The 57671-nt window shown below is 58.7% G+C and carries 49 protein-coding genes and 1 other RNA gene (2 of these 50 cut by a window edge); 25 read left to right on the top strand and 25 right to left on the bottom strand.

The genetic code is table 11. The features are described 5' to 3' along the window. The 6 genes from NAT23_RS08645 to NAT23_RS08620 form a co-directional block, all read right to left on the bottom strand. Positions 1-382, bottom strand: the 5' portion of a protein-coding gene (locus NAT23_RS08645) for a PqiA/YebS family transporter subunit (RefSeq protein WP_286009987.1). It extends 929 nt beyond the left edge of the window; the window shows 382 of its 1311 coding nt (coding positions 1-382); the start codon lies at positions 380-382; its stop codon lies off the left edge, out of view. 201 nt (positions 383-583) lie between these two features. After that, positions 584-2410 carry a tannase/feruloyl esterase family alpha/beta hydrolase gene (locus NAT23_RS08640; RefSeq protein WP_251927474.1) on the bottom strand — a complete coding sequence of 609 codons (1827 nt, stop codon included), beginning with the start codon at positions 2408-2410 and terminating at the stop codon, positions 584-586. Between the two features lie 356 nt (positions 2411-2766). Further along, on the bottom strand, positions 2767-3576 hold the full coding sequence (locus NAT23_RS08635) for a VOC family protein (RefSeq protein WP_251927470.1): 810 nt from the start codon (positions 3574-3576) through the stop codon (positions 2767-2769). A gap of 79 nt (positions 3577-3655) precedes the next feature. Further along, complete coding sequence (locus tag NAT23_RS08630) at positions 3656-4735, bottom strand: 4-oxalomesaconate tautomerase (RefSeq protein ID WP_251927466.1); 1080 nt, start codon at positions 4733-4735, stop codon at positions 3656-3658. Positions 4736-4737: 2 nt separating this feature from the next. Continuing rightward, a complete protein-coding gene (locus NAT23_RS08625; protein ID WP_251927462.1) occupies positions 4738-5439 on the bottom strand; it encodes a 4-carboxy-4-hydroxy-2-oxoadipate aldolase/oxaloacetate decarboxylase in 702 nt (233 codons plus the stop codon). After that, on the bottom strand, positions 5436-6173 hold the full coding sequence (locus NAT23_RS08620; RefSeq protein ID WP_251927460.1) for a PIG-L deacetylase family protein: 738 nt from the start codon (positions 6171-6173) through the stop codon (positions 5436-5438). Before NAT23_RS08620 ends, NAT23_RS08625 begins: the two co-directional genes overlap by 4 nt. 228 nt (positions 6174-6401) lie before the next feature. Between NAT23_RS08620 and NAT23_RS08615 the strand changes: the two genes are divergently transcribed. Continuing rightward, complete coding sequence (locus NAT23_RS08615; RefSeq protein ID WP_251927457.1) at positions 6402-7691, top strand: LysR family transcriptional regulator; 1290 nt, start codon at positions 6402-6404, stop codon at positions 7689-7691. Between the two features lie 28 nt (positions 7692-7719). On the opposite strand, the gene mnmE is transcribed toward NAT23_RS08615, so the two are convergent. Next, positions 7720-9081 (bottom strand): tRNA uridine-5-carboxymethylaminomethyl(34) synthesis GTPase MnmE, encoded by a 1362-nt coding sequence (mnmE, locus tag NAT23_RS08610; RefSeq protein ID WP_251927454.1) that lies wholly within the window; start codon positions 9079-9081, stop codon positions 7720-7722. A 126-nt stretch (positions 9082-9207) separates the two neighbouring features. Here mnmE and NAT23_RS08605 point away from each other — a divergent pair, with 126 nt between their 5' ends. Next, positions 9208-9843 (top strand): flavin reductase family protein, encoded by a 636-nt coding sequence (locus NAT23_RS08605; RefSeq protein WP_251927452.1) that lies wholly within the window; start codon positions 9208-9210, stop codon positions 9841-9843. 55 nt (positions 9844-9898) lie between these two features. Here NAT23_RS08605 and pgm read toward each other — a convergent pair whose 3' ends face one another. The 4 genes from pgm to rpmH all read right to left on the bottom strand — a co-directional run bounded on the left by pgm (position 9899) and on the right by rpmH (position 14094). Further along, positions 9899-11563 (bottom strand): phosphoglucomutase (alpha-D-glucose-1,6-bisphosphate-dependent), encoded by a 1665-nt coding sequence (gene pgm / locus NAT23_RS08600; protein ID WP_251927450.1) that lies wholly within the window; start codon positions 11561-11563, stop codon positions 9899-9901. 212 nt (positions 11564-11775) lie between these two features. Next, positions 11776-13440, bottom strand: coding sequence for a membrane protein insertase YidC (gene yidC / locus NAT23_RS08595; protein WP_251927448.1), 1665 nt, complete (start codon positions 13438-13440; stop codon positions 11776-11778). Between the two features lie 127 nt (positions 13441-13567). Then, a complete protein-coding gene (gene rnpA / locus NAT23_RS08590) occupies positions 13568-13948 on the bottom strand; it encodes a ribonuclease P protein component (protein WP_251593439.1) in 381 nt (126 codons plus the stop codon). Positions 13949-13959: 11 nt separating this feature from the next. Next, entirely contained in the window at positions 13960-14094 is a 135-nt protein-coding gene (gene rpmH, locus NAT23_RS08585; protein WP_251593437.1) for a 50S ribosomal protein L34, read from the bottom strand. A gap of 393 nt (positions 14095-14487) precedes the next feature. Between rpmH and dnaA the strand changes: the two genes are divergently transcribed. The 5 genes from dnaA to argC all read left to right on the top strand — a co-directional run bounded on the left by dnaA (position 14488) and on the right by argC (position 21871). Next, on the top strand, positions 14488-16005 hold the full coding sequence (dnaA, locus tag NAT23_RS08580; protein WP_251927440.1) for a chromosomal replication initiator protein DnaA: 1518 nt from the start codon (positions 14488-14490) through the stop codon (positions 16003-16005). A gap of 59 nt (positions 16006-16064) precedes the next feature. Continuing rightward, positions 16065-17168: a DNA polymerase III subunit beta gene (gene dnaN / locus NAT23_RS08575; protein ID WP_251927438.1), complete on the top strand. Its 1104-nt coding sequence runs from the start codon at positions 16065-16067 to the stop codon at positions 17166-17168. A 64-nt stretch (positions 17169-17232) separates the two neighbouring features. Further along, positions 17233-18318 (top strand): DNA replication/repair protein RecF, encoded by a 1086-nt coding sequence (recF, locus tag NAT23_RS08570; RefSeq protein WP_251927435.1) that lies wholly within the window; start codon positions 17233-17235, stop codon positions 18316-18318. Positions 18319-18336: 18 nt separating this feature from the next. Further along, on the top strand, positions 18337-20754 hold the full coding sequence (gene gyrB, locus NAT23_RS08565) for a DNA topoisomerase (ATP-hydrolyzing) subunit B (protein ID WP_251927431.1): 2418 nt from the start codon (positions 18337-18339) through the stop codon (positions 20752-20754). Positions 20755-20908: 154 nt separating this feature from the next. Continuing rightward, positions 20909-21871 carry an N-acetyl-gamma-glutamyl-phosphate reductase gene (gene argC, locus NAT23_RS08560; RefSeq protein ID WP_251927428.1) on the top strand — a complete coding sequence of 321 codons (963 nt, stop codon included), beginning with the start codon at positions 20909-20911 and terminating at the stop codon, positions 21869-21871. A gap of 90 nt (positions 21872-21961) precedes the next feature. On the opposite strand, the gene gmhB is transcribed toward argC, so the two are convergent. Beyond that, positions 21962-22528 (bottom strand): D-glycero-beta-D-manno-heptose 1,7-bisphosphate 7-phosphatase, encoded by a 567-nt coding sequence (gmhB, locus tag NAT23_RS08555; RefSeq protein ID WP_251927423.1) that lies wholly within the window; start codon positions 22526-22528, stop codon positions 21962-21964. A 314-nt stretch (positions 22529-22842) separates the two neighbouring features. Between gmhB and gbdR the strand changes: the two genes are divergently transcribed. The 8 genes from gbdR to NAT23_RS08515 all read left to right on the top strand — a co-directional run bounded on the left by gbdR (position 22843) and on the right by NAT23_RS08515 (position 32138). Continuing rightward, positions 22843-23973 (top strand): choline metabolism transcriptional regulator GbdR, encoded by a 1131-nt coding sequence (gene gbdR / locus NAT23_RS08550; protein WP_251927420.1) that lies wholly within the window; start codon positions 22843-22845, stop codon positions 23971-23973. 182 nt (positions 23974-24155) lie between these two features. After that, positions 24156-25133 carry a dipeptidase gene (locus NAT23_RS08545; protein ID WP_251927418.1) on the top strand — a complete coding sequence of 326 codons (978 nt, stop codon included), beginning with the start codon at positions 24156-24158 and terminating at the stop codon, positions 25131-25133. A gap of 57 nt (positions 25134-25190) precedes the next feature. Continuing rightward, on the top strand, positions 25191-25724 hold the full coding sequence (locus NAT23_RS08540; RefSeq protein WP_251927415.1) for a DUF5943 domain-containing protein: 534 nt from the start codon (positions 25191-25193) through the stop codon (positions 25722-25724). An 11-nt stretch (positions 25725-25735) separates the two neighbouring features. Further along, positions 25736-27808 (top strand): dimethylglycine demethylation protein DgcA, encoded by a 2073-nt coding sequence (gene dgcA, locus NAT23_RS08535; protein WP_251927411.1) that lies wholly within the window; start codon positions 25736-25738, stop codon positions 27806-27808. Between the two features lie 48 nt (positions 27809-27856). After that, positions 27857-29812, top strand: coding sequence for a (Fe-S)-binding protein (locus NAT23_RS08530; RefSeq protein WP_251927408.1), 1956 nt, complete (start codon positions 27857-27859; stop codon positions 29810-29812). Beyond that, the gene (gene etfA / locus NAT23_RS08525) at positions 29809-31080 is read left to right on the top strand and encodes an electron transfer flavoprotein subunit alpha (RefSeq protein WP_251927406.1); all 1272 of its coding nucleotides are present in this window, start codon (positions 29809-29811) and stop codon (positions 31078-31080) included. Before NAT23_RS08530 ends, etfA begins: the two co-directional genes overlap by 4 nt. Next, complete coding sequence (etfB, locus tag NAT23_RS08520; RefSeq protein ID WP_251927404.1) at positions 31067-31879, top strand: electron transfer flavoprotein subunit beta; 813 nt, start codon at positions 31067-31069, stop codon at positions 31877-31879. The genes etfA and etfB overlap by 14 nt, the downstream gene beginning before the upstream one ends. Before the next feature lie 13 nt (positions 31880-31892). Next, positions 31893-32138 (top strand): hypothetical protein, encoded by a 246-nt coding sequence (locus NAT23_RS08515; RefSeq protein WP_251927402.1) that lies wholly within the window; start codon positions 31893-31895, stop codon positions 32136-32138. A gap of 119 nt (positions 32139-32257) precedes the next feature. Here NAT23_RS08515 and gbca read toward each other — a convergent pair whose 3' ends face one another. Continuing rightward, positions 32258-33547 (bottom strand): glycine betaine monooxygenase oxygenase subunit, encoded by a 1290-nt coding sequence (gbca, locus tag NAT23_RS08510; protein ID WP_251927399.1) that lies wholly within the window; start codon positions 33545-33547, stop codon positions 32258-32260. 354 nt (positions 33548-33901) lie between these two features. Here gbca and gbcB point away from each other — a divergent pair, with 354 nt between their 5' ends. Further along, positions 33902-35008 (top strand): glycine betaine monooxygenase reductase subunit, encoded by a 1107-nt coding sequence (gbcB, locus tag NAT23_RS08505; RefSeq protein ID WP_251927397.1) that lies wholly within the window; start codon positions 33902-33904, stop codon positions 35006-35008. Between the two features lie 279 nt (positions 35009-35287). On the opposite strand, the gene glyS is transcribed toward gbcB, so the two are convergent. After that, positions 35288-37363 carry a glycine--tRNA ligase subunit beta gene (gene glyS, locus NAT23_RS08500; RefSeq protein WP_251927396.1) on the bottom strand — a complete coding sequence of 692 codons (2076 nt, stop codon included), beginning with the start codon at positions 37361-37363 and terminating at the stop codon, positions 35288-35290. Between the two features lie 3 nt (positions 37364-37366). Continuing rightward, positions 37367-38332 carry a glycine--tRNA ligase subunit alpha gene (gene glyQ / locus NAT23_RS08495; protein ID WP_251593400.1) on the bottom strand — a complete coding sequence of 322 codons (966 nt, stop codon included), beginning with the start codon at positions 38330-38332 and terminating at the stop codon, positions 37367-37369. A 141-nt stretch (positions 38333-38473) separates the two neighbouring features. Here glyQ and rfaD point away from each other — a divergent pair, with 141 nt between their 5' ends. Next, on the top strand, positions 38474-39418 hold the full coding sequence (gene rfaD / locus NAT23_RS08490; protein WP_251593398.1) for an ADP-glyceromanno-heptose 6-epimerase: 945 nt from the start codon (positions 38474-38476) through the stop codon (positions 39416-39418). Position 39419: 1 nt separating this feature from the next. Next, complete coding sequence (waaF, locus tag NAT23_RS08485) at positions 39420-40421, top strand: lipopolysaccharide heptosyltransferase II (protein ID WP_251927395.1); 1002 nt, start codon at positions 39420-39422, stop codon at positions 40419-40421. Positions 40422-40537: 116 nt separating this feature from the next. Here waaF and NAT23_RS08480 read toward each other — a convergent pair whose 3' ends face one another. Genes NAT23_RS08480 through NAT23_RS08465 form a run of 4 tightly spaced genes read right to left on the bottom strand, consistent with a single transcriptional unit; the run spans position 40538 to position 44964 of the window. Then, positions 40538-41584, bottom strand: coding sequence for a glycosyltransferase family 4 protein (locus tag NAT23_RS08480; protein ID WP_251927394.1), 1047 nt, complete (start codon positions 41582-41584; stop codon positions 40538-40540). Further along, positions 41584-42402 (bottom strand): glycosyltransferase family 2 protein, encoded by an 819-nt coding sequence (locus NAT23_RS08475; RefSeq protein ID WP_251927393.1) that lies wholly within the window; start codon positions 42400-42402, stop codon positions 41584-41586. The genes NAT23_RS08480 and NAT23_RS08475 overlap by 1 nt, the downstream gene beginning before the upstream one ends. Beyond that, positions 42395-44269 carry a DUF3413 domain-containing protein gene (locus NAT23_RS08470; RefSeq protein WP_251927392.1) on the bottom strand — a complete coding sequence of 625 codons (1875 nt, stop codon included), beginning with the start codon at positions 44267-44269 and terminating at the stop codon, positions 42395-42397. The genes NAT23_RS08475 and NAT23_RS08470 overlap by 8 nt, the downstream gene beginning before the upstream one ends. Continuing rightward, positions 44266-44964 carry a 3-deoxy-D-manno-octulosonic acid kinase gene (locus tag NAT23_RS08465; protein WP_251927391.1) on the bottom strand — a complete coding sequence of 233 codons (699 nt, stop codon included), beginning with the start codon at positions 44962-44964 and terminating at the stop codon, positions 44266-44268. Before NAT23_RS08465 ends, NAT23_RS08470 begins: the two co-directional genes overlap by 4 nt. Between NAT23_RS08465 and NAT23_RS08460 the strand changes: the two genes are divergently transcribed. Genes NAT23_RS08460 through waaA form a run of 3 tightly spaced genes read left to right on the top strand, consistent with a single transcriptional unit; the run spans position 44963 to position 48737 of the window. After that, entirely contained in the window at positions 44963-46042 is a 1080-nt protein-coding gene (locus NAT23_RS08460) for a glycosyltransferase family 9 protein (protein WP_251927388.1), read from the top strand. The two genes, NAT23_RS08465 and NAT23_RS08460, sit on opposite strands and share 2 nt — an antisense overlap. After that, a complete protein-coding gene (hldE, locus tag NAT23_RS08455; RefSeq protein ID WP_251927596.1) occupies positions 46042-47472 on the top strand; it encodes a bifunctional D-glycero-beta-D-manno-heptose-7-phosphate kinase/D-glycero-beta-D-manno-heptose 1-phosphate adenylyltransferase HldE in 1431 nt (476 codons plus the stop codon). The genes NAT23_RS08460 and hldE overlap by 1 nt, the downstream gene beginning before the upstream one ends. 5 nt (positions 47473-47477) lie before the next feature. Further along, the gene (waaA, locus tag NAT23_RS08450) at positions 47478-48737 is read left to right on the top strand and encodes a lipid IV(A) 3-deoxy-D-manno-octulosonic acid transferase (RefSeq protein ID WP_251927386.1); all 1260 of its coding nucleotides are present in this window, start codon (positions 47478-47480) and stop codon (positions 48735-48737) included. Here waaA and rpiA read toward each other — a convergent pair. After that, complete coding sequence (gene rpiA, locus NAT23_RS08445; RefSeq protein ID WP_251593389.1) at positions 48727-49407, bottom strand: ribose-5-phosphate isomerase RpiA; 681 nt, start codon at positions 49405-49407, stop codon at positions 48727-48729. The two genes, waaA and rpiA, sit on opposite strands and share 11 nt — an antisense overlap. A gap of 165 nt (positions 49408-49572) precedes the next feature. On the opposite strand from rpiA, the gene ilvA reads away from it, so the two are divergent. After that, positions 49573-51087: a threonine ammonia-lyase, biosynthetic gene (gene ilvA, locus NAT23_RS08440; RefSeq protein WP_251927384.1), complete on the top strand. Its 1515-nt coding sequence runs from the start codon at positions 49573-49575 to the stop codon at positions 51085-51087. Between the two features lie 343 nt (positions 51088-51430). On the opposite strand, the gene NAT23_RS08435 is transcribed toward ilvA, so the two are convergent. The 3 genes from NAT23_RS08435 to NAT23_RS08425 form a co-directional block, all read right to left on the bottom strand. Next, positions 51431-52036, bottom strand: coding sequence for a 5-formyltetrahydrofolate cyclo-ligase (locus NAT23_RS08435; RefSeq protein WP_251927382.1), 606 nt, complete (start codon positions 52034-52036; stop codon positions 51431-51433). 28 nt (positions 52037-52064) lie between these two features. Further along, positions 52065-52246, bottom strand: a non-coding RNA gene (ssrS, locus tag NAT23_RS08430) — 6S RNA. Positions 52247-52305: 59 nt separating this feature from the next. Then, on the bottom strand, positions 52306-52629 hold the full coding sequence (locus NAT23_RS08425) for a cell division protein ZapA (protein ID WP_251593386.1): 324 nt from the start codon (positions 52627-52629) through the stop codon (positions 52306-52308). A gap of 147 nt (positions 52630-52776) precedes the next feature. Here NAT23_RS08425 and NAT23_RS08420 point away from each other — a divergent pair, with 147 nt between their 5' ends. From NAT23_RS08420 to NAT23_RS08410, 3 genes are read left to right on the top strand one after another with little or no spacing between them, the layout of a single operon-like run. Then, positions 52777-53367: a UPF0149 family protein gene (locus NAT23_RS08420; RefSeq protein WP_251927381.1), complete on the top strand. Its 591-nt coding sequence runs from the start codon at positions 52777-52779 to the stop codon at positions 53365-53367. Positions 53368-53392: 25 nt separating this feature from the next. Next, positions 53393-54583, top strand: coding sequence for a 2-octaprenyl-6-methoxyphenyl hydroxylase (ubiH, locus tag NAT23_RS08415; protein ID WP_251927379.1), 1191 nt, complete (start codon positions 53393-53395; stop codon positions 54581-54583). A gap of 9 nt (positions 54584-54592) precedes the next feature. Next, positions 54593-55810: a UbiH/UbiF/VisC/COQ6 family ubiquinone biosynthesis hydroxylase gene (locus NAT23_RS08410; RefSeq protein ID WP_251927377.1), complete on the top strand. Its 1218-nt coding sequence runs from the start codon at positions 54593-54595 to the stop codon at positions 55808-55810. On the opposite strand, the gene NAT23_RS08405 is transcribed toward NAT23_RS08410, so the two are convergent. Continuing rightward, positions 55802-57088 carry a S41 family peptidase gene (locus tag NAT23_RS08405; RefSeq protein WP_251927374.1) on the bottom strand — a complete coding sequence of 429 codons (1287 nt, stop codon included), beginning with the start codon at positions 57086-57088 and terminating at the stop codon, positions 55802-55804. The genes NAT23_RS08410 and NAT23_RS08405 overlap by 9 nt on opposite strands. 56 nt (positions 57089-57144) lie before the next feature. Next, positions 57145-57671, bottom strand: partial view of a murein hydrolase activator EnvC family protein gene (locus NAT23_RS08400; protein ID WP_251927371.1) — the final stretch only. The gene runs 598 nt beyond the window's last position; 527 of the gene's 1125 nt are visible here — the last part of the coding sequence; the start codon falls outside the window, past its right edge; it ends in the stop codon at positions 57145-57147.

Genomic DNA, 57671 nt, shown 5'->3' with positions numbered 1-57671 from the left:
AGTGCAGATAGATGCTGACGCTCAGATAGATCGCCGGCAGGATGATGATGCCCCACCAGATCAGAAACGACAGTGCTTCGTAGTGCTGTTGCAGCAACGTATTGGCTGCTTCGCTCAGCCCCATGTCGCGTTTCACGCCGCGCGCCTCGAACGAAATGAACGTAAACGGCAGCGCAAGTCCCAGCGCAATTAGAGCGCTCAGGGCGTAAGCCACCACATGAGTGGCAGGCTTGTTGTGGCGCTGAGCCAGCACATGGTGACAGCGTGGGCAGTGTGCGGCTTCGCCCGGTGATAATCGGGGCACTTCACTGATCAAGTCACACTCAAGGCATGCGCGAACATGCAGTGAAGAGGGAACTGACGGTGGACTCGATGCAGTCATCGGCAAGGCTCTTGAAAGACGTATCCAGTGGGCTGGTGTAGGCACAAGGAGTGTTGAGACTGCCATGATGGCAGCAGTCTGAAAAGCATTGTTACACGATAGACCGCTCTTAATGCGATGATGCTCAAGATGCATGTACGCGTTTCGGCGCGCCTCAACTGAAGCGCGCCAAAGCAACGGGACTGTGCCCGGCGTCAAGCATTAGTTGGTTTGACCTCTATAAGGAGTATAAAGAGCTGCCCCAGCCCAATTCTTGAACGACATGCTCTGCAAGGGCGGACCCTGAATGTAACTGCTGGCATTGTTCGGGTCGCCCTTGCCGTCGTATTTGGCAACGAACGGATAAGGAAATACCGGCCGCGACTGAGTGACGAGCGCGTTACGGTCGCTCTGTCGAGCTGCTGGGCTTGGGCCGTGAGCGTCTTTATCGCCGTGTTCGTCATTTCCAGCATCGCTGTCCTTGGAGGCAGCTGAGGCGGTACCGGTCGGTTGGCCGAAGCTATTCTGGGTGCTGGATTGAACGGCGTAGGTATTGATGGCCTTTGGAGCATGGCCCCGTTCAACCCACGCCATCATCGGTGTCAATAGATCGATCTTGCTTGGACCTTCACCACCGGAACAGTGCGATACCCCCGGCAGCATATAGAGCCGCTCGAACTGATGGGCCGTCTTTTTGCCCATCGTCTTGGCAATCGCCTCATGATAAGCGACCAGATAGGCTGGCGAAATATGAGGGTCGGCCCAACCCTGCCATAGAATCAGCTTTCCACCGGCCTGTTTGAAAGCTGAAAGGTCGGGGCTGGTCGCATCGTAAAGCGTATGAAGCGACGTCAGCTTTTCTACATACGCCTTGTCGAAGGTGATGTCATCGAGTGAGAAGTTCTTGCTCGGATTGTTCTTGAAAATCACATAGCGCAGTGCTCCCAGTGCGATCGAGCGACTGAACAGCGGATCGGAATGGGTTTCGGGTACGTAAATGCCTTGCCAATTCAACTCGGAACCGGGCATCGGCCCGCCAAGAGAAAGGTGCTCGCCCGTGTCAGGGTCGAGCGGGCCTTCGTAGAATTTACGCACGACCGCCACTTCGGGCGCGGTCAGGCAGTGGCTTGTGTCTTTGAGATCGGCAGGGCATTGAAGCGTTGCCGGGTTGAACTGGCAGAGGCTGGGGGCGGAAATCAACCCATCTACTTGGCCATCAAGGCCATCGCACTGTGCCACTACCGCGTTATGCAGCATGGGCAGTTTGTCGGCAGTAAGAATCGCCTTGCCGTTTTTATCAGTATTGGTTCGAGCTTGCCATGCGTGGTAGAGCCCGTTTTGAATCACGAAGTTCATGGCGGGCGCGCCTGCGATGATGCCATCGAAATCGTCAGGGAAACGCTGCGCTTCGATCAGCGCCTCGCGCCCGCCGTCTGAGCAACCGTCGAAATAGGCATAGGTCGGCGCTTTTCCGTAATAGGTCTTGATCAATGCCTTGGCCGCCAGGGCTGTAAGATGTTGACTTTTGTAGGCAAAGTCTCGGCGTCGGGCTTCGTTCTTGCCAAAGGTACCGTCGTTGCCACCGGCCATGTCGGTTGCAGCCGTCACGAAATTGCCGTTATCAAGCGGTATGCATCCGTCTGCGGCACCGGCCTCCAGCGTGATTTGGCCACACAAGCCTCCGCAACCGAGCTGAAGATAGCGCTGCGCCCACGTATCGACCGGCAGTCGGACCTCGAAATGAATGTTCTTGGCAAGCGTTCCTTGAACCTGACAGACCGCGTGATCGTTGATGGTAGTCTGTTGGGTTTTGTCCACCTGGCTGCCACTGCCCCCCAGTTCGGTCAACGAGACATGTGCGAGATCAGCGCAGCTGGCTTGAGCGGGCACAACCGGCAATGACGCGATGGTTATCATGGCCGGCGGCGTCTTGTCGCTTGAAAAGGCGTAGTCCGGGCTTGCCTGTGCTGCGAGCGGTGAAAGGATAAATATCGCTAGTGATAGGAGGGCGTGCCGCCAATAGGATTGTTGCCTGAAAGGGCTGTGCATGTCGGGTCTCCAGAGTCGAAAAACAGGGTGCAGTGCGCTTGCTCAGTGTGCTTTAAAAGTGTTCAAGAAATATGTTTTTTACCGATAAGTCATTCACTATGGCTATGCCGCAGATATAGGCGCGCCGCAAACTAAAAAGGCATTCATGCGAGATGAATGCCTTAAGCGTTGCAGACTCGAACTGCCAGTTATTCGACCGGCGGTGTACCGTGGGTATGAAACGATTTGATGGTTTGAAGCCCCCAGGCTTGACCTTTCTTGCGCTCTTCTTCGTTCCAGATAACGGTCTGCCAGTCCGGGGCTAGAATCAGCCGGGCGCCAGCGTTGCAGATTTCGAAGCGGTTGCCGCCGGGTTCCTAGACGTAGAGGAAAAACGTTTGCTGCACGGCGTGCTTGTGAGGGCCCGTTTCGATGTAGACGCCGTTGTCCAGGCATATGTCTGCGGCGCGAAGCACTTCCTCGCGGCTGTCTACCGCGTAAGTCATGTGGTGAAAGCGCCCGCTCGAGCCGCTATGATCTTCGGAAATAGCAAGGTCGTAACTTTTGTTGTTGACGCTAAACCATGCTCCCTTTTCCGAGCCATCATTAAATACGATTTGCTCTGTCAGTCGACACCCAAGCACATCCTGCATGAAAATTCGGGTTTTCTTAACGTCGCTTGCCAATAGGTTGAGGTGATCCAGACGCCGAAGGTTGGCACCCCGACCGGGAATGCGAGCGGCCTGATTCTTAAGTGAGGGCCGAGTGCCATCGGTCGCCTGATACCATTGGGTGTCGTAATAAAGCTCAACGACGTGCCCGTCCGGGTTTCTGAACCGGCAGGCTGGGCCGTGTCCTAGGTCTCCCTCGGTCCATTCGAACTCGGTGTTGTGGCGTTTCAGCGCCTCGACGCGCCGCTCGAGCGCGGCTTGGCTTGTGGTTCGAAAGGCATGATGCTTGATGCCGGAGGTGTTCGAGCCGGTCAGCTTGAGGGTGTGATGCTCATAGTCGTCCCATCCGCGCAGGTAGACTGAATTGCTTTTAGTGGCACTGACGGTCAGGCCCATAACCTCGGTAAAGAACCAGAGGCTTTTTTCCGGGGTCGGCGTCAGCATTTCGACGTGCGCTAAATGCGCCAGGTCGAAGCAAGGCTCTTGAAACACGCTTGAGGTGGATGAATTTGTCATTGTTTGTGCTCCATGAATGGCTTGTCCAGACGGTTCGAAGTCTGCCTCGTGCGTGACATGAGCGCTGATGGCGTGGGCTTCAAACGCCAGGCCATACGGCGCTCGGAATATACACATGCCCCTTAGACAGCAATCGGGCCGTGCGAATGACACCGCTTTGCTCGATTTGCCCCTGATCATTGGTCATAAGTGATACCGTGAAGTCACCGGTCGGGTGTTCGATCGATATCTCGGCCCGACCAGAAGGTGGCGCATCGAAATAGCTCGCGGCTACCGATCCTTCGATCAGACACGCGCTTGCAACGCTTACGGCGCCCAGTACACCGATGGCCTCGTGGCATCGGTGAGGTATGAACGTTCGTGTTGTCAGAGTGCCTGAGCCGGTGGCTGGGGCAATGATTGAGAGCTTTGGTACGGTGCGTGCTTTCACATTGCCCAGGTTCATCACGGGGCCAGCCTCGAGTCGAATCGCTTCCAGTCTGGCCCGTAGCGTGTCGTTGCGCTCGAGGTCTTGCGGTGACTCGTGGCCACTAATGCCAAGATCTTCGGCCCGAATGAGCACTACGGGCATGCCGTTGTCGATGCACGTCACATCGGTCTCGGCCAGTCGATCCCTGACGTGCCCGGTGGGCATCAGTGCCCCACAATTGGCACCGGCGGTGTCTTCGAAATAGACCGTCAGCGCTGCGGCCTCTCCGGGTACCCCGGAGATGTGAGTCGTACCCTGATACTCGATTTTGCCGTTCGGCGTTGCAACATCGATGGTCGCCAACTGACCGGAGTTGACCATATGCACCCGCACGGACGTTGTCGGCGTGTGTGCATCGATCAACCCAGACTCGAGCGCGAACGGGGCCACTCCGGCCAAAATGTTGCCACAGTTCTGACCGTAATCGACGTGCGCGTCATCAACGACAACCTGTGCGAACAGATAGTCGACATCGGCCATGGGGTGAGAGGAGGGCGAGACGATAGCGACCTTGCTGGTCAGAGAGGTCCCGCCTCCCAGACCATCGATCTGACGGCGATCAGGCGAGCCCATGACCGCCAGCAAGACGTGGTCTCTGAGCGCGCCCTCTGGAGGGAGATCCTGCTCAAGAAAGTACACGCCTTTCGAGGTGCCGCCGCGTATCTGCATGCAAGGAATCGCCGTCTGCATAACTAGGCTCCGTATTCGCTTGCGTAATCGACGTATTCGAGTCCGGCGCGCTCAAGACTCTCGCGCATATTATAGATGTCGAGCCCCAGCTCACCGGCAGCCAGACGGCCACGCTTTTCCGCTTCGCGCGCTTCACGGGCCTTGGACGCCTCGATGCTGGTGACTACGTCCTCACGCCGCACACACACAACACCATCGTCGTCGGCAACGATAACGTCGCCGGCTCGAACCTGTTGGCCAGCACAGACGACCGGCACGTTGACCGAGCCAAGCGTTGCCTTGACGGTACCTTGAGCGGAAATCGCCCGTGACCAGACCGGGAACCCCATCTCCCGCAGATCCATGACGTCACGGCAGCCGGCATCGATGATCAAGCCTTGAACGCCTTTGCTCATCAGTGACGTCGCCAGGAGATCGCCGAAATAACCATCGGTGCAGGGTGACGTGGTGGCCACGACTAAAATATCGCCTGGCCGGCACTGCTCTACGCCGACGTGGAGCATCCAGTTGTCGCCCGGCGCTGCCAGCACGGTAACGGCATTGCCAGCAATTCTGGTGCCGGATTGGATCGGTCGAATGCCCGCATCCAGAAGGCCGATTCGGCCCATGGCCTCGTGTACCGTAGCGACCCCGTAGCCTGCCAAAGCGTCGCAGTGAGCTTGATCCACTCGAGGCGGGTTTTGAACGACCAGATTACGTGTCATGACAGCGTCTCCACGACCTGCGGCAGGATGCGTTGATAGCCTTCGCCGTATTGAATGTCCTTGCCGGAAGTAATACCGATATTTCGCTTGGCCTGAACGCCCCGTTGAAGCGCGACACGGGTGTAGTACTCCCACAGGTGTTCTTGGCCGGCCATGCACTCGATGGCCTGTCGTTTCTTGTCCCAGACCTCCGTGATGTCCAAGAGAACGTCCGGTCGCCAGTGACACTGTTCGGGTTGGTGCGGTTCGAAGCAGAACACCGGGGGCGCATGAAGGATCTTTTCGCCAGGGCGATAGCCTTCAGCTTGAGCGATAATGCGCGCTTCCTGCGCGGCATCGGTGGCGCGGGGGTGGTCATAGTTGTAAGGGTCATGCTGCGAGTGAGTCAGCACAAACTCCGGCTGAACCTTGCGGTAGATGTCGGCCAGTTTGAACAGCGCTTCATCGTCGACATGAAGAGGGTAATCGCCGAGATCGAGAAACGTCACTTTGGCCCCGAGCACCTCGGCGGCTTTGAGCGCCTCCTCCTGACGCGTCTGCTTGACCTGATCAAGCGACATGCCTTTGCGCCACAGCTTTGCAGATTCACCGCGCTCACCGTAGGACAAGCAGACGACATGCATATCAATACCTTGACCGCGATGCTGGGCGATCGCGCCGCCTGCCCGCCAGACGAAATCGGCTGAGTGTGCGCTTACCACCAATCCTGCACGTTGCTGTAGGGGCATGCTCATCGAAAGATCCTTTCCAATGTCAATAAACGGGTGTTGAGTCGTAGACTCTCACCGAGTGCCGCGCCGGGCGTAATGCATTTGATCGAATCAGACATGCACTTTGCTTATACGTCCTTTGTTGAATACTTCGGTCAGGCGGTCGCCAGTAAGATACAGCCTGCTTAATAACTTAATAATGGCTTAACGCGAGCCGCAGCGAGCGGATGGGATGCGTTGAGGAGGCGAGCCGTGCAACGCGACATTCAATTCGAGCCGAATTGGCGCCGAATCAGAGCGGTGCTGGCGGTGGACGACACGGGGAGTGTCAACCGGGCCTCGGTGCACCTTCACTATTCACAGCCGGCTGTCACTCGTGCGATCCAAGAGTTGGAGCAGGAACTCGGTTGTGCGTTGTTCGAACGTCATCACCGGGGTATGACCGCGACGCCGTCAGGTAGATTAGTGATCACTCGCTTCAGGCGCGCCCTAGATCAATTCGCCTCTGCCGAGGCGGCGCTTAACGCGTTGCACTCCAATAAAAGTGGGTGTGAGCGGCTTATCCAGCATCTCAATCAGCGTCAACTGATGACTTTGGTCACGCTTGCGCGGGTGCACAGTGAGCCCCGGGCCGCACGTGCGCTGGGACTTACTCAGCCCGCGATCAGTGCAAGTCTTCGTCAGTTGGAGAGCCATGTGGGTATGGAGCTTTTCATGCGTACCCGCCGTGGCATGCTTTTGACCGACAGCGGCGAAATTCTGGCGCGTCATGCGCGGTTGGCTCTTCGTGAGCTGACCATGGCATGTCAGGATTTGATCGCCCTTCAAGGGCGGATCAAGGGGCACGTGGTCATCGGCTGTCTTCCACTGGCAGCCACCCAGCTGGTGCCGATGGCCATCGATGCCCTGCGCAAGAGCCTGCCCGAGGTCAGTGTGTCCGTGATCGACGGTACCTACGACGGACTGGTCGAGGCGCTTCGCTGCGGCGAAATCGACCTACTGATCGGCGCCCTGCGCCCGGAAGCGCCTGGCAAGGAACTCGAGCAGGAAGCGCTGTTCGATGACTGCCTGTCCATCGTCACTCACCGAACGCACCCTCTGGCGCGCCGACTGCGGGTATCACTCAAGGAATTGGAGACAGCCGAATGGATCACGCCTCGTGCAGGCACACCTTCTCGTGAGGCGTTCGAGCGCGTGTTCGACCATGCAGGCCTAGCCTCGCCCAAGGTGGAGATCGAAACCGGCAATCTAGGCATGCTCAGGTCATTACTGCAGTACAGCCAGCGAGTTGCAGTGGCCTCTCTTCACCAGCTTCATTATGAAATCGAAAGCGGCGAGCTGTGTGTTCTTCCCATCGCCCTGGAAGGCACCCGCCGTTCGATCGGTATCACGCGCCGCGCCGATGACGTACTGACCCCCGCGCTTGAGACGATCATCAATCAGCTTCGCGCTTTTTCAGCCAAAATGACCCCGGAAACCGCCTACCGCCGTTTGGGCGCCTCTCGGTTGCCCCTGCCTCTTCAAATACCGATGGTGCAGTAGTCATCGATATGTAAGGCAATGTGTGTAATCACTTTCCGATGCAGAAACTGCTGAAGATCTCACCGAGCAGGTCATCGGCGCTGAATTCGCCGGTGATTTCGCCGAGTGCTTCCTGTGCAGCGCGCAGGTCTTCGGCCAGAAGCTCACCCGCAGCGGCCCCAAAAAGCTGCGCCTCGCCGTTGTCGAGCGCGACCCTGGCACGGTCAAGCGCTTCGAGGTGGCGCCTCCGTGCCGAGAAGCGGCCTTCGGTGGTCGCGGAGTATCCCATTACGGTTTTCAAATGGTCCTTTAGTGTGTCCACGCCTGCCCCGGTGTGGGCCGACATCCGGACCACCGGCGGGGTGGCGGTTAACTCCGAGCCGAGGGCTTCACCAGTGGTGTCGACCTTGTTGCGCACCAGCGTCAGCCGGCTCCGGTCGGGTAGGCGAGAGACAAATTCGGGCCAGATGGTCATAGGGTCGGTGGCCTCGGTCTCGGCGGCATCGACCATCAAAAGCACCCGGTCGGCCGTCTCGATCTCCTGCCACGCACGCTGTACGCCAATGCGCTCGACCGCGTCCGGCGTATCCCGAAGTCCGGCGGTATCGACCACGTGCAGGGGCATGCCATCCAGATGAATGTATTCCTTCAAAACGTCTCGGGTGGTGCCGGCGATGTCGGTGACGATCGCGGTATCCTGCTCCGTCAGCCGGTTCAAGAGGCTTGATTTACCGGCGTTGGGCCGGCCGGCGATGACCACGGTCATGCCCTCGCGCATCAGGGTGCCCTGCGCGGCCGCGGCGCGAACCTCGCCGAGAGCGGTCTTGACCTGACTGAGCTTGTTGGCCACATGGCCATCGCTCAGAAAGTCGATTTCCTCTTCGGGGAAATCGATGGCGGCCTCGACGTAGACCCGAAGCTCAATGAGCTGTTGCACCAGGGTGCCGACGCGCGTCGAGAACTCGCCCTGAAGCGAGCGTAGGGCATTTTCAGCCGCCTGACGGGAGCTGGCCTCGATCAGATCCGCGATGGCCTCGGCCTGGGCGAGATCCAGCTTGTCGTTCAAAAAGGCGCGCTCGGAAAATTCACCCGGCCGCGCCAGTCGGACGCCCCGGGTGATGGCGTGCTCGAGCAGAGTATCCATGATGACCGGGCCGCCGTGTCCTTGAAGCTCCAGCACGTGCTCGCCGGTAAAGGAGTGCGGGGCGGGAAAGTAGAGCGCAAGCCCTTCGTCGAGCACCTGCTGGTTCGTGCCCACGAACGGGCCGTAATGCGCATGACGGGGCGTCGGCATGAAGCCGAGAAACTGTTCGGCAAGCTCCGGCACACGAGGGCCTGAGAAGCGAATCACACCGACGCCGCCGCGTCCGGGTGGGCTTGCGAGCGCGGCAATCGTGTCCTGATCGAGCATGAAATGTCCTGTGTGATGACAGTAAGGCAATGGACGCTATTGTCGGCGCTGGCCTGAGCCGTCGCAAGCGCCGGACGCCCGTGGCCCTGCTACAGTTGGGCGATACAGTGCAACAAGGTGTCTTCAATGTCTCAGGATGCGTATTTCTACGAACCCAAACATGGCCATGGGCTACCTCATGATCCGTTTAAATCGATCATCGCGCCGCGGCCGATCGGCTGGATCTCCTCGCAGGATCAAAACGGGGTGCGCAATCTGGCGCCTTACAGCTTTTTCAATGCCTTCTGTGCGGCGCCCCCGATCATCGGGTTTGCAAGTGCGGGCTGGAAGGATTCGGTACGTAACATCGAGGCCACCGGCGAGTTCTGCTGGAATCTGAGCACGCGCTCGCTGGCGGCGGCGATGAATACGAGCTGCGACGCGGTGGACGCGGCGGTCGATGAGTTCGAGCTGGCGGGGCTCACGCCGGCGGCATCGAGCGTGATCTCGGCGACGCGGGTTCAGGAAGCGCCCGTGTCGTTTGAGTGTCGGCTAACGCAGCTTCTAAGGCTTGAAACCGCTGACGGTACGGCGGTGGATACGTGGCTAGTGATGGGGGAGGTCGTGGGCGTTCATATCGACCCGGCTCTTCTTGAGGAAGGCATCTATCAGACCGCGGCGGCCGAGCCGATCATGCGTGCCGGCGGCCCGACCACCTACTATACGATCAGCGACAACGAGCGGTTTGACATGGCGCGACCAGGGGCCGCCCCGGGCGGATGAGCCAAAAAAAGCCGGCACTCAGTGCCGGCTTTTTCATTTACACGCGCAATTGGCGTCAGCCGGCCAGCACGCCGTCGACCAGCGCCTTGGCTTCCTGTTGAAGCTGCTTCAAGTGCGCTTCGCCTTCGAAGCTTTCCGCGTAGATCTTGTAGACGTCTTCAGTGCCGGAGGGCCGTGCGGCGAACCAGCCCGCATCGGTTTCCACCTTGAGCCCGCCGATGGCCGCGCCGTTACCGGGCGCTTCGGTCAGGATGCGGGTGATGGGGTGGCCCGCGAGCGTATCGGCGGTCACCTGCTCTGGCGTCAGCTTGCCAAGCTTTGCTTTCTGCTCGCGGTCGGCCGGGGCGTCGATACGCTCATACACGGGCGCGCCGTACTTCTCGGTCAGCTTCTGGTAACGCTCACCCGGGTCGTCGCCGGTGACCGCAGTAATCTCGGCGGCCAGAAGCCCGAGGATAATGCCGTCCTTGTCGGTCGACCACGCCTTGCCGTCAAACGTCTGGAAGGAGGCGCCGGCCGATTCTTCACCGCCGAAGCCGAGCGTGCCATCGGTCAGGCCGTCGACAAACCATTTGAAACCGACGGGCACCTCGGTCACCGTCCGGCCAAGACCTTCGGCGACACGGTCGATCATGGAGGAGGATACCAGCGTTTTGCCGATGGCCATCTGTTCACCCCAGTTCGGGCGATGCGTGAACAGGTACTCGATGGCGACCGCCAGATAGTGGTTCGGGTTCATCAGGCCGTTGGAGCGCGTGACGATGCCGTGGCGGTCGTGGTCGGTGTCGCAGGCAAACGCCACGTCGAAGCGGTCCTTGTTTTCGATCAGCCCGGCCATGGCATGGGGTGACGAGCAGTCCATACGGATCTTGCCGTCCCAGTCCAGGCGCATGAAGCGGAAGGTCGGATCGACGGTGGTAGAGAGGACCTCGAGCGGCAGATCAAAGTGCTTGGCAATGCGCGGCCAGTAGTGGACACCGGCGCCGCCGAGCGGGTCGACTGCGAACGTCCGACCGCTCTTGCGGATGGCGTCCATGTCGATGACCTTATCCAGGCCCTGGATATAACTGTCGATGAAATCGAAGGGTTGGGTGGTCGGTGCCTCGAGCGCTTCCTGATAGCTGATGCGTCTGACGCCTTCGAGTTCGGCTTCGAGCAGCTCGTTGGCGCGATTTTGAATCCACTTGGTGATGTCGCCGCCGGCAGGGCCGCCGTTGGTGGGGTTGTACTTGAAGCCCCCATCCGTCGGCGGATTGTGGGATGGCGTGATTACGATGCCATCAGCAAGGCCGGTGATGAGGCCGTCATTGTGGTTCAGGATGGCATTCGATACGGCAGGAGTCGGCGTGTAGCCGGGTTCACCACCGGTTTCCTCACAGCCTGCGTCAATACGGACCTCAACGCCATTGGCCGCCAATACTTCCAGTGCGGAAATGAAGGCCGGCTCGGACAGGGCGTGTGTGTCCATGCCAATGAACAGCGGGCCACCGATGCTTTCGTTATACCGGTAGTCACAGATGGCCTGGGTGGTGGCCAGGATGTGCCATTCGTTGAAACTGGTTTTCAGCGACGAACCGCGATGGCCGGAAGTGCCGAAGGAGACCTGCTGAGCGGGGTTCGATGCGTCGGGGCGCTCACTGTAATAGCGCGCGACCAGGCGCGGCAGATTGGCAAGCTGGTCTTCCTTGGGCGCGTGCCCGGCATTGGGATCGATACTCATCATGCATTCCTTTGGTGAGGGCGTGTCTGCGTCATGTCGCGTCAAGTGTATCAGGGTCGTCATGACGTCGATGTGCCTGCCCGCCGATAACGGCGTTCAAGCCTTCTTGCCGCGACTGCGTGCTCGCAGTATAGGCCCGGTTGATCCGCGGGCCTTCTGCTACATACAAAAACGCCCTCGCAAGCGAGGGCGTTTCATGCGGGCAAGTGCACTTACTTGCTGATTTCCTGCTTCTTCTGATCCTGCTTTTCGATCTGGCGCGTCACGTAGTACTGCTGCGCGATCGACAGGCAGTTGTTGGTGATCCAGTAAAGGACCAAACCCGCCGGGAACCATAGGAAGAAGAACGTGAAGATGATCGGCAGCATCTTCATGATCTTGGCCTGAGTGGGGTCCGGGGGCGTCGGGTTCAGCTGCTGCTGCAGGAACATCGACAGACCCATCAGAATCGGCAGGATGAAGTAGGGATCCTGCGCGGAAAGATCGTGAATCCAGAGCATGAACGGCGCATGACGCAGTTCGATGGACTCCATCAGCATCCAGTAGAGCGCGATGAAGACCGGCATCTGAATGACCATCGGGAGACATCCGCCCAGCGGATTGATCTTCTCCTTCTGGTAGAACTTCATCATTTCCTGCGACATCTTCTGGCGATCATCGCCATGCGCTTCCTTGATGCGCTGCATTTCGGGCTGCATCTTGCGCATCTTGGCCATCGACTTGTAGGCCTTGGCCGACAGCGGGAACAGCACGGCCTTGACGAAGCAGGTCAACAGGATGATCGACCAGCCCCAGTTGCCGATGAGTCCATGGATGAACTTCAGGACCAGAAACAGTGGGGTCGCCAAAAACCACAGCCAGCCGAAATCGATGGTGCGGTCGAGTTTGGGCGCGATCGCTTCCAGACGCTCATGGATCTTCGGCCCGGCGTAGAGAGAGGCGTCAAGCGTCGCTTCCTCGCCCGCGCCGATCTGCGTACTGGGGCTTGCGAAAGCGGCGACGTTGCGTTTTTGGCTGTCTTCGGTGGCGTAGAACAGGTTCTGCTGCTTGGCGTCTGGCACCCAGGCGGCAACAAAGTAGTGCTGAATGATCGCAACCCAGCCGCCCTCGCTTTCGGTGCGCTTGAAGTTGCCTTCCTTGATGTCTTTGAAACTGACTTTCTGGTAAGGCTCTTCGGCTGTAGAGAACGCCGCACCTAGATAGGAGTGCATTCCGACACCGGCGCCGCTGGTCGGGTCGTCGCTGTTATCACGAACGAGCTGGCCGATGAAGCGCGCCGAAACCGGTTGCGTGCCACCGTTCTTGACCAGGTAATCCACCTTTACTTCGTAGCTGTCACGCTCGAACGTAAACCGCTTGGTGATGTCGAGGCCCTTGAGCGTGGCCTTAAGGTCCACGGTCAGAGTCTTTTGATCATCGCTTAAACGATACGCCGTCTTCTCGGGCGAGAAGGTGATCCGGCCCTTGTGATTGCTGAGCTCGAGGCCGGACTTGGCCACATAGTTCAAGGCCTGTTCGTTGGCGAGCAGCACAAAGGGCTGATTGCCGCCGAGTTGCTGGGTGTGCTTGGGCAGTGAGGCGTAGACGATGTCGCCGCCACGAGAATCGATGCGCAGATTCAAAACGTCAGTGTCGACGGAAATCAGCGTGCTGCTGCCGGAGGAGGCAGGTTCTTTGGTCGCATCTACGCTTAGTTCACTGGTCGTTGACGGTGCATCGAGGCTGTTGGATTGCTTGGCGTCGCTGCCCTGGCTTGCAAGCGCCGGCGTTTCGGGCTGCGGTGTCTTGGGCTGGTGATAGTCCTGATTCCACTGGATGACCATGAGATAGGTCACCACGGCGAGAGGTATCACGAAAAGGAGTCGTTTCAGATCCATGCGTGTTTTGCCCGGTAAGGGTGTGTATGTCGGGTCCAGACGAAGAACCGCCCGAGCCAGTCATTGCAACATGCTGGTCGGGCGGAGTCTCTGACGTCTTGTGGCCATGACCTTCGTACTCGCATAATCAAGCGGACTTTTTCGAACGGTTCCGTTTGACGTCCTGTTCGAGTCGCCTCCACATGCCGTGAAACTGGCGCTTGAGGGTCTCGTTGTCCAGGTCTGCAACACCACGCTTGGAAAGAACTACGATATCCACAGCGGGGAGCCAGTGCTGACGAAGGCGAATGGATTCGCGTGTCAGACGTTTCAATCGATTTCGGTCAACGGCGCGACGCATGGTTTTCTTGCTAAAAACCATTCCCACACGGGCATGGTTCAAATCATTGGGGAAGGCGAGGGCGAGGACGCCTTTGCCATGCACCTTGTAACACGCATTATCGAATACGTGCTGATACTCTCGGCTACTGAGTAGCCTTAGAGCGCGTGCAAACCCATGCGACTCCATCCAAGGACCGATTAAGCGCTGAGGCGCTTACGACCTTTCGCGCGACGACGAGCGATGACCTGACGGCCGTTTTTGGTTGCCATGCGGGCACGGAAACCGTGGTTGCGCTTGCGTTTGAGCACGCTGGGCTGAAATGTACGTTTCATAGCTGATTCCCAGGAAGTGGTTGGTATGAAAACAGGTGATTAGCGGCACTTGCCTTTTTGCAAATTCCGATCAAGGGCGAGGATTCTAGTGAATTAGACGCAGCCGTGCAATTTTAATTCGCTGTTAATTCACTGATCGATACGTGATTTTTTCCGCTGGGAGGCGCGTGTTCAGCACACCCTGGTGCTTAGACCCTGTGGACAGTTTTGTGTACTAAAAAAGGAAAACTCTGGAAGGGTGTGCGTGTAAGCTCAATGATTGTTAGCAGAATCATAAGGTTGTTCCCAAATTAATTATCCACACCCCGAGCCGGTGCGCGACGGGATGTGGATAACCTGAGTGTGAATCGCTACAATGCCGGCTTTGCATCGGTCAAACCCTGGTGAGGTCGTGTGTCTATCGCTTTGTGGCAAAAATGCCTTGATTATCTGCAGGACGAGTTGAGCTCACAGCAGTTCAATACCTGGATTCGTCCATTGCAGGCCGAGGCCGTCGAAGACGCGAACGAGGTTGAGCTGCTTGCGCCCAACCGGTTCGTGCGCGATTGGGTCAACGACAAGTATCTAAAGCGCATCAACGAAATGATGCGCGAACTGTCGCCGGGCAAGCCGCCCAAGGTCAGCCTTGGTATCGGCAGCCGGCGCAGTGTATCAAATCCTGCTGTGACATCTGCAGCGGCGGGTTCGACGCGAACGTCAAACGATGAGGCACCCGCCGCGCCGGTTCCCCCCAAGATGCCATCCGCCGGGCGCATGAACATGTCAAATCGGCAGGACGCCCCACGGCCGGCCAGCGAACCGGCAATGCCGTCGGGCTCGGGCACGAGTGGCCAGAATCAGCGCTCCTCAAGCGGCGAGCGCCATGTTCAGGTTGAGGGCAGCCTCAAGCACCAGAGCGGCTTGAACCCCAATTTCACCTTTGAAACCTTTGTCGAGGGCAAGTCAAACCAGCTTGCGCGCGCGGCGTCACGCCAGGTCGCCGAGAATCCGGGGGGCGCTTATAACCCCTTGTTTCTTTATGGCGGTGTTGGCCTGGGTAAAACGCACTTGATGCATGCGGTCGGTAACCACCTGGCTGGACTTCGTGATAACGCTCGCGTGGTGTATTTGCACTCCGAGCGCTTCGTGGCGGATATGGTCAAAGCGCTTCAGCTCAATGCCATCAACGACTTCAAGCGCTTCTATCGAAGCGTCGATGCGCTTCTGATCGATGACATCCAGTTCTTTGCCGGCAAGGAACGCTCGCAGGAAGAGTTCTTTTATACCTTCAATGCCCTGCTTGAAGGCGGACAGCAGATGATTTTGACCTCCGACCGCTATCCAAAAGAGATCAGCGGCGTGGAGGAACGATTGAAGTCTCGTTTCGGGTGGGGGCTAACGGTCGCGATCGAGCCGCCGGAGCTCGAGACTCGCGTGGCGATCTTGATGAAAAAGGCCGACCAGGCTCAGGTCGATCTGCCCCACGACGCGGCCTTTTTCATTGCCCAGAAAATTCGCTCCAACGTGCGTGAGCTTGAAGGCGCGCTCAAGAAGGTCATCGCCGACTCACACTTTACCGGGCGCCACATCGATCAGGAATTTATTCGTGAGTCGCTCAAGGATCTGTTGGCCCTGCAGGACAAGCAGGTCGGCGTTGATAATATCCAGCGCACCGTCGCCGAGTACTACAAGATCAAGGTGGCCGATCTGCATTCCAAGCGTCGCACCCGCTCGATTGCACGGCCTCGGCAGGTTGCGATGGCCCTTGCCAAAGAGCTGACCAATCATAGCCTGCCGGAAATCGGCGATGCGTTTGGTGGCCGAGACCACACAACGGTACTGCACGCGTGTCGTAAGGTGGCCGAGCTTCAAACCGAAAATGCCGACATTCGTGAGGATTACAAGAACCTCATGCGGCTACTGACCAGTTAACGCCGCGGCACTGAGGTATTGCGCGCGTTATATGTTGCACACGACAAGAGTGACGTTTCATGAAATTTTCCATTTCCCGTGAAGCCCTGCTGCGTCCGCTAACTCTGGTTGCGGGCGTGGTCGAACGCCGTCAGACGCTGCCGGTGCTGTCGAACGTTCTTTTGAGCGTTGATGAGCATGAGCTGTCTCTGACCGGCACCGATCTTGAGGTTGAGCTGGTCGGGCGCACCGTACCGGATTCGGTGGAGCAGCCGGGCAGCGCCACGGTTCCCGCGCGTAAGCTGATGGACATCTGCAAGTCGCTGCCTGAAGGTTCGGTAATCTCGGTCACGGTCGAGGATAGCCGTGCGGTTGTGCGGGCCGGACGCTCTCGGTTCACGCTGTCGACGCTGCCGGTTGCCGAGTTTCCCAATATCGATGAAGGTCAGAGTAAGGCCGAGATCACGTTGACTCGCGGTACGGTCAAGCACTTGATCGATGCGACGTCCTTTGCGATGGCGCAGCAGGACGTTCGCTATTACCTCAATGGTATGTTGATCGATCTGAGTGACCAGCTGGTGCGCGCTGTTGCGACCGATGGCCACCGGCTGGCCATGTGCGCAAAACCTGCCGAGTTTGCACTCGAGACGCCAACCAAGATGATCCTGCCCCGCAAGGGCGTCATCGAACTGTCGCGTTTGCTTGATGACAGCGATGAGCCGCTGACCCTGATCATCGGTGACAACCATCTGCGTGCTCGCACGGGCAATTACACGTTCACCTCGAAACTGGTCGACGGCAAGTTCCCGGATTATGAGCGGGTCGTGCCGAAAAACGGTGACAAGCAGTTCATGGCCGACCGGGCCGAGCTGCGCCAGGTGCTGTCGCGTACTGCAATCCTCTCAAACGAGAAGTACCGAGGCGTTCGGTTGAACCTGGAAGAGGGCACGCTACGGGTTACGGCCAACAACCCCGACCAGGAAGAAGCCGAAGAGATCGTCTCTGTCGAGTACAGTGGCGCGCCCCTGGAAATCGGGTTCAACGTCGGGTATCTGGTCGATGTCTTGAGCGTGCTTGGCACCGAGCAGGTTCAGATGACTCTGTCCGACCCCAATTCCAGCGCACTCATGGAGGCCACCGGCGGCAGCGACGCGCTGTACGTGGTCATGCCGATGCGCCTTTGATGTGTTTCTCCGGCGGCGTTCGTCGCCGGATCGACCCCAAGCGATTCTATCTCTTCGAGCCACTATGCCCCTTGATCAGTTTCGGTGTACGGGCCTTCGCAATCTGGCGCCGATCGACATCACCCCCAGCAACCACATCAATCTGATTACCGGCGCCAATGGCAGCGGCAAGACCAGTGTGTTGGAAGGGCTGCACATCCTCGGGATGGCGCGCTCGTTTCGCACTCATCAGCTCAAGCACGCAATCCATCACGAGGCGGACGGGTTGACTGTCTTCGGCCGGCTGGCCGGAACGGTGCCGGTCCCGCTTGGCGTGCGCCGGCAGCGAAGCGGTGATGGGGTCGAGCTTCGTGTATCGGGAGAGCGCGTCGACCGGATTGCCACCCTTGCTGAAAAGCTGCCCATGCAGGTGATCAATCCGGATGCCTTTCGCTTGATCGAGGGGGCGCCTGCGTCTCGGCGAGAGTTTCTCGATTGGGGCGTCTTTCACGTCAATTCCGAATTTTTCGACCTCTGGCGCGCGACTCGCCGGGCGTTGAAACATCGGAACGCGCTTTTAAGACATGATAGAATGGACCGTCAGGCCATCGCGGTTTGGAGCGCCGAGCTGGCCCGCTGGGGGCAAAGGCTTGACCAGATGCGCCAGGAGTACATCCAGGCCTTTCGGCCGGTGTTCGAACGCATTCTGGCCGAACTGGTTGATCTGCCCGGGCTTCAGCTCCGCTACTACCGCGGGTGGGACAAGGCTCGACCGCTGGACGACGTGCTGTCTCAAAGCATCGATACCGACCGGCAGATGGGCTTCACCCAACAAGGACCGCAGCGCGCGGATCTTCGTCTTCGGGTTGGAAAATATCCGGCGGCGCAGGTGTTGTCTCGCGGTCAGCAAAAACTGGTGGTCAGTGCCATGAAATTGGCACAGGGGCACTGGCTTGAAGAAGCCACCGGGCGACAGTGCATCTATCTGATCGACGACCTGGCGGCCGAACTGGACGAGACGCATCGGCAGGCATTCTGCGGGCTTCTCGAACAGATGACATGTCAGATTTTTCTTACCGGCATTGATCGGCATTTGCTCGATGATGTGTGGCGTGGGCCTACAGACATGGCGCATTTTCACATCAGCGATGGACGATTGACGGCGGCGTGATTCCATATGGAGCAGGCAATGAGCGAGCAGGCTTACGATTCTTCCAGCATCAAGGTATTGAAAGGGCTTGATGCTGTCCGTAAACGGCCAGGAATGTACATCGGGGATACCGACGATGGGACCGGTCTGCACCACATGGTCTTCGAGATCGTCGATAACTCGATCGACGAAGCGCTTGCCGGCCATTGCAGCGAAGTTCTGGTAACGATCCATCCGGACGAGTCGGTGTCAGTGTCCGACGATGGCCGTGGTATTCCGACCGATGTGCACTCCGAAGAAGGGGTGTCGGCGGCCGAGGTGATCATGACGGTGCTGCACGCCGGCGGCAAGTTCGACGACAACTCCTACAAGGTCTCGGGCGGCCTGCACGGGGTAGGGGTCTCGGTCGTGAATGCGCTTTCCGAGCAGCTCAAGCTCACAATCTGGCGCAACAATGAGGTGCATGAGCAGATCTACTCGCACGGCGTGCCCCAGAAGCCGCTGAGCGTGGTCGGAAAGACCGAGAAAAGCGGCACAATGATCACCTTTAAACCGTCCGCCGAGACGTTCGCCAACATTGAATTTCAGTACGACATCCTTGCCAAGCGCCTGCGTGAACTGTCGTTTCTAAACTCCGGTGTGGCCATTCGTCTACATGACGAGCGCGATGGTCGGGAAGAGCTTTTCCACTATGAGGGCGGGCTCAGGGCGTTCGTCGAGCACCTGAACAAGAACCGAACCGCGCTCAACCCCGTATTTCATTTTGAGATGGAGCGCGAAGACGGCATCGTGGTCGAAGTCGCGATGCAGTGGAATGATAGCTTCACCGAAAATATCTATTGCTACACCAACAACATTCCTCAGCGCGATGGCGGCACCCACCTGGCCGGGTTCCGCGGTGCGCTGACGCGCTCGCTCAATGGCTACATCGAGGCCGAAGAGCTTCAGAAGAAGTCCAAGGTCGCGACCTCGGGCGATGATGCGCGAGAAGGCCTGACCGCCATCATTTCAGTCAAGGTTCCGGATCCGAAGTTCTCTTCCCAGACCAAGGACAAGCTGGTGTCGTCCGAGGTAAAAACCGCGGTCGAGCAGGAAATGAGCCGTAACTTCGGTGAGTATCTGGTCGAGCGGCCGAACGAGGCCAAGGCCATCGTCAACAAGATGCTGGACGCCGCCCGCGCTCGTGAAGCGGCTCGTAAGGCGCGTGACATGACGCGGCGCAAGGGCGCGCTCGATATCGCGGGGCTCCCCGGAAAGCTGGCGGATTGCCAGGAAAAGGATCCAAGCCGCTCCGAGCTGTATCTGGTGGAGGGTGACAGCGCCGGCGGCAGTGCCAAGCAGGGCCGTGATCGCCGTACACAGGCGATTCTGCCGCTCAAGGGCAAAATCCTGAACGTCGAAAAGGCCCGGTTCGACAAGATGCTGTCCTCGGCCGAGGTCGGCACGTTGATCACGGCGCTCGGGTGCGGAATCGGCCGTGAAGAGTTCAACCCGGACAAGCTTCGTTATCATTCGATCGTCATCATGACTGACGCTGACGTCGACGGCTCGCACATTCGAACGCTGCTGCTGACGTTTTTCTTCCGTCAGATGCCTGAGCTTATCGAGCGTGGTCACGTGTTCATTGCCCAGCCGCCGCTTTACAAGATCAAGCGCGGCAAGCAGGAGATGTATCTGAAAGATGAACAGGCGCTGCAGGACTATCTGACCAGCACCGCGCTTGATGGGGCAACGCTTCACATCAATCAAAATGCCCCCGGCATCGGTGGCGCGCAGCTTGAATCACTGGTCAACCGGTACCGCGATGCGATGCGTCGTATTGACCGCTTGAGCCGGGTCTATCCGGCTGAAGTTCTGAAGAAGTTGATCGAAGTGCCGCGCATTACGTCGGAGACGTTGAACGACCAGGGTGCGATGGCGGCCTGGGTCGCGAAGCTTCAAACCCGAATGGATATGGTTGTGGCCTACGAGGGCGGGCCGACCTATACCTTCGAGGTTCGCCATAACGAAGAGCAGTCCGTGTACCTTCCAAGTGTGACGCTGGCCGCTCATGGTGTGGCAACCGATTATCCGTTGGGCGTTGGCTTCTTCCATTCAGGCGATTATGACGTTATCGCCAAACTTGGCGAAGAACTCGATGGCTTGTTGGAAGAAGGTGCTTATATCGCACGGGGTGAACGCTCACGCAATGTTGAGACGTTCAACGATGTTCTGGAATGGCTCATGAAAGAGGCTGGCCGCGGCTTCAGTGTCCAGCGCTATAAAGGGCTGGGTGAGATGAACCCGGATCAGTTGTGGGAAACCACCATGGACCCAGAGTCACGTCGAATGCTGCGGGTGTCCATCGACGACGCCGTAGCTGCTGATCTGATGTTCAATACGCTTATGGGCGATGAGGTCGAGCCACGTCGAGACTTTATCCAAAGTAACGCCCTGACGGCCAACCTCGATATCTGACGATATGATGTTTCACGTGAAACATCGATTGAAAGCCGGCTTATGCCGGCTTTTTTTAGTAGAGGCTGAATGCCGGTTACGCCGCTCGGCGTGATGGAGCCAGGTGCGTTATGATAAGCAACAACGAATCGAACTGGTTGAAAGAGGTCAGGTAATGGCACCGAAAGTGTACGTGGATGGTCAGTCGGGTACCGCAGGGCTCAGATTGATGGATTATCTCAAGGCGCGTGATGATCTTGAAATCCTTCGGATCGATGAAAATCAGCGACGCGATGCTCGGGAACGAGCACGGCTGATTAATGCCTCCGATGTGACCTTTCTGTGTTTGCCGGATGATGCGTCACGTGAGGCGGTGGCTATACTGGATAACCCGGATACCACCATCATCGATGCCAGCACGGCTTTTCGAACAAACGATGACTGGGCCTATGGTTTGCCGGAGTTGACGCGAGGGCAGCGGGAGGCAATTCGGGGCAGTCGGCGTATTGCGAACCCGGGATGCCACGCCAGCGCATTCATTCTATTGGTGCGGCCGCTGGTCGAGGCGGGGCTTTTGCCGGCCTCAACGCCCCTTTCGGCCTTCTCGCTGACAGGCTACAGCGGCGGCGGCAAACAGATGATTGCCGACTATGAATCGAGCAGTGATCCCAAGCTTCAAAGTCCCCGAATGTACGCACTTGGGTTGATGCACAAGCATCTGCCTGAAATGACCCAGCACGGCCATCTCGAGGCCGCACCCGTATTCACGCCCGTGGTCGGAAACTTTTTGAAAGGCCTGACGGTGAGCATCCCGCTTCATATCGGTCAGATGGCGCGTGGTGTCACACCTGAATCGGTGGTCTCGGCACTCAGAATGCATTATCGCGACGAGCCTTTCATTCGAGTGATGGCGTTCGACGAGGATGCGACCAATCTTGATCAGGGCTTTTTCGATGTTCAAGGGTGCAATGATACCAACCGAGCGGATCTGTTCGTGTTTGGTAATGGCGAACGACTCACGCTCATGGCTCGCCTGGACAACCTGGGTAAAGGAGCCGCGGGCGCGGCAGTGCAGTGCATGAACATCGCACTGGGGCTTGACGAATCGATGGGGCTGACGTCAGGGCTCGACGCGTGATCGAGTAGGGTGTTTCACATGAAACACCCTACTGGTTAAGAAGTGCCATTGAACGCCCTGCGTTAAAGCACGGTATACATGTATTTTGGTTTATGCATTTTGATGAGTATTTGCGATCAGGGTGTCAGCGAATTCTTGCAGGCAGCGGGACACCACAACAGAGCTTGGATGACGCAATGCCGTCAATTCTTTCTCTGCATCCTTGCCCTTGCCTGTCTTGACCAGTGCCAACCGACACCCCATGGCCTCACCGGCTTGAAGGTCTCTCAGGGTGTCGCCCACCATCCAGCTGTTATTGAGTGTCGTGTAGCCTAAATGGTCACGGATGTTTTCCAGAAGCCCGGTACCGGGTTTTCGGCACTCGCATTGATCGTCCGGGCCGTGAGGACAGTAAGCGATATGGGCGATGCGCCCGCCGGCATCCTCGATCAAAGCGGTCATCTTGGTATGCATGGCCGCCAGCGCCGCTTCATCGAACAATCCTCGCGCCAGACCGGATTGATTAGTCGCGATGGCGATGGTGTGGCCCGCCTGAGATAGCCGGGCGATAGCTTCGATAGACCCGGGGATGGGCTGCCACTCATCGCTGGATTTGATGTAGCTAGCGGAGTCCTCATTAATCGTGCCATCTCGGTCGAGAATGATCAGATTGCCCATCGTGTGTGGCCTTTTGGGTCGCTTCTGGAATAAACAGTAAACCTGTCGGTCTTAAAACACTAATTGTCGCTTAAGAGAAAGCAAATTTATGCAGTGCAGGCCGTTGAAAATAAACCGGCATCAATATTAACTATTTCAATGATAGAACCGGATTGCCAGATTCCATAGATGTCTTCGAGCAGACTGGAGTCTAATAACGTATAAGTGTGCGTGTCATCAATTCTTAATAATATACGTGTCCCGCCACCTGGTGGGCAGCGACGTGAACCATCAGCCGCGCAATAAACATAACAACAAGCAATGAGGAGTGACCTATGGTAACGAATATCAATGATCGTTCAAGAGAGATCCCGTCTCAAAAAGGGCAGTGCATCGGGTTTTTGTTGTTGGAAAATTTCACCCTGATCTCGCTGGCATCGGCCATCGAGCCTCTTCGTATGGCAAACCAGCTAGCGGGAGAGGAGCTTTACCGGTGGTACACGATCAGCATCGATGGAGCGCCGCTTCGAGCAAGCGATGGCTTGATGGTCACTCCTGATGCGTCGATGACTCAGGTGCCGGAGCTCGATGGCGTCATCGTCTGTGGTGGTGTTGCGCCTCAGGTCAGTGTGACACGGGACCATGTGCTGTGGCTTCAGAAACAGGCCCGCGCTTCAGCGCGCATGGGCGCGATTTGTACCGGAAGCTGGGCGCTTGCTCGTGCCGGCTTGCTGGATGGGGTGGAAACGAGCGTCCATTGGGAATGTCTGGCCTCAATGCAGGAAGCATTTCCCAAGGTAGAACTGACTACGCGACTCTTTTCCATTGATCAAGACCGCTTTACCGCCTCAGGCGGAACCGCGCCACTTGACATGATGCTCAACATGATCGGCCACGATCATGGACGCGAATTGTCCGTCGGTATCTCGGAGATGTTTATCTACGAGCGCATGCGAAGCGAACAGGACATGCAGCGCGTACCGCTCAAACATATCCTAGGCACGACACAGCCCAAGCTTTTGGAAATCGTTGCGCTGATGGAATCGAATCTGGAAGAACCGATCAGCCTGGCCGAACTCGCGCGTTACGTTGATGTGTCAAGGCGTCAGCTCGAGCGGCTGTTCCAGAAATACCTGCACTGCTCGCCATCCCGTTACTATCTCAAACTGCGCCTCACCCGCGCACGGCAACTTCTGAAGCAAACCTCGCTTTCAATTATCGAAGTTGCCTCGGCCTGTGGGTTTGTCTCGACGCCGCACTTTTCGAAATGCTACCGCGAGTACTACGGTACCCCGCCGCGTGATGAGCGCATTGAGCTGCTTTCGCGAGCGCATCACAAGCCCGTTGATGTGTTGCCCAGTCAGGAGCCGGTCGTCCTGGCGGCGGCCACGTTTTCAAGCGCGCAGTTGGCCCTATCGAATGCCAAGGGCGAGCCCACCTACGCCACGATTCGGATTCCTCGCTAAAACGTCTTTTTCACTCGTAAACGCCTGGCACTCAGTCAGGCGTTTTTATGTCAGAACGCGTTTGGTCGTCCAGTGCTACCGGCCCGACTGACGCTTTTGGAATAAAGGTTGTCGCATCCAAACGTCGCTTAGCAACTAGGCGGGGATATGCTGACCCCCACAACCAGAGAGTGGAGAAAGTCATGACCCCGTCCGAACTGCACAACGACGCTATCGTTATCGATGGCCTGATTATTGCCAAATGGGAACGCGAACTGCTGGAAGATATGCGCAAAGGCGGTCTGACTGCAGCGAACTGTACGGTTTCCGTATGGGAAGGGTTCAAGGCCACCGTCGACAATATCGTCAGCACTCAGAAGCTGATGGATGAGTGCAGCGATCTGGTCCGCCCGGTTCACACCACTGAAGACATCACCCGTGCCAAGGAAGAAGGCAAGACCGGCATTATCTTCGGTTTTCAAAATGCCCACGCGTTCGAAGACCAGATCGGCTACGTTGAAATCTTCAAGAAGCTCGGCGTTGGCATCGTTCAGATGTGCTACAACACTCAGAACCTGGTCGGTACCGGGTGCTACGAGCGTGACGGCGGCCTATCTGGCTTCGGTCGTGAAATCGTTGCCGAAATGAATCGCGTTGGCATGATGTGCGACCTGTCCCACGTCGGTTCCAAGACCAGTCAGGAAGTCATTCTCGAATCCAAGAAGCCGGTCTGCTACTCCCACTGCCTGCCCTCTGGCCTGAAAGAACACCCGCGCAACAAGTCCGACGAAGAGCTCAAGTTCATCGCCGATAACGGTGGCTTTGTCGGTGTCACCATGTTTACGCCGTTCCTGCGCGCTGGCGTCAATGCCACCGTCGACGACTACGTCGAAGCGATCGAGTACGTCATGAATATCGTGGGTGAAGACGCCATCGGCATCGGCACCGACTTTACCCAAGGTCACGATCAGCAGTTCTTCGAGTGGCTGACCCACGACAAGGGGTACGCACGTCGTCTGACGCGCTTTGGTGAAATCATTAACCCGAAAGGCATTCGTACGGTCGGTGAATTCCCCAACCTGACCGAAGCCCTGCTTCGCCGCGGAATGAGCGAGAAGCAGGTTCGCAAGATCATGGGCGAGAACTGGGTGCGCGTACTCCGCGATGTTTGGGGTGCCTGATAGCAACACCATCACCGATTCATGTGTAACAACGACAAAAATTTGAGGTTGACGACTGTGACTACTACCGCCCCGCAATTACCGATCGAAGTCGACAGTGAAACAGGCATCTGGACAACGGATGCTCTGCCGATGCTGTATGTTCCGCGCCATTTCTTCGTCAATAACCACGTCGCTATAGAAGAAGCCCTCGGCGCCGAGAAATACGCCGAAATCCTTTATCACGCCGGTTACAAGAGCGCTTGGCACTGGTGTGAAAAAGAAGCCGAAATGCATGGCCTTGAAGGCCGTGACGTATTCGAACACTACATGAACCGTCTGTCTCAGCGTGGCTGGGGTTTGTTCATTACCGAAGAGTTCGACCTGGACGCCGGTACGGCAAGCGTACGTCTTGAACACAGCGCCTTCGTCTATCAGATGGGCAAGGTGAACCGGAAGATCGAATACATGTTTACCGGCTGGTTCGCAGGCGCGATGGACCAGATCCTTCAGGCCCAGGGCAATGATTTGCGCACCGTGGCCGAGCAAACACAAAGCGCCGCCGAGACGGGCTGCGATGTCGGTCGTTTCAAAGTGACCCCTGTTAGCTGAGGAGAGATGGTATGGCTTTTGAAGCAATGTTCGAGCCGATTCAGATCGGCAGCCAGACCATTCGTAACCGAGTGGTCAGCACAGCGCACGCTGAGGTCTATGCAACCGACGGGGGCATGACCACCGACCGCTACGTCAAATATTACGAAGAGAAGGCGAAGGGCGGCTGTGGCCTTTGCATTTGCGGGGGTTCCTCGGTCGTATCGATCGACAGCCCGCAGGCCTGGTGGAGCTCGGTCAACCTGTCGACCGACCGCATCATCCCGCACTTCCAGAATCTGGCCGATGCCGTGCACAAGCATGGCGGCAAGATCATGATCCAGATCACTCACATGGGCCGTCGCTCACGTTGGGATGGTTTCAACTGGTCAACACTGCTGTCGCCGTCCGGCATCCGTGAGCCGGTCCACCGTTCGACCTGTAAGACGATCGAGGAAGAAGAGATCTGGCGCATCATCGGTGATTTCGCCCAGGCGGCGCGCCGTGCAAAAGAAGGCGGCCTTGATGGGGTCGAGCTTTCTGCGGTTCACCAGCATCTGGTCGACCAGTTCTGGAGCCCGCGCGTCAACAAGCGAACCGACCAATGGGGCGGCAGCTTTGAAAACCGCATGCGATTTGGTATGGAAGTTCTAAAAGCCGTTCGCGAAGAAGTCGGCGACGACTTCGTGGTTGGCATGCGTATCACTGGTGACGAGTTCCATCCGGACGGTCTTGATCACGAAGAAATGAAGCGGATCGCGGCCTATTACGACGCGACCGGCAAGGTCGATTTCTTCGGTGTCGTGGGCTCCGGGTGTGACACGCACAACACGCTTGCCAACGTCATTCCGAACATGAGCTATCCGCCGGAGCCGTTCCTGCACCTGGCTGCGGGCATCAAGACTGTCGTCAATGTGCCTGTAATCCATGCGCAGAACATCAAGGACCCGAACCAGGCCAGCCGTATTCTGGAAGCCGGCCACGTCGACCTCGTCGGCATGACCCGTGCCCACATCGCCGACCCGCATTTGATCACCAAGATCAAAATGGGTCAGACCGACCAGATCCGTCAGTGCGTTGGTGCGAACTACTGCATCGACCGTCAGTACCAGGGTCTTGACGTTCTTTGTATCCAGAACGGCGCGACGTCTCGTGAGTACATGGGGCTGCCGCACATCATCGAAAAGACCAAGGGCCCGCTCCGCAAGGTCGTGGTTGTCGGTGGTGGCCCTGGTGGTATGGAAGCTGCACGTGTCAGCGCCGAGCGCGGCCACGATGTGACGCTTTTTGAAGCCAAGGACCAGATCGGTGGACAGATCACAACGGCCTCTCGTGCGCCGGGTCGCGATCAGATGGCCGGTATCACGCGCTGGTACCAGCTTGAGCTTGATCGTCTGGGCGTAGATGTTCGCCTGAACACACCGGCTGATGAAGCAACCATTAAGGACCTGCGTCCGGACATCGTCATGCTCGCCACCGGCGGCACGCCGCACGTAACGCAGGTGCCGGACTGGGGCTTTGATCCCGATCCCGAAAAGAGCCTGGTCGTCAGCAGCTGGGACATCCTCGACGGCAAGGTCGAGCCCAGCAAGAACGTACTGGTCTTCGATACGATCTGTGAATTCTCGGGCGTGTCTGTAGCCGATTACATGGCTGACAAGGGCTCCAAGGTCGAGATCGTGACCGACGACATCAAGCCGGGCGCTGCCGTAGGCGGCACTACCTTCCCGACCTACTACCGTACGCTTTACGAGAAAGAAGTCATCATGACGTCTGACCTCGCACTGCATAAGGTCTACCGTGAAGGTCCCGCGCTCGTGGCCGTACTTGAAAACGAGTACACCGGCGAGATGGAAGAGCGCGTGGTCGATCAGATCGTCGTCGAAAACGGGGTCAAACCCAACGAAGAGCTGTACTACGCCCTCAAATCACAGTCGCGCAACAAGGGTCAGATCGACCTGGAAGCGTTGTACGCGATTGAGCCGCAACCGAGCCTGAGCGAGTCAGGTGAGGGCTTCTTGCTGTTCCGGATTGGCGATTGCACTGCGCCACGCAACACGCACGCCGCCATCTATGACGCCTTGCGTCTCTGCAAGGATTTCTAAGATCTGCCCGCGCGGTGCGCCGCGCGGGCTGTCCGGGAGGCTTTTCCAATGCTGGATATCCTGATGCCGCTGCTTTTGGCTGCGGCCCTCGTGTTGGCCGTAGTCGGTGCGTTTCGACGCATCGCCATGTGGCGCCGTGGTCGACCATCCCCCGTCAATATCATGAAAGGGCTGACCTCGATCCCCAAGCGTTACCTGGTCGATCTTCACCACGTCGTCGAACGTGATAAATATATTGCCCACACGCACGTAGCCACCGCCGGTGGTTTTGTGGCGTCCATGGTGCTTGCCATCATCGTGCATGGCTTTGATCTGGCCAGTGGCATTCTTGGCTGGCTGCTGCTGCTGTTCACGGCGATCATGTTCGTGGGTAGCGTGCTGGTCTATCGCCGCCGCATCAATCCGCCGGCGCGCTTGTCCAAGGGGCCGTTTCAGCGCCTGCCGAAAAGCTTGATCGCGTTTTCGGTCGGCATGTTCCTGACCACCCTGCCTGCGGTCGGCTTGATGCCTGAAAATGCCGGAAGTTGGGTGTTTGCGCTGGTATTGGTCGTACTGGTTGCCTGGGGTGTGTCTGAGCTCGTCTTCGGCATGACCTGGGGCGGCCCCATGAAGCACGCCTTTGCCGGTGCGCTTCATCTCGGGTTTCACCGCCGTCAGGAGCGTTTCGGTGGCGGCCGCTCGACCGGGCTCAAACCGCTCAACCTCGATGACGAGTCCTCGCCTCTGGGCGTGATCAAGCCGGAAGAATTTACCTGGAATCAGCGGCTGGGCTTCGATGCCTGCGTGCAGTGTGGGCGCTGTGAGGCGGTATGCCCGGCGTTTGCAGCCGGTCAGCCTCTTAACCCCAAGAAGCTGATCCAGGACATGGTGGCGAGCATGACCACCGGAACGGACGCCAACTACGCCGGCTCCAACTACCCCGGTCAGACCGGAACGCACGAAGTCGGTCCGGGGGGCGTCCTGGTGGCCCGTGAAGGCAAGGCGCTGGTTGATGCCGATACGCTGTGGTCCTGCACCACCTGCCGTGCCTGTGTCGAAGAGTGCCCGATGATGATCGAGCACGTGGATGCGGTGGTCGATATTCGTCGTCATTTGACGCTCGAGCACGGTGAAACACCGGGCAAGGGCGCAGACGTACTGAACAACCTGATCGCGACCGACAACCCTGGCGGGTTCTCGCCCAACTCACGCATGAACTGGGCAACCGATCTTGAGCTTCCGATGCTCAAGGATCGTGATCACGCCGAAGTGCTTTTGTGGCTCGGCGATGGCGTGTTCGACATGCGCAACCAGCGTACGCTTCGCGCGTTGATCAAGGTGCTGCGGGCAGGCAACGTCGATTTCGCCGTTCTTGGTAACGATGAGCGTGACAGCGGTGATCTGGCGCGCCGTCTTGGTGATGAAGCCACGTTCCAGTCGCTTGCCAAGCGCAATATCGCAACGCTTGCCAAGCATTCGTTCGACTGCATCGTGACCTGTGATCCACACAGCTTCCATGTGCTCAAAAACGAGTACGGCGACTTTGGCGGACACTACGAGGTCTATCATCACAGCGGCTACTTGAACCTCTTGATCGATTCCGGTCGCGTATCGTTGAACAAGGCTGATGTTGGCACAGTGACCTATCACGACCCCTGCTACCTCGGTCGCTACAACGGTGAGTATGACGCGCCGCGCTCCGTTCTCAAGGCGCTTGGCCTTGAAGTCAATGAAATGGCGCGGTCTGGCTATCGCTCTCGTTGCTGCGGTGGGGGCGGTGGTGCACCGGTCGTGGACGTACCCGGCAAGCAGCGTATTCCTGACATGCGGATGGAAGACATCCGAGAAACTGGCGCGGAAATCGTTGCCGTAGGCTGCCCACAGTGCACGGCCATGCTTGAAGGGGTGGTCGAGCCGCGTCCTGACGTCAAGGACATCGCTGAGTTGGTCGCCGATGCGTTGTCGGATACGCCGGCACCGCGCTCCCACGCCGATAACAAGGAACCCGTGGAGGTGGTCGCATGAGTCTGACTCGAAAAAACCCCCGTCTGGAATGGATCGCACGTAACCGGCTCCACCCGGAGCACGCGCAGGTCATGGCCGAGCTGGATGCGTCCAGCTCGCCGTCTCAGTGGATGGGCCCCAACGGCCTCCTGCGGCGCGACCCGCACCGCGTTGGGCGTATGGGTCCCAATGGCTTGAAGCGCATCGACCGAAGCGGTCTGCTGGCCGGTCAGGCCTATGGCTCTGGCGGTAAGCAGGCCAAGGCCGAGCCGCAAAAGCCCTTGATCACGATCGATGACCCGGCGTTCATCGTTGCGGTCGTTCCGGACATGGCCGGTGGCGAGCTGACCAGTCACGACAAGGACGTGCTCGGTATGGCACGTCAATTGGCGGATGCCGACCCGCAGCGCCAGGGCGCGGTATTGGCCGTGGTGTTTGGCAGCTACCGTGAAACACGCTTCGAGCATGCCGGTATCGATCGGTTGGTCTTTCTGGAGGACGAGCGGCTGGAAGGCTACAGCCCGGAGCGCCGCTTGAACCGCCTCGAGGACATCGAGCGCGAGCTCACGCCCGAGCGTTGGCTCTTCCCGGACTCCCAGCTCGGCGGTGCCGAGTTGGGTCGTCGTCTGTCCGTACGGCTCAAGGAGCGTCCGGCGACACACGTCTGGCAACTTTTGTCTGAAGATGGCGAGTGGCGTTGTGAGTGCCGTGGCGCACGTGAGCGTTCTGACATCGTGCGATCACTTCCCCGCTGCATTCTGGCGCTGGAAGAGTGCGCAGAGCCGGTCTCTGAAAACCGGTATGAAGTGAAACCGGTTGAACTGAGTTCCACGGCGCCCGAGACGATGATTCGCATCGATAACCTCGGTCAGGTGGAAGTCGACCCGGCAAGCGTTGCACTCGGTGAGGCCGAATTCATCCTCTCCGGCGGGAATGGCGTCAAGAACTGGGACCGCTTCCACAACGCAGCACTCCAGCTCAGGGCTGCCGAAGGCGCCTCGCGTGTGGCGGTGGATAACGGATTCATGCCTCGTGAACGCCAGGTTGGTGCCACGGGAACGTGGGTTAGTGCCCGGGTCTACATTGCAGTGGGCATCTCCGGTGCCATTCAGCACCTTCAGGGGATCGAGCGCTGCAACAAGGTGGTTGCGATCAACAACGATGGCGGCTGTGACATGGTCAAGCGTGCCGATCTTGCCATCATTGGCGATGCCGAAGGCGTGCTGGAAGCCCTGGTTGAGCTTATAGAGCAGAAACGGTCCGAGGAGTCGCACCATGAAGCCGCGTGAATCCGATAAAAAAAGTGCCTCGCTCTCTATTTCCGTGCTGGTCTCGACCGGTCGTCATCCGATCACCGGCCGACCGGGTCGTGCCGATCAGGATTCCCGTGCGGTCGAGCTTGCCATGAACCTTCAGGGGGGCTCGGTCAGTTTGCTGCACGCAGGCCAGCCAACCGAGGAATGCAAGGAGGCGCTTCGGGGGTATCTTGGCATGGGCATCGATCGCATTTCGCTGATCGAACAGTCTGAACATGCCGACATCACCGAGGTGCTTACCAAGACGCTGAAATCCTCGAACCCATCGCTTGTTCTGGCGGGTACTCAAGCCGAACAGGGTGAAGGCTCCGGTCTTCTCCCCTTTCTGCTTGCGGAGTCGCTTGGGTGGTCTCTGGTGTCAGGGCTTGTCAGCATCGAGTCGGTCGAAAACGGCCAGGCAACGATTCTTCAAGCGCTCCCGCGTGGTCAGCGTCGGCGATTGAAAGTGCGGCTGCCCGCCATCGCAACCGTCGATGAAAGTGCCGAGCGTGCGCGTCAAAGCGCGTTTGGACCGGCCCGACGCGGCACGATTGAAACGATCAGCGAAGCGAGCCATATTGATGAAACGCTGGCCAGCTTTGAGATCAAGAAAGCTCGGGTACGGCCCAAGCGTCTCAAGATCGTCAAGTCGTCCTCTGCCAGGGATCGTTTCAAGGCAGCCGCAGCCAAGTCCGGCGGCGGCGGCGGTCAGGTGCTCTCTGATGTCAGCGCTCAAGAGGGGGCTGAAGCGATATTCAAGCTTCTTCAGGAAGAGAACGTGCTGAAACTGTGAGGGGGATATAGCGATGATGCTGGTCGATCTGATAGACGAAGTTGACTTCAAGGTGGCACTCCAGGTGCATAACGTGCCCATCCAGGACCCTCAGGCGTCGGTGGATGTCATGGCTCAGGAGGCACTCCAGGCCTGGAAGGCAGGGCAGGCCGATGGGCTCAAGCCGCTGTTCGAGCAGTGGCTTGCCTGTGCCGATGCCATTCATCCCGTCGTGCTTGATGCTATCCAGCGCTGGTGGGGCCCGGTCATCGAGACCTGAGAGGCCACATTGTCGAAATCAGGCCCCCTTGGCGTTGGATGTACTGTCAAAGGGGCTTGAAACAAAAAGGCTCGTCCGTGGACGAGCCTTTTTTATGGTGGCCTACTTGGCTTTGTGCGTTAGCCCTTGGCCAATTTGAGTTCGGGCACATCGCCTTCGATGTTGTCGATCATCTGGCCGCTGTACCACGCGAGGAAGTCGATTACGCCGAACTCATAAGTTTTTGAGTAGGGGCCCGGCTGGTAGGCCTGGGAGTTGATACCGCGCTGGTTTTCTTCAGCCAGTTTACGGTCCTGATCGTTGGTGGCGTCCCATACACGGCGAAGCTCGTCAGGGTTGTAATCTTCACCTTCGACAGCGTCCTTGTGCACGAGCCATTTGGTCGTGACCAGCGTTTTCTGCGCGCTCAGCGGCAGGACGCGGAACACGATCGCATGGTCGCCCATGAAGTGGTTCCAGGAGTTTGGCAGGTGCAGGATACGCAAGGAGCCCATATCGGGACTTTGCAGGCGGCCCATCAGCTTCTTGGAGCCCGGCTTGCCATCCATGGTCATCGAAACGACGCCGTTCAGCAGCGGAGTACGAGTCAGACGATTACGACGCCCGATACGCTTGAGCTCGAACGGAACGCTTTCTGCGGACCAGTCGGACTGCTTCTTGGCGACCAGCGCCTTGTAGTCGTCGGTTGCACGGGGGTCGTCGGTGTCATCGAACTCGATCAGCGAGTTCAGAAGCTCGGGGTGAGAACCATTACAGTGGTAGCACTCACGGTTGTTTTCGATGACCAGCTTCCAGTTCGCATCCTCGACGATGTTGGACTCTACCGCGATCTTGGTATTTTCCATATCGTAGGGTTCGAGGTAGTGATCCAGTGTTTCGGCAAACTCGTCGAACGCAGGCGCTTCGCCTTCGGACAGGCATACAAAAATGAATCCACCGGCAACGCGGACATGAATCGGCTTGAGGCCGTAGGCATTCATGTCGAAATCTTCGCCCATGTCGGTGCCTGCGAACAGCAGACGACCGTCCAGCTCATAGGTCCACTGGTGGTAGGGGCAAACCAGCTTGGCTGCCTTGCCACGCTCTTGCAGACACAGTTTTGACCCGCGGTGGCGGCAAACGTTATAGAAGCCGTGAATGGCATCCTTGTCGCCGCGGACGAGAACGATAGGGTTTTCACCTACGGTCAACGTCAGGTAGTTCCCCTTTTTGGGAACCTCACAGGTCATTCCAGCGAACAGCCACTCTTTGCTGAAGATTTCCTGCATATCCACTGCGAAAACCCGCTCGTCCTTATAAAAGGGTTGCGGTAAAGTGAACGAAGGGTCACGCTCATTCAGCATCTGAGCGCACGCTTTCTTGGTTTCGCCAAGCGGGTCTTCGAGCCGCTCGTGGTTAATCAGTTGCATAGTCTGGAATCCTCATGAAAAGTCGCCGCCGGCACGGGGATTGTGAGCAGGCGTTGTTCTTATTTTGTCTCCTTCTGCAGCAGGCGACCTTTTCGCGCAGGGAAGGCCGTTTGCCCAAGGGTGACAAATGAAGTTTGCGTTAGGTGGCTGAGGGTGGATTATCCGATGACGACATACTCTGACACACCCGCGACGTGAGATAGGAAAAAAAATGGGCGGGGTGGTTATGAGAGTTATGCCGATGTCGCAGCCGGACAAGTCGATAGGGTGGTGCGCCGCCAGAATTTGTCCACGAACGGGGCACAAGGGTGTCCTGACTGCGTTGCATTGCAGGGCCTGTAGAGAGTGACCACCATGACTACCAGCTTTTTTAATCCGGTAACGACCCAAACCTGGGTCAACGGCCGTCACGCAGTGCGCTGTGTGAAGGTAATTCAGGAAACGCACGACGTGCGTACTTTCTGCTTCATGGCTGACCAGCCCCTGATGTTCTTCTTCAAGCCGGGGCAGTTTGTCACGGTTGAGCTGGAGATTCATGGTCAGACGGTCATGCGCTCTTATACCATCTCGAGCTCACCTTCGGTACCTTATAGTTTCTCCATTACGGTCAAGCGTGTACCGGGCGGCTATGTATCCAACTGGCTGCACGACAATCTGTCGATCAATGATCGACTGCATGTTCACGGCCCGGTCGGTGACTTCAACGCAATCGACTACCCGGCTGACAAGGTACTGCTGCTCTCTGGCGGTGTCGGTGTGACGCCGTTGATGTCGATGACCCGCTGGTTTTTCGACACGAACGCATCAGTCGATGTCGACTTCATCCACAGTGCCCGCTCCCCCGGTGATGTCATCTATCACCGTGAGCTGATCCACATTTTCTCACGTATTCCCGAGTTCAAGCTCCATGTCATCTGTGAGAAAAAAGACGACCTTGGTGAAACCTGGGCAGGTTATCGCGGCTTCCTGACGGAGCCGATGTTCCGAATGATGTCTCCGGACTTCATGGAGCGTGAAATCTTCTGCTGCGGTCCCGTTCCCTACATGAATGCGGTCAAGAAGATTCTGCGTGAAAGCGGATTCGACATGAATCACTACCATGAGGAGTCGTTTGGCGCCACGCCGACCGACGTTCGTGAAAACGCAGAAGAACTTGCCGAGCTTGCCGAAGTCGCGGCCGAAGAAGTCGACGTTGCCGACATGATAAATGTCGAGTTCGCCGAGTCCGGCAAGAGCGTCCGAATTCAGCCGGAGGAAACCATTCACGCAGCGGCTTCCAAGCTTGGGCTTCATATTCCCAAGGCGTGCGGTATGGGAATCTGTGGTACGTGCCGTGTCGGCCTCAAGTCTGGTGAGGTTGAGATGGAGCATAACGGCGGTATCACCGATGAAGATATCGAAGAAGGGTACATCCTTTCATGCTGCAGCCGTCCGAAGGGCGACGTCGTCGTCGATTTCTGACCGTTTAGCGCTGAATCGATGTTTCACGTGAAACATGGATTCGAAAATGCGCTCAGCCCTTTGAGTACAAAAAAAGCGAAGCACATCATGTGCTTCGCTTTTTTTATTCATGGTATGTGCGCCTCTGAAATATCATCACGTGAGCACTCAAGATGGGTGCAGAGTGGGGAGGACGTGGCGATAAACAGTCAGACGATGTGTTTCACGTGAAACATCCGAGCACAAAAAAGCCCCCGAAGGGGCTTTCCATGCAGCGGCGGGTAGGCCTTGAACGAGTAGTTAGCCCTGAGGCAGCAGCGAGATATCGGCAATCTCGAGAAACTGCGTCTGCAGGGCTGCCAACAGAGCAAGCCTGTTGTTTCGAACCTTTTCGTCTTCAGCCATTACCATCACCTGATCGAAAAATGTATCGACTGGTGTCTTGAGGCCGGCCAGTACATCCAGCGCGTCGCTGTAGCGACCTGCCTGAATGTGAGGCTTCGCCTCAAGGCGGGCACGTTCAATGGCGTCAAAAAGCGCCCGTTCGGCGTCATTTTCAAGCAGTGCCTGATCAACCTCGGGGCTGACACTCCCTTCCTGCTTGGCAAGAATATTGGCCACACGCTTATTGGCCGCTGCCAGGGCGCGCGCTTCATCGCGATGCGTGAACGCATGCACGGCCTTCAAGCGCCGCTCGAAATCGAAGGGGCGGGTTACCGGGCGTGCACGTACCGCCTGATAGGTTTCAACGGCCATACCATCTTCCTGTGCCCAGGTGCGGAACCGGTCGAGCATGTATTCAAGTACATCTTCGACCACGCTTGCGGCATTGGGCAGGTTGGCATGTTGGGCAGCGGCTTCAGTGAGCAGTTCACGCAGGTCGAGGTTGTATCCTCCACGTACGAGAATGCTCAAAACACTGATAGCGGCGCGGCGCAGGGCAAATGGGTCCTTGGTGCCGCTTGGGCGTTGGCCAATGCCGAAGATACCAGTCAGTGTATCCAGTCGATCCGCTAAGGCCAAAGCGATACCGGTCGGTTCATCAGGGATGTCGTCGCCTGCAAATCGCGGCAGATACTGCTGATAGATCGCCTTGGCCACGGGCTCCGGCTCGCCGTCGAAACGCGCGTAGTACGCGCCCATGATGCCTTGAAGCTCCGGAAACTCGAGTACCATCTCGGTGACCAGGTCGCACTTGGAAAGAAGTGCTGCACGCTTGGCATGCTCGACGTCACTTTCGACCGCAGCAGCGATCGATTGCGCAACGGCCTGAAGGCGACGACTCTTGTCCGCCAGAGAACCCAGTTTCTGCTGGAACACGACGCTTTCGAGTGCATCGACGCGGCTTGCAAGCGTTGACCTGCGGTCGGTCTCGAAGAAAAAGGCGGCGTCGGCGAGGCGAGGGCGGATCACGCGCTGGTTGCCTTCGATGACCTGCGACGGGTCCCTGCTTTCGATGTTGGAGATCGTGATGAACGCCGGCACCAGATTGCCCTGGGCGTCGAGCAGGTGAAAGTATTTCTGATTGGCTTTCATCGAGGAGACCAGGCATTCCTGGGGCACTTCGAGAAAGCGTTCATCGAACCGACCTGCCAGTGCGACCGGCCACTCGACAAGCCCTGAAACTTCGGTCACAAGCTCGTCATCGATGACGGCGGTTGCACCGAGAGCCTCGGCTTCACGCTGAACCTGAGCAATGACGTCCTGACGACGACGCGACATGTCGGCCAGCACCTTGCCTCTGGTCTCGAGTGTCGCCAGATACTCATCGGCTGACGCAAGTTCCAGCGCGTCGGGCGCGTGGAAGCGGTGGCCGTAGGTGGTGCGTCCGGCGTCAAGCTCGAGGATGCGCCCCGGAATGACATCGTCGCCGTGCATCATTATCAGCCAGTGCACCGGCCGGGAAAACTCAATGCGAGAGGTACCCCAGCGCATGTTCTTGGGCACCGGCAGCGCCATGACAGCGGCCTTGGCGATCGAGGGCATCAGCTCAATAGTAGACTGACCTGTCTCTATATGGCGATAGCCAAGGCGCAGGCCCTTATCGGTCTCGAGCTGATCGAGGTCTGCCACCTCGACCCCGCAGGAGCGCGCAAAGCCTTCCGCGGCCTTGGTCGGTGCGCCATCCTTGAACGCGGCTTTTACGGCCGGGCCAAGCTTTTCTATTTCTCGGTCGGGCTGCTGAGTGCTCAGGCGCTCGATACTCACAGCCAGCCGCCGTGGCGTGGCGTAGGCGTGAACGTCGCCGTACTGCATTTCGGCGTCATCCAGGCCTTTTTTAAGGCCGGATGCCAGTGCCTCGGCCAGGGGAGCCAGCGCGCCGGGAGGCAGCTCTTCGCAGCCGAGTTCGATCAAAAAGGTGCGTTCGCGTGCCATGGCTTATGCGTCTCCTTGCTGTGTGGGGTCGTCCTGAAGCAGTTCCTTGCGCAGCGCTTCTGAAGCCATCGGGAAGCCGGCTGCCTTGCGCGAGGCGTAGTAGGCGCTTGCCACATCGCGAGCGAGGGTCCGTACGCGAAGAATGTAGCGCTGGCGTTCGGTGACGGAAATGGCGTGACGTGCGTCAAGCAGATTGAAGGTGTGTGAGGCTTTCAGGACCATTTCGTAGGCCGGCAGCGGCAGCGGCTGCTCGAGGGCGAGCAATTTTCCGCACTCGCGCTCGTAGTAATCGAAACTTTCAAACAGGGTCGGCACATCGGCGTGTTCGAAGTTATAAGTCGATTGCTCCCGCTCGTTTTGCAGATAGACGTCGCCGTAGGTGACGATGCTGCCATCGGGAGCTTTGGTCCAGACAAGGTCATAGACGCTGTCGACGTCCTGCAAATACATCGCGATACGCTCGAGCCCGTAGGTCAGCTCGCCAGTGACCGGGAAGCATTCGATGCCGCCGGCCTGCTGGAAATAGGTGAACTGGGTGACTTCCATGCCGTTGAGCCATATTTCCCAGCCAAGCCCCCAGGCGCCAAGCGTGGGCGATTCCCAGTTGTCCTCGACAAAGCGGATGTCGTGGGTGAGCGGGTCAAGGCCCAGCGCTTCCAGTGAGCCCAGATAAAGCTCCTGAAAATTGGCGGGGGAGGGCTTCATTACGACCTGAAATTGATAGTAATGCTGCAGTCTGTTCGGGTTTTCACCGTAACGCCCGTCGGTCGGGCGGCGGGAGGGCTGAACGTACGCCGAGTTCCAGGTTTCCGGGCCGATGGCGCGGAGGAAGGTTGCCGGGTGAAATGTCCCCGCGCCGACTTCCATGTCCAACGGTTGCATGATTATGCAGCCCTGATTTGCCCAGTAGTGTTGCAGGGCAAGAATCAGGCCCTGAAAAGTACTTACGTCCGGCTTCGCCTGTGTCATCGGGAGAGTACCCCTGGCCCATGTTCATGAATTAATCCGCCGGCAAGTATACAATTAGCGGCTATCCGGTTATAGAGCCGCGTTTCGGTCCCATCATCCAAGCCGATGCGCCACACGTTTTGCACCAAATGGAGTGACACCATGATCGTAGTAACAGGCGGGGCGGGCTTTATCGGAGCCAACATCGTCAAGGCGCTGAATGCGCGCGGTCACACCGATGTTGTTGTGGTCGATGATCTGACCGACGGGACCAAGTTCGTCAATCTGGTCGATTGCCAGATCGAGGACTATCTCGACAAGGATGATTTTCTGGCCCGCATCAAGGCCGATGAGTTGCCGCCCATCGACGCCATCTTCCATGAGGGGGCGTGCTCGGCGACCACTGAATGGAACGGCAAGTTCATGCTCGAAAACAATTTCGAGTACTCGAAGGTGTTATTGAACTACTGCAACGAGCGCAATATCCCGTTTCTGTACGCCTCATCTGCGGCCACCTACGGGGGCAGCGACATTTTCGTCGAGCAGCCTGAGTGTGAAAAGCCGCTCAATGTCTATGGGTACTCGAAGCTGCTGTTCGATCAATATGTGCGTCATCACTGGGATCGTCTGACGACCCAGGTGGTTGGTTTTCGCTACTTCAACGTCTATGGCCCGAGAGAGCAGCACAAGGGCAGCATGGCGAGCGTGGCGTTTCATCATCATACCCAGGTGAGTCACGGCGATAACCCCAAACTTTTCGGCGCGTGGGAAGGGTATGAGGCCGGCATGCAAAGCCGTGATTTCATCTATGTCGGCGACGTGGTCGATGTGAATCTTTGGTTTTTCGACCATCCCGAGCGTTCTGGCATTTTCAATCTGGGAACCGGACGCGCCGAGCCGTTCAAGGCGATCGCCGAGACCGTGACCGGCTACTACGGCAAGGGCGAAATCGAGTACATCGACTTCCCCGATCACTTGAAAGGCCGCTACCAAAGCTATACCCGGGCTGATATTCAAAAGCTTCGAGACGCCGGATACGACGGAACGTTCAAGACGGTGTCCGAAGGGGTAACGGACTATCTGGATTGGCTCAATGGTGCGAGCTGACATGAACGCTCGAGCCGAGCGCATCCTTGTCGTCGGGCCGTCCTGGGTCGGCGACATGGTCATGGCGCAAAGCCTTTTGAAAACACTCAAGGCGCGTTCGCCCGAGGTGCGCATCGATGTCATGGGGCCGAAATGGTCCGTACCGATTCTGGAGCGAATGCCGGAGGTCGATACGGCCTGGACACTCGAAATCGGTCACGGTCAGTTCGGGTTCAAAACGCGCTTGCGTCTCGCACGCGCCCTGCGTGGGCAGTTCGATCACGCCATCGTGTTGCCGCGCTCCTGGAAATCGGCGCTGGTCCCCTTTCTGGCGGGCATCCCCCACCGAACCGGATTTACCGGTGAGCAGCGCTATGGCGTGCTCAACGAACGGCGAAAACTCGACAAGTCGGTGCTCGACCAAACCGTAAAGCGCTTCGTGTCGCTTGGGCTTCCAGTCGATGAGGCCTACCCGCCGGTGGAGATGCCGGCTCCCGAGCTGATGCTTGATGCCGATAATCTGGCGCGGCTCGAAACGCGACTGGGGCTTGGTTCTGCGCCACGAATCGCCATGATGCCCGGCGCGGAATATGGCCCGGCCAAACAGTGGCCTCTTGAGTATTATCACGCGCTGGCAGCGAAGTTGATTGCCAGAGGGTATGAGGTGATGGTTTTGGGCGGGCCGAAGGATGCGCCGGCCGGTGAGACAATCGCGGCGTCACTTGATGGGGCGTTCAATCTCTGTGGCGAAACAAGCCTCGCTGACGCTGTCGATCTTCTGGGGAGCTGTGAGCAGGTGGTGACCAACGATTCGGGCCTGATGCATGTCGCCGCGGCTACCGGCACCCGTATTCACGCCATCTACGGCTCTTCCTCGCCAAAGTACACGCCGCCGCTGACTGACCGCGCGGTGATTCATACCCTGGATCTTTCGTGCTCGCCCTGTTTCGAGCGTCACTGCCCGCTGGGTCATACGGATTGCCTGAACAAGCTGTCGGTCGAGCGTATTGAGGCGATGATGTAGCACGTCTGAGTGTTTCACGTGAAACACTCAGACGGTCATTGGCCCTGTTCCATGAAAAAAGCCCGAATGTTTCACGTGAAACATTCGGGCTTTTTTGGTGCTGCAGAACGTGACTATTATTCTGCCATATCCACATAGAGGGCGTGATACGCATCAGCCATGGCGTGAGGTGAGAACTGCACCAGCTTCTCGCGGGCGCCGTCCTTGAGTTCCTCAGCCAGCGCCGGCGCGCCCAGAAGTCGGTCGAGTGCGTGCTCGAGCGCATCTGCGTCGTCCGGCGGAACCAATAGCCCACTTCTCTGATCGGTGATGATGTCCGGGATGCCGTCCACGCGGCTCGCAACGATCGGAACGTCATGGTCCATGGCGTCCAGCAGCGTCGAGCCAAGCCCTTCATTGCGTGACGGAAAGGCAAACAGCGTCATGGCGTCGAGGTAGTTTTCCACATCGGGCTGAAACCCTTCCCAGATTACGTTGGTGAGCTCGCGGCTCTCCCGATGCAATGCCTCGGCGTCTTCGCCGTCGCCCAGAAGTAGAAAGCGGACATCCGGGTGCGAGGCCTGAAAGCGCCGTGCGACCTCCAGAAGAACGCGCTGGCCCTTGTGGCGGTCAACCAGCGCGCCGATATGCCCGATGACTGGATGGCCCTCAAAGCGTGCCTTGAGCTCTGCCACGCGCTCGAGATCGGAGGGACGGTGTGAAAAGACGCTGGGAACGCGTGCGATCCGCCGGGTAAATTCGAGGGCCTCGAGGTGCTGTTCGATCACGGATGAGATCGCGACGGTATAGGCGGCCGAGCCGTAGGTACGTCGATTGAACCACTTGTCCTTGACGGGCTGAGGAACGCGGCGGGTCAGCAGGTACGGAGTGCCTGTCAGGCGCTTGTGCAGATAGGCCCAGTGTACGGCCTTGGCCTCATGCGCGTGAACGGCGTCAGCACCGATGCCAAAGTGGCCTGCCAGTGCATTTCTGGCTTCAACAATCGTTACGTCGAGATGGCGCACTTGGTCGATCAGGGGCGAATCGGGGCGGCACACCAAGGTTTGGCGAAGTGCACCTGAGTACCGGTGGGCGAGCTGTTCAATGAGGATGACGGTCTGGCGTTCACCCCCTCGAAAACCGCGAGCCAGATTGACGTGACATACGTGCAAAGGGGTTGCCATTACCACACCTTGTCGAAGTTTTCGGCGTCTCGAACGCGGGCGTCGCGTTGAAACTCCAGAAGCTTGGCGTATTTAAGATAGGCATTGGTCGCGGCGGAAAGGGCCACGGACAGTCCATCCACACCGGCAAGGAACCCACGCTGAAAGACGTATTTGCGAATGAACGCATTTATACCGTGTAAAAACGGTGACCATGCCGATGCGCGTTTGCCTTTCAGATACATCACCTTGGCGGAACGGTTCGAGAAGCGCCCGCTGGCCTTGGTAAACAGCTCCCCGAGATTTGCAAACGAGTAGTGCTCAAGATCCGCATCGAGCCGGTGCGCGGATGCGGCCTGAACCGAGGCGTGCTGACGGGTTTCCGAAAATCCGGTGCGGTGGCGGTTATAAAGACGTACACAGTAATCCGGGTACCAGCCGCAGCGCTTGACCCACCGTGAGCCGATGAAGTTGCGGCGGCGAAAGGCAAAGCCATCGTGACCCGTCGCCTCGAGGTCTAGACCAAGGATGGTCTGGATGGCCTGCTCGGTCAGGCGCTCATCAGCGTCGAGCGACAGCACCCATGTGTTCGAGGCCGCGCCGGGGCCGACGTTTTTTTGATAGCCATCGCCCAGGTAGGGCTGGTGAATGACACGGGCACCGGCGCGCTCTGCAATCTGACAGGTTGCATCATGTGAGCCTGAATCGACCACGATCAACTCACTGCACACCCGTGACAGTGAGGCCAGACACGCTTCAATGAGTTCGGCCTCATTCAGGGTGATCACCACCCCTGTAATCGGCGTCGTGGCATGCCCGGTAGCGGCGCGGTCAGTCATAGAACCGTCCCATGAGGTTGACCGCTTCAAACACCGCCGGAGAAAACTGCTCCTGATCAAGCGTGTTCAGCTCGGGATCATAGGTCACCCAATCGCCGCTGTCCTTGACTTCGGTGATCCGGTCTTTCTCGATGATGGCGTAGCCGAGATAGCTGTTGGCAATCACCCAGGGATGATCGAGTGTCGGGTTGAGCAGATCCTTGCCCTGGCTGTAGTCAGCGGGTGGGTTGGCGCAGCCGAGCGCGTGCTTCATAAGGGTCGGTACCACATCCAGGTGGCTGGTCATGCCCTCATGGGTGCCTGGCTGGACGTTCGGGCCATGAATGAGAAGTGGCACCTGGGTCTGATAGCGACTGAAGTTGCTGTTATGACCCCAGAAACTGTGGCCGGTGTCGTTGAAGGACTGGCCGTGATCGGAGGTGACGATGAGGTAGGTGTTGTCCCACTCGCCGTGGGCTTTCAGGTCATCGATGACGCGCTTGATGAGCTGGTCATCGTAGTGCGCGGCGTTTCGATGCAGATTTCTCACAGGGATCGGGTCGGTGTCAGGGCCGAGCTCGGTGTATTCGAGCGTGTCGAGCGAGGGCTGCCAGGGGCGCTCCGCGTCGTCAGGCACGCTGTAGCCATGGGGCGCGTCATAGAACAGGAAGCCGAAGTAGGGCTGGTCTGCGTCGGCTGTGCGGCGCTTGGTTTGCCAGTCGAGCCAATCCGTTGTCATGTTTTTATCGCGTGCGGCCGGATCTTCGCCTTCGTGAGTGCGAAGGCGAAGATCCGGAACGGAGGCAAACACGGTGCGATCAAAGCCCACGCCATCGAAACTGGCCGAGCCGAACAGGCCCAGCCGGTAATTTTCCTGTTGCAGTGTACGGATGAATAGGCTGCCGGTCTGGCTGTCTTCCATGGTGTTCCAGTAGTTGCCGGTCAGGCCGTAGAACAGGCCGAATACCCCGTTACGAGTGGCGTTGCCGCTACTGATGTGATGCTCAAAGCGCAGGCCGCTCTCGTTGAGTGCCTGGTACAGATGGGGCGTGGTCTCGGGGCCGTACTCGTCGAAGCGCCAGGAATCCAGCGCGATCACGACCACGTTGGGCGGGGTGTCGCCGGGCGTGCACGACAGCGGCTTTGCCGGCCAGTTGAGCGAGCCACTGTCATGGGTTCGGTTCATGCTCAGGTTCTTTTCGCGCGCGGCTCGGGGGTCCAGCCAGCCGTTCTTTTCCATGAAGTCCTTGGCGGTGGCGGGAAACAGCAGTGGGTAGATGCTGGTCTGTTGCGTAACGCTTCGCTTGTATTGGGCATCGGCGACGACGTGAATGGCATGGCTTGCAATGGCCATGATCAAAAGGCCAAGAAAGGTTTTCCAGACCGGAAACGCAATGCCCTGAGCGCGGGCCTGAATGCGCCAGGCAAGCCAAGTCTCGAAGAGTAAAAGACCCACGATCACGCCGATGCCGAGCGCCCAGGTCGAGGCCGAAAAGCTGAATATTTCGCCGTTCTGGTCGTGCACGAACAGCGACAGCATGAAGTGATTGACGTGGAAGCGGTACTGGCTGAAGACCACTGTATCGAGCGCCAGCGCCCAGAGGCCGGCTGCCGCGATCAGACTCATGACCGGGATCATGGCCTTTCTGGGCAGTACGAGCGCGGCCAGCGCCATTGGCAGCCAGGCCAACATGACCAGCAGGCCGAAATGCCCGATCCAGGTCGTTACCAGATAGGCAATGCCCCACGGGTCCGACGGCGCATTGAAAAAGGGCAGATAGCGGGTCGCGATACCCCAGACAACGACCAGATTGATCAGCGCGAAAAACGCGCTGCCGCGCAGATAGAAGCGCTTATTAGGCGTGAATTTATCCATAAGTAGCGTCAAGCGTTGTATCCAGAAAGTAGGGCAGTGTGGTGGCGCCGCGCCCGGTCGGGCGCGAACTTGTCGAATGAGCGCTTCAGGCGCTCGAGGTTTCGCTTCTTGAAGCCGCCCTTGCCTCGAATGCGACAGCGGTCGAGGTCGATAAGCCAGGGCGAATCAACGGCGTCGAGCAAAATGTTGCGGGCGTTGAGGTCCACGTGATCGAGGCCGAGCTCGTGAAATTGACGTATCATGGCACCCACGCGGCTTAAAAGCTGCGGCGTGGCAGCCTCGGTCGGGAGCACATCGGCAAGCGGTCGTGCCTCTGGGATACCCACGGTAATCAGAGCGGCCTGATAGGTACACCCTTTTGGCCAGAGACAGCCGCCGACCGGCGCCGGCACCGGCAGGCCCGCGTTTCTAAGCCGTGCGGTCAGGCGAAATTCTCGAAAGGCCCTGCTGCGTTCGGCGCCGAGCCAGGCGTAGCGGTCATCGTTGAAACGACCGATCAGCCCGCCACGACGATAAGGCCTAAGCACCCAGTGCTCGTTCGGGGCAGCCTCGATGAACACGCTGGCGCCGCGGCCGGGCGCTTCCCCGGTTACCTGAGCCTTTTGATGCCAGAACTCGGGGGTGAACCAGTCGGGCCCGATTTGTGGGGCTCTTTCAGCATCATATAGAATACGCGTATTTGCGTGTCGGGACGTCACTATCCGCATGAAGCATCCTTTGCCTGCTTATCCATCACATCTTTGTGTGTTGCGGCTTTCCGCCCTCGGCGATGTCTGCAATCTTGTACCGACCGTCCGCGCTCTTCAGCGCCAATGGCCCGATACGCGCATCACCTGGATCGTCGGAAAAGGCGAGTACAGTCTACTGGCCGGCCTTTCAGGGGTCGAGTTTATCGTATTCGACAAAAAGACGGGGCTTGCCGGCATGCGCGATATCTGGCGCACGCTGAAAGACACCCGCTTTGACGTGCTGCTTCACATGCAGCAGTCGATCCGCGCCAGTATTCTTTCGCTGGGGCTCAAGGCAGACGTTCGGCTGGGCTACGATTCAGCGCGCGCCAAGGACCATCAGACCTGGTTCACCAACCGTCAGCTTGCCCCCCATCCGCGGGCTCATGTGCTCGAGTCGTTCATGGATTTCGCCCGCGCGCTTGGCGTTGAAGACACCGAACTTGACTGGAATATTCCGATTCCTGACGACGCCGAGCTCGAGGCCCGTGGGCTGATCGGAGGCCGCGATGCGCTGGTGATGAGCCCGTGCGCCAACCCACGGCTGCGGAACTTTCGCAACTGGACGCCTGAAGGCTACGCCGCGGTGATCGACCACGCCCATGACGTACACGGGTTGACCACGTTTTTGACCGGCGGCGGCAGCGACCAGGAGCAGGAAATGGTCAACGCCATTGCCCATCACTGCCGGGTCGCGCAACCCGTCAGCGTGCTGGGCAAGACCTCACTCAAGGGCGTGCTTGCCCTGATTCGGCAGGCGCGGGTGGTCATCGCGCCGGATTCCGGGCCAGTTCATATGGCCAATGCGCTGAATACGCCGGTCATTGGGCTGTTTGCGACCACCAACCCCGACCGCGCCGCACCGTATTGCTGGCAGGACTATGTGATCAATCGCTACGAGGCGGCGGCCCGCACCTATCTGAAAAAACCGGAGCAGGCGCCCTGGGGCACACGGGTGCGTCACCCCGAGGCGATGAAACTGATCGAGGCGGATGCGGTGAACGCCATGCTCGACCGACTCCTCCAGGACACCGAAACGCACAAGAGGCCGCAATGATGAAACTGGATTTCAAGGCGCTGGAGGCGGCACGTGTCGTCGTGGTCGGCGATGTCATGCTCGACCGCTACTGGACCGGACCCACCTCGCGTATCTCGCCCGAGGCGCCGGTGCCGGTCGTGCGCGTCGATGGCAGTGAAGACCGCCCGGGCGGAGCGGCCAACGTCGCACTCAACATTGCCTCGCTCGGCGCCACGGTGACGCTTTCCGGACTGGTCGGCCAGGACGACAACGCGCGGCTGCTCAGCGATGCATTGACCAATGCCGGCATCGGGGTCGATTTCCAGGAAAGCGAACACGCCCCAACGATCACCAAACTGCGGGTTATGAGTCGCAATCAACAGCTGATTCGACTCGATTTCGAGCAGTCGTTTGCCGACATCGACATGACGCCACTGACGGCCAAGGTCGAACACGCCCTCGAAACCGCGGAGCTCATGATTCTCTCGGACTACGGCAAGGGCACGCTTGCCGACGTGCAGGCCTTGATCAAGGCTGGCCGGCGCGCGGGCAAGCGGGTTCTGGTTGACCCGAAAGGCACTGATTTTTCGCGCTATCGCGGTGCCAGCCTGATGACGCCGAACCTGAGTGAATTCGAAGCCGTGGTTGGCCCGTGCCCGGACGATGCGACGCTTTCGCAAAAGGGCGAGCAGCTTCGTCTCGAGCTTGAGCTCGAGGCGCTGCTGGTCACCCGCAGCGAGCGCGGCATGACCCTGATTCGAGAAGACGCTCCGCCGCTTCATCTGCCAACGCACGCCCGTGAGGTGTTCGATGTGACCGGGGCCGGTGATACGGTCATCGGAGTGTTGGGGCTTGCGCTGGCGGCGGGTCACGCGCTGCCAGAGGCAATGATGCTGGCCAATCTGGCCGCGGGTCTGGTGGTGGCCAAGCCCGGTACGGCAACGCTCTCGATCGCCGAGCTCTACACGGCAATGCACGGCGATCGCCTGGCGGAATTCGGCGTGACGGACGCAGACACGCTGGCGCTTTCCGTGCGCGCCGCACAGGGGCGCGGCGAGCGTGTGGTCATGACCAATGGCTGCTTCGATATTCTCCATGCCGGCCATGTGGCCTACCTGGAGCAGGCTCGCCGCCTCGGAGATCGTCTGATCGTTGCGGTCAACGACGACGCCTCGGTTCGACGGCTCAAGGGGGAAAAGCGCCCGATCAACGCGCTCATGCGGCGTATGCAGGTGCTGTCCGGCCTGGCTGCGGTGGACTGGGTCGTGCCGTTTGGTGAGGACACGCCGGCCGAGCTGATCGAGCGTATCTTGCCGGACATTCTGGTCAAGGGCGGTGATTACAAGGCGGAAGACATCGCTGGCGGCGAGGCCGTGATTGCTCATGGCGGTGAGGTGCGCGTGCTCGATTTCGAGGATGGCGTTTCCACGACCGCCATGATCTCGACCATCCTCGGCCGAGGCGAGTGAGCTGCGTGCGTTTTCTTTATTCTCTTGCGCTGTATCTGCTCTCACCGTTTATCTGGTGGCGTGTATGGCGTGAGTGGTTACCTACTCACTCGCGCTGGGAGCGTTTGGGGCGGGTGCCGTATGAGACGGCGCCTGTCATCTGGGTGCATGCAGCCTCCGTGGGCGAAGTGATGACGGCACGTCCGCTGGTGCAGGCGCTTGAAACGCGCTATCCGTCGCACAAGATCGTGATGACCACCATGACCGCAACCGGCGCAAATCAGGTGGCGTCGCTGTTCGAGGGGCGCATTTGCCATCATTTTCTGCCGCTTGATTTTCCCGGCCCAGCCAAGCGATTTGTCCGGCATGTGCGTCCGGCGCTTGCCATCGTGATCGAAACCGAGCTGTGGCCGAACCTTCTGGCAGAGTGCCAGCATCATGATGTGCCGCTTGCGCTGGTAAACGGCCGGCTCTCCACAAACGCATTGCAGCGTTATCAACGAATTCGCCCCTTGATGCGTGACACGCTCGCCCACTTTGACTGGCTTGGCATCAAGGACCGAACGGATCTTGAGCGGTTCAAGGCGCTTGATGGGCCGGTGTCGAGAATGGAGATTACCGGCGGACTGAAGTTCGACCTGCGCTACAACGGTGCGCTCGAGAAAGTGAGTGAAGACATACTTTTTCAATGCGATGGCCGGTTTATCTGGGTGGCGGCATCGACGCACGAGGGTGAGGATGCGGCGCTGATCGATGCGCATGCAAGGCTGCGTGAGCGATATCCCGGGGCGTTGATGATTCTGGTGCCCCGACACCCGCAGCGCTTCGACGCCATTGCGCAGTTGATCGAAGATAGCGGGCAGTGTCTGGCCCGGCGCTCCCGTGGCGATGGCATTACCTCACGGGTCAGTGTCTATCTGGGCGATACCATGGGCGAACTCATGGGGTTCTACGCGGTGGCCTCGGTCGCGTTCGTGGGCGGGAGCCTGGTGCCTGTCGGCGGGCATAACCTGCTTGAGCCGGCGGCGCTTGCGGTACCGGTAGTGACCGGGCCACATCTTGAGAATTTCAGTGACATCGCCGATCTGCTCGAGGCCGATGACGCACTTGTCCGTGTGGCGACGACCGATGAGCTGGTGGCCGCTCTAGCCGAGGCCGCCACCGCGCCTGAGCAGGCTCGGGCGCGAGGGCGTCGTGGGCTGATGGTGGTCGAGCGCCATCGTGGGGCGCTCGAGGCAACGCTCAATGGGCTCGAGCGCCTTCTTCCAGGTGGTGTCAGCGGGTAATCCGCGCGACGCCGTCATCACGGCCCAACAGAAGGACATCCGCGCCGCGGCGAGCGAAGATGCCATGGGTAACGATGCCCGTGATCTGATCGAGGGTGGCTTCCATCGAGCGGGGGTCGTCGATCACGAAGTTGTAGATGTCGATGATCTGATTGCCGTTGTCGGTCACGACACCTTCCCGATACATCGGATCGCCGCCGAGTTTGACGATCTCGCGTGCAACGAAGGAGCGCGCCATCGGAATAACTTCGATCGGCAGCGGAAAGCCGCCGAGGCGCTCGACGTATTTTGACCCATCCGCGATGCAGATGAAGGTCTGCGCGCATGCCGCCACGATTTTCTCACGCGTAAGCGCCGCACCGCCGCCCTTGATCATGGAGAGCTCGGTGTCGATTTCATCGGCGCCATCGACGTAGACCGGCAGCGTGCCGACGCCGTTCAGGTCATACACGGGAATGCCGTGCTGCTTCAAACGGTCGGCCGAGGCCTTCGAGCTTGCCACGGCGCCATCGAAGTCATGACGGTAAGCGGCGAGCTCATCGATGAACAGATTGGCCGTCGAGCCGGTGCCGACCCCGATGACGGTTTGGCGGTCCAGCAGCGGGACGATCTCGTCGACGGCGGCACGGGCAACGGCCCGTTTCAGTTGATCCTGCGTCGTGGTGGCCATGGCGTACTCTTCGCTGAAAGTGCGTGAAAGGGCGTGTCATGCCCTTGGGGGAAGGCGTATTATACGGAGTCCACCCGGTTCGTGTAGACGTGGCCTGCGTTCCTTTTTAGGCTGGTTTCTTCGATGGGTGACCCTGTTTTTGCAATGTGCCATTAGGACAAGAGAATGCTTGAAGCATACGTGAAGAAGATCCTCCAGGCGCGCGTGTATGAAGCCGCCTCCGAAACGCCGCTTTCCGCAGCGCCCATGCTCTCCAAGCGATTCAACAACCAGATTTGGATCAAGCGTGAAGATCTTCAGCCGGTGTTCTCGTTCAAGGTTCGTGGCGCATACAACAAGATGGCGAGTTTGACGCCTGAACAAAAGGCGGCAGGGGTGATCGCTGCCTCGGCCGGCAATCACGCTCAGGGCCTTGCGCTCTCGGCCAAGAAAATGGGCGTCAAGGCCACCATCGTCATGCCCTGCATCACGCCTGACATCAAGGTTCAGGCCGTGCGTGCGCTTGGCGCTGAAGTCGTGTTGTCCGGCGATGCGTTCAATGAGGCGCTCGACCATGCGCGCACGTTGATCGCCCAGCATGGCTATACCTACATTCCGCCCTACGATGACCCGGACGTCATCGCCGGTCAGGGCACCGTGGGCATGGAAATTCTTCGTCAGCATCCTGACCCGATCGAGGCCATTTTTGTGCCGGTTGGCGGCGGCGGGCTCGCCGCGGGCATAGCTGCCTACGTTAAATACCTGCGCCCGGACATCAAGGTGATCGGCGTTGAGCCTGCCGATGCGGCGTGTCTGAAGGCGGCGCTGGATGCCGGTGAGCGCGTGGTACTGCCTCAGGTGGGGATCTTTGCCGAAGGTGTGGCGGTCTCACAGATCGGGGAGACACCGTTTTCGATTTTGAAAGACCACATCGATGGTGTGATCACCGTGTCGGCTGATGAAATGTGCGCTGCCGTCAAGGACATCTTCGAGGATACGCGGGCTGTTGCCGAGACCTCAGGCGCGGTGGCGCTTGCCGGGCTCAAGAAGTACGTTCAGGAAACCGGCGTGACCGACCGGACGCTTGTGTGCATCAACTCGGGCGCCAATACCAACTTCGACCGACTCCAGCATATTGCCGAGCGAACCGAGCTCGGTGAGCAGCGCGAAGCGATTCTTGCGGTCACGATTCCAGAGCGCCCGGGAAGCTTCAAGCAGTTCTGTACGGTCATCGGTGAGCGCATGGTGACCGAGTTCAATTACCGCTATGCAAAAGGCGATAAGGCCCATATCTTCGTCGGCGTTCGGGTGCAGCCGGGCGGTGAGGATCGTGCGGCACTGATCCAGCAGCTTGAATCGGCGGATTATCCGGTCGAGGATCTGACCGACAATGAGCTTGCAAAGCTTCATATCCGACATCTGGGCGGCGGTCGTGCGCTGCACTCGTTCGAAGAGGAAGCCTATCGGTTCGAGTTTCCCGAGCGGCCTGGGGCATTGATGCGGTTTCTTTCGTATCTGCCGGAAGGCTGGAACATCTCGATGTTTCATTACCGCAATCACGGTGCCGCGTATGGGCGCGTTTTTGTCGGCCTGCAGCTGCCGCGTGAAGATCTCTCTCAGCTTGAAGAGCATCTCGACAGCATTGGGTATCGCTACTGGAAAGAAACCGACAACCCGGCCTATCGCTTGTTCACCGCATAATGAACTAAATGAAATGTTTGAAATGACCGCCTTAGAGGCGGTTATTTCATGCAAGAGGAGGGGAGCTATCGTCGTATCGTGAGTCGGGTCGATGTAGGTGGAATGACGTATTCAGTTTTTATAAAGAATGACGTTATTCATCAAAAAGTGTGACTTCTGGTTGATTGTATCGAGGCTGGCTGATTATAGTGCGTCTCTCGCACGCTCACGCATCCCTTTGAATGGAATGGCTCCATGAAACGCAAACCTGATCTCGTTGTTACTCTTGTGTTCTTGTTCGGCATCGGCATGGTTGCGACTGGGTACGCCCAATCGTTGATGGGCGCGTGAGCCCGACTCATTTCTAGCGATAGACGGCGCGGTCTGTAACGACGGCATCGAGCGGCACATCCCAGCTCTGAAACGGCAACGTATCCACGTGCTGAATGTCATGAGCCAGGCCAATCAGCCTTGGCGCCGGCCGGACACGCTGAGTAAATGCAAACGTGCGGTCATAGAACCCGCCGCCCATACCCAAGCGGTTGAGCGCGGCATCGAATCCCACCAGTGGCATCAGCACGACATCCAATCCCCAGGGCGGAAGCCGACGAGCGCGGCCTGCATTCAGGCGCGTCTGCGGCTCGGAAATACCGAATCGGTTACGCGTCATCCGGGTCTTTGCGTGGTAGTGCACGAACCAGAGCCGGTTATCGGAAAGCGGTTTCAAAACAGGAAGGAAGGCGCGAGCCCCTTTTCGCTGCATCCACGGCAATAAAAGCCCAGGATCTATTTCCCCATCGTTTGGCAGATACAAGGCAACGCGACGTGCTCGTTTGAGCTCGGGCATGCGTGAGAGTTGGCGTTTCAAGGCCACGGCGGCATGTCGTTGCTGGGCCGGGGAGAGCGAGCGGCGCTGTTCGCGAAGCGTGCGTCTGAGCTGAGCTCGACTTAGACCTGATGAATCAAGCATTAGGAAACGGCTCGTGCTGGGGCGGGAAAGGTTCTCCGGGGTACCGCTGTTGTTTCTGCCCTTGAACCTATTGGTTCAAGGTGGGTGGCCTCAAGCAGACCGTCAGGCTTTCCGACGCGCGGACATGCACACGGGTCTGCAAATGTGGCCCCCTGGGTATTACGCATAGGCTCGAGGGACTACAACAACTGGCGAGCACTCCAGAGAACGAGGTTCAGTCTAACAGATTCTGACGGGCGCGCCCAAAGGTAAACGCGGTGAAGCACCCGCTATTCGTTCGATGAGGTCGGCGACGTTCGTGGCGTAACCCGCTCGACAGCCCGGCCAAGCGCATCGCTTGACTGGGCGGCTACATGCTCGCCCTTGAGGCGGAGTTCGCGCTCTCCCATCAACTCATGGGTAATATTGAGCCCGGCCATCAAGGCGATCTTGGTGATGTCCGCCACCTTGCCCTGCGCGTGAATGCCCTCGAGTGCGGTATTGAGGTATCTGGCCGCATCGAGCAGAGCCGGCTCTTCGTCATCGGAGCAGTTGACGAGATAGGTCTGACCCAGCAGGGTGATTTCGATAGTGCGGCGGGATGCCTCGCTCATGATGACGTGCTCCGGCATGGGCCTTTACGGGCCAGTGCGCTAAGATGGTGAATCATGGTTACGCACTATAGAGAGCCGCTATTGACCGGTCAACGCACCGCTCTGGCGTTCTTTTAAATTCGATCCGACAACGCGCGACAGGAGCCCATGTCGATTCAAGAAGACTCCCTCGATTTCTCACTGATCAGTGACCTCTTTCTGGCCCACGGCAGCCTGCAGTCACCGTCCTTTCTGGATGGCCGTCTCTGCGCCCAGATCGCGCTTACCGATCTAAGCCCGGAAGCCTGGCTTGATGAAGTCTGCTCCGCACTTGGCGTGGATGAACCAAGCGATCGTGATGCGGCAGCGCAGCTGCTTGAGTGGCGAAAACGTACGGAAGACCGGCTATCTGCCAGCGAGCTTGGCTATGAGCCGCTGATCCCGGACGACATCTACTCCATCTCGGAGCAGGCCCAAGGGCTCAAGGACTGGTGCCTTGGTTTCTGTGAGGTGCTGTCCGAGGTTGAGAGCGATGTACGTGATCAATGGCCGTTTGCGCTCAAGGAAGCGCTCGAGGACGTTAACACCCTGTGCGGCATCGAAACCGACCTTGATAACACCGCCGAAAACGAAAACGACCTGTTCGCGCTGACCGAGCACGCCCGTATGGCCGCCATGCTGCTTTATACGCAGCAGCACCCCGGTCAGCCGGATGTCGAGCAGGTGGATGAAAACGACCCTGAGGTGACCCGCCACTAAGCCGGTCTCTTAAGATAAGGACATCATGAGCCATACGGACATCGCCATTATCGGTGGCGGCCTGGTCGGTGCAAGCCTTGCCTGCGCACTGGCCCCGCTCATCGAACGCCATGGTCTTACGGTCACCATCATAGAGCCTGCCGGGCTCAGTGCGCCGACGACCCCGCAGCCAAGTTTCGATGATCGGTCGAGTGCGATCGCCTATGGCTCGGCGCGTTATTTCGGCGCCCTCGGGCTGTGGCCGGCCATGAGCGAGCGGGCAAGCCCCATCCGGACCATTCATATCAGTCAGCGCGGCTATCTTGGCGCAACGCGGCTCTCTCACCGCGACGTCGGGACGACCGCGCTTGGCTATGTGCTTCGAAACCGCTGGATGGGCCACGTATTGCAGTCTCATCTGGCAGAGCTACCGGTGCAGTGGTTAAGCCCTGATTCGGTCGAGACCATCACGGCGCAGTCGACGGGATATCGTCTGACGCTTGCCTCGGGCAAAACCCTCGACACACACCTTGCGGTCATGGCCGATGGCGGCCGTTCCGGACTCAAGCAGCAGCTTGGCATCGAGGATGATGTCACCCCCTACCACCAGCACGCGCTTATCAGCAATGTGCGCCTTTCCAGACCGCATCAGGGCACGGCGTTTGAGCGCTTCACACCCGAGGGGCCCGTTGCGCTCCTGCCGCTGGATGGCCGCGAAATGGCGTTGGTCTGGACTCACGAGACCGAGGCGCTCACCCGCGCCATGTCGCTTTCCGATACGGACTTTTTAAGTGCGCTTCAAGCCCGCTTCGGTGACCGCGCTGGCCGGTTCGAGCAGGTCGGCAAGCGAATAAGCTACCCGCTCTCGCTCAAGCAGGCGCGCGAGCAGGTACGCGGTCATCTGGCGATTCTTGGTAATGCTGCCCACAGTCTTCACCCGGTCGCAGGGCAAGGATTCAATCTCGCGCTGCGCGGCGTGGCGGATCTATGCGCTGAAATCGAGGCGACACTCAATGCGTCGGAGGCGCTTGGCAATCATGCCATGATGACGCGCTTTGAGGCGCGTCGAGCGCGTGATCGCGACCAGATCGTTGGCTTCAGTGATGGTTTGGTACGCCTCTTTGGCGTCACGAATTCATTGATTTCTCACGCACGTGGACTCGGACTGATCGGTCTGAACGTCATGACCCCGGCTCGCCGCGCACTAACACGCCGAGCGATGGGGCTCGAGCGCTAGGAGAGAGCTATGCAGGATGTAATCGTGGTCGGTGCAGGCATGGTCGGAAGTGCCCTGGCGCTGTCGCTTGCGAAGGGTGGGCTGACGGTGTGCCTGGTCGATACCGGTGCCGGTACGCCTTGCTGGCAGACCTCAATGATCGATCAGCGCGTCAGTGCCATCACTCAGGCCTCGCGGTATTTCCTTGAGCACCTCGGTGTCTGGCGCAGTGTCTGCACGCGTCGCGTCAGTGCGTACAAGGCGATGACGGTCTGGGATGGGGAAGGCAGCGGGGAAGTGACGTTTGATGCCGAAGACGCCGCCAGTGAGTCGCTCGGCCACATTGTCGAAAACAGTGCCATTACCGACGCGCTGCACGAGGCGCTTGATGCGCACCCGAACGTCACGTGTGACTGGCAGTTCAGCGCAAGCGGTTACTCACTTACAGGTGAGGGCGTGCGGCTTTACTGTGACGATGGCCGTACCCATGAAGCACGGCTTCTGGTCGGTGCTGACGGCGCTCGCTCGAACATCCGGCATTTTGCCGGGATTCGAACGCGCGACCGCGACTCCGGCCAGCGTGGTGTGGTAACCACCGTGACACACGCGCTACCGCACCAGCGTACCGCGCGTCAGATTTTCCTGCCGGGAGGGCCGCTGGCGTTTCTGCCATTGATGCCCGACGAGCGTGAGCTCACCAGTTCGATCGTGTGGTCCTCCGAAGCACCGCTTGCCGAATCGCGTATGGCGCTATCGGATGAGGCGTTCAAGGCGGAGCTGGCCGACGCCTTCGAATACCGGCTGGGTTCAATTACCTCGGTGGCGCCCAGGGTCGCCTTTCCGCTGATCCAGCGCCACGCCGAGCGCTACACCAGCGAGCGTGTGGCATTGGTCGGGGACGCGGCCCACAGCATCCACCCTCTGGCGGGCCAAGGGGTCAATCTGGGGTTTCTGGATGCAGCGACACTAAGTGAGGAGGTACTTACTTCTGTCAGGCGCGGCATTGCAGTAGGCAATGCCCAGGCACTTTCCCGGTATTCGCGTCGTCGGCGCGGAGACAATGCTCAGATGCTGATGCTGATGGATGCGTTTCGACTCGGCTTCAAGAGTCAGTGGGCGCCGCTTCAGCTGGCGCGCAACCTTGGACTTAACGGCGTCGAACACGCCACACCCCTCAAGCGCTTTTTTATCCGGCAGGCATTCGGTCAGCGCGGCAGTGTCCCTGCCTCCATGACCGGCTCAGTCTGATGAGTGCCCCTTCGCGCGGGCGCCCCATACATTGAGCCCTCTGAGCAGATTCAGTGCCTCGCCTAGCGGATAATCCTTTTGAGCCAGCTCGGAGGCTGGAGCGGTCTCCGTGCGGTTTGACGATGCGTTGATCAAGTGGTTTTCAAGTGAGCGCTCACGTACCTGTAAGCGCTCACTGTCATTGACGTTCAGCGTGCCGCGCTGAACGCCGATGTCCGGCACGATACCGGTTGCCTGAATCGAATGGCCGTCAGGTGTGAAATAGCGCGCTGTGGTCAACTTGAGCGCTGAGCCATTGCTGAGTGGCATGACCGTCTGCACCGAGCCCTTACCGAAGGTGGGTTCGCCCATAATGATGGCGCGCTGATGATCCTTGAGGGCGCCCGCCACAATTTCCGCGGCAGAGGCCGTACCTGCGTTGACCAGTACGACGACCGGCGTGCGCTCTGGAACAGCGTGCGCGGCATCGGCGGTAAAGCGCGAGCGGTGCTCCGGAAGGCGGCCCTTGGTGTAGACAATCAGTCCACCCTCAAGAAACTCGTCGGCGGTCGTGACCGCGCTGTCCAGCAGGCCGCCCGGGTTATTGCGCAAATCGAGCACCAGCCCCTGCAATGGCTCTTCGTCATTCTTCAGCCGCTCGAGGGCGTGATCAAACTCATCGGCGGTGCGCTTTTGAAAGCGAGAAATCCTGATATAGCCGTACCCTGGCGCGAGTGTGCGCTCACTTACGCTTTCTTCCTGGATGATTTCACGTGTGAACGTAAGTGTGCGAGGTGGCGCCTCGGCATGAGGGCCTGACGCCGATTCGAGCGTCAGGGTCAACTCGGTGCCTTCGTCGCCGCGCATTCGGGTAATGGCTTCCTGAAGCGTCATCCCCTCGGTCGATGTGTTGCCGATGGCAAGAATACGATCCCCTGGCTGGACACCCTGACGGGCGGCCGGCGTTTCATCGATCGGGGCGATCACGACGATGGCGCCCCGCTTTTCGCCGACCTGAATGCCGATGCCGGCAAACTCGCCACTGGTCGCTTCCTTGAGGTCCCGGTAAGCCTCGGCGTCGAGGTAGGCCGAATGTGGATCGAGCTTTGACACCATGCCTTTCATGGCGTTGTCGAACAGCGTCTTGTCATCTACCGGGTCAACGTAGGTCTGGCGCACCTGCTCGAAGACCTGTGAAAAAGTCTTAATGTCCTCAAGCGGCAGCGCGTCTACGTCGGCCTGTGCCGTGGCACCAAACAGTGCGGCCATTGCCAACGCGGTGGGTAGAAAACGACGCATAACCTCTCCTTGGACGTGCTTGAGTACGTAACGGCGGCTCAGTGGCTAACGCCGGTTCAGTGACGCGATAGCCAGCGTAGTGGGTTGGTCGGATGACCGCCCTTTCGAACCTCGAAATAGAGCGCCGGCTGGTCGAGCCCCCCGGTGTCGCCCACGCGTGCGATGACGGCGCCTTTTTCAACGCGGTCGCCGGTGCTCACCGTGAGCTGCTGGTTATGGGCGTAAAGCGTCAGGACGTTACTGGCATCATCGACAATGACCAGATAGCCAAAGCCCCGAAGCCAGTTGGCAAACACAACCTGGCCGCCGGCCATGGCGCGTACGGAGCTTCCGGCCTTGGCGGCCAGCAGGATGCCATTTTTGTGTACGCCCTTGCCTTGACGGTAGTCCGTCAAAAGGCGAGCGCCCGTGACCGGATAGGTCCCTGTCTTGCCAGAGGCCTTGATCGTTCTGGGCGCCTCGGCCTGCTCTTCTTCGGCGGTCAGGCCCGAGCCTTGAGGGCGCGTACGGGCCTTTTCATGGGCCTTTTCGAGTTGACGCTGCATGTTTTCAAGCAGCGACTCGACGTGGGTGCGGTCATCCT

This window comes from Larsenimonas salina, assembly GCF_023736155.1.
Classification (GTDB): Bacteria; Pseudomonadota; Gammaproteobacteria; order Pseudomonadales; family Halomonadaceae; genus Larsenimonas; species Larsenimonas salina.
The sequence above is the reverse complement of the archived record's forward strand: the minus strand, read 5'-3'. Positions and strand labels throughout refer to the sequence as shown.

Coding starts and splice junctions, on each gene's coding strand:
- NAT23_RS08640 (WP_251927474.1), bottom strand. CDS start 2,410: ATGCACAGCCCTTTCAGGCAACAATCCTATTGGCGGCACGCCCTCCTA.
- NAT23_RS08635 (WP_251927470.1), bottom strand. CDS start 3,576: ATGACAAATTCATCCACCTCAAGCGTGTTTCAAGAGCCTTGCTTCGAC.
- NAT23_RS08630 (WP_251927466.1), bottom strand. CDS start 4,735: ATGCAGACGGCGATTCCTTGCATGCAGATACGCGGCGGCACCTCGAAA.
- NAT23_RS08625 (WP_251927462.1), bottom strand. CDS start 5,439: ATGACACGTAATCTGGTCGTTCAAAACCCGCCTCGAGTGGATCAAGCT.
- NAT23_RS08620 (WP_251927460.1), bottom strand. CDS start 6,173: ATGAGCATGCCCCTACAGCAACGTGCAGGATTGGTGGTAAGCGCACAC.
- mnmE (WP_251927454.1), bottom strand. CDS start 9,081: ATGCTCGATCAGGACACGATTGCCGCGCTCGCAAGCCCACCCGGACGC.
- NAT23_RS08605 (WP_251927452.1), top strand. CDS start 9,208: ATGTCTCAGGATGCGTATTTCTACGAACCCAAACATGGCCATGGGCTA.
- pgm (WP_251927450.1), bottom strand. CDS start 11,563: ATGAGTATCGATCCCAATGCCGGGCACGCGCCCAAGGAAGACCAGCTT.
- yidC (WP_251927448.1), bottom strand. CDS start 13,440: ATGGATCTGAAACGACTCCTTTTCGTGATACCTCTCGCCGTGGTGACC.
- rnpA (WP_251593439.1), bottom strand. CDS start 13,948: ATGGAGTCGCATGGGTTTGCACGCGCTCTAAGGCTACTCAGTAGCCGA.
- rpmH (WP_251593437.1), bottom strand. CDS start 14,094: ATGAAACGTACATTTCAGCCCAGCGTGCTCAAACGCAAGCGCAACCAC.
- dnaN (WP_251927438.1), top strand. CDS start 16,065: ATGAAATTTTCCATTTCCCGTGAAGCCCTGCTGCGTCCGCTAACTCTG.
- recF (WP_251927435.1), top strand. CDS start 17,233: ATGCCCCTTGATCAGTTTCGGTGTACGGGCCTTCGCAATCTGGCGCCG.
- gyrB (WP_251927431.1), top strand. CDS start 18,337: ATGAGCGAGCAGGCTTACGATTCTTCCAGCATCAAGGTATTGAAAGGG.
- argC (WP_251927428.1), top strand. CDS start 20,909: ATGGCACCGAAAGTGTACGTGGATGGTCAGTCGGGTACCGCAGGGCTC.
- gmhB (WP_251927423.1), bottom strand. CDS start 22,528: ATGGGCAATCTGATCATTCTCGACCGAGATGGCACGATTAATGAGGAC.
- gbdR (WP_251927420.1), top strand. CDS start 22,843: ATGGTAACGAATATCAATGATCGTTCAAGAGAGATCCCGTCTCAAAAA.
- NAT23_RS08545 (WP_251927418.1), top strand. CDS start 24,156: ATGACCCCGTCCGAACTGCACAACGACGCTATCGTTATCGATGGCCTG.
- dgcA (WP_251927411.1), top strand. CDS start 25,736: ATGGCTTTTGAAGCAATGTTCGAGCCGATTCAGATCGGCAGCCAGACC.
- NAT23_RS08530 (WP_251927408.1), top strand. CDS start 27,857: ATGCTGGATATCCTGATGCCGCTGCTTTTGGCTGCGGCCCTCGTGTTG.
- etfA (WP_251927406.1), top strand. CDS start 29,809: ATGAGTCTGACTCGAAAAAACCCCCGTCTGGAATGGATCGCACGTAAC.
- etfB (WP_251927404.1), top strand. CDS start 31,067: ATGAAGCCGCGTGAATCCGATAAAAAAAGTGCCTCGCTCTCTATTTCC.
- NAT23_RS08515 (WP_251927402.1), top strand. CDS start 31,893: ATGATGCTGGTCGATCTGATAGACGAAGTTGACTTCAAGGTGGCACTC.
- gbca (WP_251927399.1), bottom strand. CDS start 33,547: ATGCAACTGATTAACCACGAGCGGCTCGAAGACCCGCTTGGCGAAACC.
- gbcB (WP_251927397.1), top strand. CDS start 33,902: ATGACTACCAGCTTTTTTAATCCGGTAACGACCCAAACCTGGGTCAAC.
- glyS (WP_251927396.1), bottom strand. CDS start 37,363: ATGGCACGCGAACGCACCTTTTTGATCGAACTCGGCTGCGAAGAGCTG.
- glyQ (WP_251593400.1), bottom strand. CDS start 38,332: ATGACACAGGCGAAGCCGGACGTAAGTACTTTTCAGGGCCTGATTCTT.
- rfaD (WP_251593398.1), top strand. CDS start 38,474: ATGATCGTAGTAACAGGCGGGGCGGGCTTTATCGGAGCCAACATCGTC.
- waaF (WP_251927395.1), top strand. CDS start 39,420: ATGAACGCTCGAGCCGAGCGCATCCTTGTCGTCGGGCCGTCCTGGGTC.
- NAT23_RS08480 (WP_251927394.1), bottom strand. CDS start 41,584: ATGGCAACCCCTTTGCACGTATGTCACGTCAATCTGGCTCGCGGTTTT.
- NAT23_RS08475 (WP_251927393.1), bottom strand. CDS start 42,402: ATGACTGACCGCGCCGCTACCGGGCATGCCACGACGCCGATTACAGGG.
- NAT23_RS08460 (WP_251927388.1), top strand. CDS start 44,963: ATGAAGCATCCTTTGCCTGCTTATCCATCACATCTTTGTGTGTTGCGG.
- NAT23_RS08465 (WP_251927391.1), bottom strand. CDS start 44,964: ATGCGGATAGTGACGTCCCGACACGCAAATACGCGTATTCTATATGAT.
- hldE (WP_251927596.1), top strand. CDS start 46,042: ATGAAACTGGATTTCAAGGCGCTGGAGGCGGCACGTGTCGTCGTGGTC.
- rpiA (WP_251593389.1), bottom strand. CDS start 49,407: ATGGCCACCACGACGCAGGATCAACTGAAACGGGCCGTTGCCCGTGCC.
- ilvA (WP_251927384.1), top strand. CDS start 49,573: ATGCTTGAAGCATACGTGAAGAAGATCCTCCAGGCGCGCGTGTATGAA.
- NAT23_RS08435 (WP_251927382.1), bottom strand. CDS start 52,036: ATGCTTGATTCATCAGGTCTAAGTCGAGCTCAGCTCAGACGCACGCTT.
- NAT23_RS08425 (WP_251593386.1), bottom strand. CDS start 52,629: ATGAGCGAGGCATCCCGCCGCACTATCGAAATCACCCTGCTGGGTCAG.
- NAT23_RS08420 (WP_251927381.1), top strand. CDS start 52,777: ATGTCGATTCAAGAAGACTCCCTCGATTTCTCACTGATCAGTGACCTC.
- ubiH (WP_251927379.1), top strand. CDS start 53,393: ATGAGCCATACGGACATCGCCATTATCGGTGGCGGCCTGGTCGGTGCA.
- NAT23_RS08410 (WP_251927377.1), top strand. CDS start 54,593: ATGCAGGATGTAATCGTGGTCGGTGCAGGCATGGTCGGAAGTGCCCTG.
- NAT23_RS08405 (WP_251927374.1), bottom strand. CDS start 57,088: ATGCGTCGTTTTCTACCCACCGCGTTGGCAATGGCCGCACTGTTTGGT.